Genomic DNA, 57,671 nt, shown 5'->3' on the forward strand with positions numbered 1-57,671 from the left:
AACTTTAATATTCATTATATCATATTCAAAGGGTTCCACGAGGAACTCTTTTATAAACGATTTTTGGGAATAGCAACTTGATTTTAGAGCTGAATCAGCAGATAATTAACCGGTTGTTTAAAGTAAAACACCCTGCATGTCTTTCGGATTACCGGAAACGTACAGGGTGTTCTTTTTTAACTTCACTGACGGCGGAAGCTCTGAAACCGCATACCGCAAGGGTGTCTCACGTCCTTACGGCAAGAGGAGGAGTGAAGTTAAAGGACAACGGTGTGAAAAAGGTTTCACCGGCTGCCCTTATAACAACCACGCCCGCTGCGGCATGGTTATTATTGAAAAGGGCCGGCTGCTGTTACAGCCGGCGAAAAGAAAAAACTACACGGCAACCATTATTTGCCGGCAGGTCCGATCATAGCCAGCATGGTACCAGCTGCTACAGCGGTACCGATAACGCCTGCTACGTTGGGACCCATGGCATGCATCAGCAGGAAGTTGGAAGGATTAGCCTTCTGACCAACAACCTGGGATACACGGGCAGCCATCGGAACTGCGGATACGCCCGCGGATCCGATCAGCGGATTCACTTTACCACCGGAAGAAATCTTCATCAGCTGGCCAAAGAGACAACCCATGGCCGTGCCGGCTGCGAAAGCAACCAGACCTAAGCAGATAATCAGGATAGTCTGGTATTTCAGGAACTTGTCTGCTTCCATGGTCAGGCCGGTACCAACGGACAGGAAAATCGTTACGATGTTCATCAGCGCGTTCTGGGCAGTGTCGCTCAGACGGTCCAGGCAGCCGGCTTCCTTATACAGATTACCTAACATCAGCATACCGATCAGGGCGCATACCGGAGGTAACAGTAAGGAAATGAAAATGGTGGAAGCAATCGGGAAAATGATGCGTTCAAACTTGGTTACGGTACGCAGCTGGTCCATTTTGATCATGCGGTCGGCTTTGCTGGTGCACAGCGTCATGATAGGCGGCTGGATCAGCGGAACCAGAGACATGTAGGAGTAAGCAGCTACGGCGATAGCGCCCAGCAGATGGGGAGCCATCTTAACGGTCAGGTAAATAGCGGTCGGGCCGTCAGCGCCGCCGATAATACCGATAGAAGCCGCTTCACGCAGGTCGAAGCCTAACAGCATAGCGCCGATTAAGCAAACGAACACACCGCCCTGGGCAGCAGCGCCCAGCAGCAGGGTCTTCGGGTTAGCCAGCAGCGGACCGAAGTCGGTCATGGCGCCGACACCCATGAAAATCAGCGGAGGGAATACTTCGTGGTTGATACCGTACAGGATAACCTGCATAACGCCGGGTTCATCAAAGAAGCCGGTCTTGGGGATATTGCCCAACAGGCAGCCGAAGGCGATGTTGGACAGCAGCAGAGGTTCGAAACCCTTGCCGATAGCCAGGTAGAGCAGAATCAAGCCTACCAGGAGCATGATTACGTTACCGCTGGTCAGACCCTCGAAACCGGAGTCATTCCATACGGACTGGAGAGAAACAATTAATGCTTCCATAAATACGTCCTCGATTCTTTACACAATTTTTGTTTCGGGTAAACAGCTGGAAAATCTCCGCGAATTTTCCAGGATGAAAAAATCGCAACTGCAAAACTTTGGAATATACCGGCTGCCGCCTGTGAGCCACGGCAGCCGGGACAAAACTGAGATGATCTGAAACCTTATGTAATGGAAGATTCTCCGCAGATTATTTGCCGGGGAAGAAAGGCCAGAACATAGGAATCAGAATCAGGGAGATTACAAAGCAAACGATTACCAGACCGGTACCTGCTTTTACGTAGTCCATAAATTTGAATCCGCCAGGACCTAATACCAGGGTGTTCGGAGGCGTGCCTACCGGGGTAGCGAATGCGCAGGATGCTGCAACTGCGATAGCCATCAGAACGGCTGCCGGATCAGCGCCCAGCTGTTTGGAAATCGCGATACCGATCGGGCACAGCAGAGCTGCAGACGCCGTGTTGGACATGAACTGGGTCAGACCGCAGGACAGGATAAACAGTACAGCGGTCACGATCATCGGGGACGGGGTCCCGCCCATCAGGCCAACGGCCCATTCAGCGATAACTTTGCCGGCGCCGGTTTTACTCATGGCAGAGGATACAGGCATCATGCCGGCGAACAGGAAAATGGTTACCCAGTCGATGGATGCATAGGCCTGTTTTTCAGTTAAGCAGCCGGTCAGAACAGCAACGATGGCGCCGGTGATGGCAGCCATTTCCAGGGTAACGCCTTTGATACCCAGAGCCATGGTCAGAACTACGGCTAACAGGATAACGCCGGAAACAACCATCTTGCTGGAAGAAGTTTCGTTCGCTTCGATTTCCTGTTCAACTTCCGTATCTTCGGAAATGACCCGTTTCGGGAGCAGGTGTTTGCCGATGAACATCATGTAAACCAGACCTGCCAGAGTCAGGGGAATACCGATCTTCGCGAATTCAAAGAATCCGAAAGCGCGATAGCCGGCCTGTTCCAGAGCGCCGGAAGCGATGATGTTAGGAGGCGTACCTACCAGGGTGATGATACCGCCGAGGCCGCAGGCGAATGCCAGAGGCATCAGTTCGGTAGAAGCAGGGATCTTTGCTGCTGCGCACACGCCCAATACTACAGGCAGCAGGCAGGCAGCCGTACCGGTGTTGGACAGAACGGAGGATAACCCCGCACCAACCAGCATAACGCCGATCATCAGGCTGTTTTCACCGGTACCGGTGAGTTTAACGACGGTTTCACCGATTTTCTGGGCCAGGCCGGTGTAGAACATAGCAGCGCCTACAACGAACATGCCGGCGAACAGAACAACGGTGGAGTTGGACAGGCCGCTGAACACCTGCTTAGCCGGGATAAATCCCAGCAGGCCGCAGGCGATAGAGCCGGCCATGGCGGTAACTGCCAGAGGAATGATTTCGGTAACGAAGAATAAGGCAATCACCGCGAGAAGAATAAGACATTTTGTGGACTGAGCCATAATAACTCCTCCTTTTTAATGAGTCCCACATACTTGCGTCTCACAGTTGCATTTATAAAGTAACACGTTTGGCGTAATCCTGCATTGACTGAAAGTAGGAAGGGGATGAGCCGATTCGTTATGAGAGTAGTTCTTATTGTGTAATTTTGACGATAGAAGTATGAGTGTTTAAAATTATTATAAATTTATAGCAAAAGAAGTAATACTTTAGAATTAGCAAAATGGTTTACAAAAATCTTAAACCCTTTATGTATTGCGCAATTTGAAACTATTGCATATACTTGTGGCAGGTGAAGAATACTTCTGTAGAATTATTTTTTGAGTTAGTATAAAAGAGGTTGAGCATCATCATGAAAAAGAAGACGGGTTCTGTTGATCAGTGGATTCAGTTCATTGGTAAAGACAAACTGCAGACATTTCAGGATAATTTTGCCAGGGCCTACGGGGTCAGCATGATTTTTCTGGACATGGATGGGAATCCGTTAACTGTAGGTTCCCAGAATTCCCTGTTTTGTTTTACCATTCAAAAGGAACATGCTGTGCGCTGCCAGGAGAATTTCCAGATGGACAGGGAGACCATGCAGAAAGGGGAATCCTTCATCCACGTATGTCCTTTCGGGATTGCATGTCTGTATGTCCCGGTTTATTTTAATAACAGGCTGACCGCTTTTGCCGGAATCGGGGGACTTACTTACGAAAACAGCACCATCCCCGAAAACCTTAAACAGCGTTTTCATATTACAAGCTACAGCAAGGAAGCTACCTGGAACATCCTTACGCTTCTGGAAAGCATGCTCCGGCTGCTGAATGTGAACTGTACTGTTTCGCAGAAGGATACGGTACAGAAGCAGGAAGACGCGCTTCCGGTTAAAGTGCGGGATGAACGCATCAGCCGGCGGGAACAGGAGATAGTGCAGCTGCTGTGCAAGGGCTATACCAATAAACAGATCGCCCGGCAGCTGTTTATCAGTGAAACCACCGTTAAGACCCATATCAGCAACATTCTTGCAAAGCTGAACCTGCATGACCGGATGCAGATTGTAGTATACTATTATAATAAGATTAACGGCGCAGAAGCGTCAGATACGAATAATAATGAAGAAACTGATTGAACGGATATCCGGGCTGCTGAATGAATGGTATCATGATTTAACGGTCCGGCTGATTTTTACCATTTCCCTGTTTGTTCTATTGCCGATTGCGCTGATTACATTCTTTTCCACCCGCTATCTGGAGGAACAGTTCAGCCGGAACCAGGACCGGTACCTGCGCTCTACGCTGGCGATTGTCATCAGCGAGATGCAGCAGCGGCAGGGCAGTATCCGTAAAGCAGCTACCTGTATAGCGCAGGAAGTGAGTACGCCCCAGGCAGTCGAACAGCAGGACACCAGGGTTCTGGAAGAAAAGCTGGCGCTTTTACGCAACAACTTTAACAGGGTTGATTATGCCGTTATGCTGAATCCGGACAGCCAAATTATTGCCCGGTCAGCATCCGATATCCGTTTCAACCCCGAAAGCAGGCTGGGCAGTCTGAACCGGGAAGTCTGCCGGACAGGCAGACCCATTAATGTCAACGAAAAGATGCCCCTCAGCGATTTGTTCGAAGAAGGAAGCGAAGAGTTTAAAAAGTTTACGGTAGAGCTGAAGCAGGGCATCGCCGGTGAAGGGGAGTACATGCAGCAGGCTCTCTGCGAAGTGACCATGGTGCCGGTTATGGATACGGGGAAACCCGGCAAGGTCATTGCCTGCATGGTGCTGATTGGTATCTGCAACAGTGATTATTACTTTCCTTCCTATATCAGTTCGAAAGCGACCAACGGCTTCCTGGTGCTGACGGTGGACGGCATTCATGTTTCCACCAAGTCCACCGAAGGGGAGGACCGGAGCTGGATCGTCGGGCAGAAAGCCGGTTCCATTACCAGTTCCAAAGCTGCTGACGGAACCTATTCCGGTAAGGTATATCTGCGGGGCATACCGCATTTGTTTATTGACCATCCTTTAAAGAACTATTCCGGCGATTTGGTGGGGTATATCAGCTTTGGTCTGCAGGAAGATCAGTTTTCCGGTATCGTGGAGGATAACCGGAAGCAGACCATGGTCATCGGTCTGCTTTGTTTTGTGCTTTTCGCGCCGCTGATCTGGCTGATGGCTGCCCAGGTACGGCAGAACCAGAAGCACCTGGAACTGCTGGTGCGGCGCCGTACCAAGGATCTGGAATCTGCGGTAGAAGAGCTGAAACAGCTGAACGAAACGAAGAACCGTTTCCTTTCCAACATTACCCATGAGCTGCGTACGCCCCTGTGCGTCATCATCAACGCCTGCGATTTCCTGAAAGGCGGTTACGGCGGCACGCTGAATGAAAAACAGTTCCGCTATGTGGACAACGCTTCCGAATGCGGCTCTCACCTGCTGACGCTGATCAACAATCTGCTGGATCTGACCCGCCTGCGTTCGGGAAAGACAAAAGCTGATTTCACCTGTTTTTCCATTCGCGGTTTTGTGGAAACGATTGTCAACGAAATGCGCAATTTCCGTCCGGACGCCAATATTTCAATGCAGCTGGTCTTTGAACCTGACGATTTTGAGATTACGGCAGACCACCGGATGCTGCGGCAGATTATCTATAACCTCCTGTCCAATGCCCTGAAGTTTTCAACGCCTGACAGCCGGATTTCCGTCCGCGTGCAAAAGATGGAAGAATCCCGTCAGATGCGGCTCAGCATAGCGGATCAGGGAATCGGCATCGCGCCGGAAAATCTGGAACGCGTTTTTAAAGAATTTGAACAGATTGAGAACCCAATGACCAAAAAGCAGTCCGGTACAGGGCTGGGGCTGCCTATTGTCAAGAAACTGACGGAACTGCACCACGGGACAATTTCCCTCCAAAGCGAATTGGGAAAAGGTACAGAAGCCATTTTGCTGCTGCCGCTGGAGCAGGAAGGATATATAAACAGGCCGGGCGTTGCTGTAGTGAAGGCCGGATAAGTCATGGAAGCAGTTTTGTTGTTTTTATAAGGAGCAAAAGCCATGCCGAAGATTTTAGTGGTAGATGATAACGAACAGTTAAGCAGTATGCTGAAAGATGTCCTGGAAAGCTGGGGCTACACGGCGCTGACTGCCACCGAAGGCCGTTCCTGTCTGGAAATCGCCCGGCAGGAGCAGCCGGATATCATTTTATTGGACATCATGCTGCCCGGTCTGTCCGGCTATGAGGTGTGCAGCGAGCTGAAACGGGATGGGCGCACCCATTCCATCGCGGTGATCATGATGACGGCGCTGGAGGATATGGAAAGCCGTATCCACGGTTACAAAGTAGGAGCCGATAATTTTCTGGTAAAGCCTATTAATTATAATGAAGTAAAAGCAATCATCCAGAAACTGTTAAAAGAAAAACTCTATGAGGATACGCTGGAAGAAAGCTGCAACGTAGCGAAAGCGTTCCGGAAATTCGGACAGCTTCTCCTGGGACAGCCTGTGAATATCAATGCGCCGAATATGGTTTATTGCAATAAACTGCTGGAATCCCTGAACTGGGACTGGGCCACGGCAAAAAAGGCCCGCATCGCCGTCATGTTTCCTTCCCCTGTCGAACTGTCTGAAAAGACAAACCTGACAGTGGACCAGGTCATTTCCCTGACAGACGGGCTTTATCTGGGCCGCTGGCTGCAGCCGGTGCTTCGGTTTTTAAACGCGCCGGTAGACGATAATGAAGCGTTCCGTCCGGAACTGGAGCGGCAGAACTGCCTGAAAGCGGCGGAACTGGCGCTGATTGTGAACCGCTATACTGCACTGCTTAAGGAAAAGCAGGACAGGGAACTGACATTTTCCATCTTGAAACGGGAATCCGCGGTGAACCATTATAATAAAGAAGTACTGAAACAACTGGAAGAGATACTGCGGGCAGAACAGATACTGGAAAGCATAAAATAAAATAATGGATTTATGTTAACGGTGCACGTTGAATGTGCTATAATAAAATATCAGGAGACTGAAACTTTATTTTTTGTTTTAGGAGGTAAACAATTATGAATCAGATCATTGCCACAGCGCAACAAATACTCGATTTTAAAGTTGGAAACATCAGTGTAGGCTCCGTCATCCAGGGGCTGGTCCTGCTGATCATCTTCAACCGGATCATCAGCATGATCATGGGCCCGATTATTGACAAGGTTCTGGGCCGCTTTAAACTGGAAACCACGGTACAGGGATTTGTCAAAGGCTTTATCAAGGTGATCCTGAACTTTGTGGCCCTTTGTGTGGTTGCAGACAGCATCGGTATTCCGATTGCATCCGTCCTGGCTGTTGTAGGCATGTTAGGTCTGGCAATTTCCCTGTCCGTACAGGGAGCTTTGTCCAACGTTGCCAACGGTTTCCTCATTTTAGTTACGAAACCCTTTAAGGTTGGCGATTATGTTGGCATCGCAGGCATTGAAGGTTTTGTAAAAGACGTCAGCATGCTCTGCACCAAAGTGCTTACCATTGACAACAAGCTGATCATTGTTCCCAACTCGGAAGCCATGGGCGGCAAAATCACCAACTTTTCTTCCGAGGATCTGCGCCGGGTAGACATTGAAACGAAAGCCGGCTATGCCAATAAGTTTGAAGATGTTTATGCTGCAGTGCTGCAAGCCGTGAAAGATACGCCCACCGCGTTACAGGATCCGGCGCCTTTCGTGCGGGTTTCCGGTTACACTGACTATGCGGTAGTGTACACGATCCGTGTATGGACCAAATCCGCTAACTATTGGGACTGCTATTTCGACCTGATGCAGAAGGTTGGGGAATTCAAAGACAAGAACGGTATTGTCGGCGGCGTTCCTTCTATGAAAGTATTGGGTGAGGACAAATAACGCCGTTTACACGTCCGCTGTTGTTTAATTATGACAGGAAAGTGCATAGCAGGCACTCCCGGTGTTTTTGCTTCAGCGCTTCTCCGTCGCAACTTGTAAAAAATAACCGGTATCACAGTGAAATGTGATACCGGTTTTACTATTGTGCGAGTCTTTTTTATTGCAGGCTCATTGGTTTCTAGTCTTCGTACTTATCCGGGAAGAACAACTTCAGGGTGTCCATGTCGGGCATCTTGCCTAAGGCGTTGCCGATAAAGAAGAAGACCAGCGAAGTGGTGATACCGATGGTGATCTGGTGCAGGGACATTACTTTGAAGCCCAGGGCCATGGTGATGCAGTAGGCTGCCACGCCGCCGGCCATGGCGAATATGGCGCCGGTGCTGTTGGCTTTGTGCCAGAACAGGCCGAAGATCATCACCCAGAAGAACGCGGTTTCCAGTCCGCCGAAGGCGAACATGTTGATCTTCCAGATTACAGACGGGGGCGCGATGGAAATCAGGTAGATTCCAAAGCCCAGCAGGATGGTGAAGATCATGCTTAACCGTTTGACGCCGTCGTTGCTCAGGGAATTCCCGCTCTTTTCCAAATGGCGCATGTACACGTCTTTGATGATGGAGGAAGAAGAGGTGAGCAGCAGGGAGGAAACAGTGGAAATGGTGGCCGCGATAGGTCCAATGATGACAACGCCGGCCCAGAAGGGGCTCATGACGCTGATGATGGTGCGGGGCATGATGTTGTCCACGCTGTTTCCGTAAGCGGCCAAATCAGGATTGGTGAGTACGCCTTTGCACAGTACGCCGACCCAGGTAGCGATGATGGTTACCACACCGATTACGATGGTACCGATGATGATGGCATTACGCAGGGCTTTGGTGTCTTTATAGCTGATGCTGCGGACTACAGACTGGGGGAGCGCCAGGGTGCAGACGCCTACCAGCAGCCACTGGCTGATGTACAGGGAAACCGGCATCTTGCCACGGGAGAGAGGTTCCAGCATGGCCGGGTCGTTTGCCCGGAAGTGGGCCATGATGGCACTGTAACCTCCGGCTTTGTCCAGCAGGCAGTAGAACAGGATGCCCATGCCGATCATCATGGCGATGGCGCAGATGGCGTCGGTGATGGCTACGCCTTTGAACCCGCCGATGGTGGTGTAGATGACCACGATGATGCCGAACATGGTGAGGCCGGTCATGTAGGAATAGCCGGTAACTGCTTCAAACAGTTTGGCCGCGCCAACGAACTGGGCGACCATGGTGGCGCAGAAGAAAGCGACGATGAAGATAGCTGCCATATTGGCCAGTGCGTCGGATTTGTACCGGGCGCGGATGATATCAATGACGGTGACCGCATCAATTTCACGGGCAATCAGGGATATTTTCTTGCCGAAAACACCCATGACAAGGAAGATGACTACCATCTGTACGATGGCCATGTACAGCCAGCCGTAACCGATCTGCCAGGCCACGCCGGGCCCGCCGACGAAAGTGGAAACGCTGGAGTAGGTGGCAACCGTGGTCATAGCCAGGACAAAGCCGCCTAAGGAACGTCCACCGATGAAGTAGTCTTTCACAAAGTTGGAAGAACGGGCTTCACTGGACTGCTGCTGTACCCAGTAGCTGATGTAAAGCAACGCGGCCAGGAATAAAAGAGCGGGAGCCAGATTCAGTAAATTTTCCATTACTTGCCGCCTCCTTTCGCCGTAGCGTCTTCTTTCATGTCAACGTCTTTAATGACGTATTCCGCCAGCCACCAGGCTACGACAACGGCAAAGAGCCAGGATACGATGCAGCCGCCGATGACCCAGATGGGGGTGTCGAAAATGACGATATCCGAATCAGCCAGACCGAAACCTGCCGCGATCCAGAAGAGGATGACGACAATCGTGGCCAGCACGGTGGTCTTGGCTTCCCGGTTTGCCTGCCGGAATTGTTCACTGCGTTTCATAATGACAAGTACCTCCCTTTTTATAACGTGGGGTTTGCAACTAATTAAAAATCGCCCATCCGGAAACGGATGCGCGATACATTTTACTGTTGCGTCCCGTCCCGGTCTTTGCGGATCCAAGCGATATCAGACTCTGTTGCTTCATTCTCTAAGAGGTTTTACGGTAAAACTCTGCGGTGCCTTCCGTTCCTCTTAAAATTCACATGTATGATAGCATACATCTGCTGAGAATGCAACCTTGCAAGCAGTATTTTTTACATTGTTTGATTAGCGGTGCTTTTTCAGTTTTCTACAATGTAACATGGGTTTGTGTCAAAAGAAGGACATTTATATGTTTTTTCTTTGCAACGTTTATGTTTTTTGAAATTATATTGTAAGCTTACCATTTGTGGTAAAATAGATAAAAGAGGAAACATATTGACGTGTAATAAGTTCAGGAGAATAAGAAAAGTATGATTCTGATCAGCGCCTGTCTGGCAGGCAGGAATGTAAAATATAATGGAAGAAATAATGCAGTGCCCTGGCTTTGTGAATGGATTGAACGGCATAAGGAGCAGGTACTGCTTGTTTGCCCGGAGGTGATGGGCGGATTGGCGACACCGCGTCTTCCGGCAGAGATTCAGTCCGGGGAAGCAGATTCCGGAACCAGCCCTGAAAAGCGGCGGGTTGTCAATAAAGCCGGTGAAGATGTGACGGAGCATTTCCGGCGGGGAGCGGAAAAGGTGCTGGAGTTAGTGAAACAGCATCATATCACTTCTGCTGTTATGAAAGCAAACAGCCCTTCCTGCTCAGGGTTTTACATATACGACGGCACGTTTTCCGGAACTAAAATCACAGGGCGGGGGATTACGGCGGAGTTGCTAGTGGAACACGGCGTCAAGGTGTATTCGGAAGAAATGCTGACGCCGGAATTATTAAAAGAATTAACAGTTTAATATTGCTGATAGTATTTTGTTTTGCTGAAAGGAGAAAGGATTGAAACAAGCTATGAATACGAGTATTACTATAAATGAAGAACGTCTGAAGAATACGTTTATTGAGTTGGTCGGTGTGCCCTGTCCCAGCTGTGATGAAAAACAGGAAGCGGAGCTTTTAGTGAAAAAATTGAAGGAACTGGGTATGGAGCCGCAGGTGGACCGGGCCGGTGAACAATGCGGCGGCACCACGGGAAATGTCTGGGGTTTTTTAAAAGGAAATGTGCCCGGCGCGTTGCGTCTGTTTTTTGAAGCGCACATGGACAGCGTGGCGCCTACGACAGGAACGCATGTCATGGAAAAAGACGGCGTGTTGTATTCTGACGGTACGACCACGTTAGGCGGCGACGATAAAAGCGGTGTGGCTGCCGTGCTGGAAGCCATGCAATGCATCATCGAAAACGATTTGCCCCACGGGGATATCCAGGTCTGCTTCACAATCGGGGAAGAGACCGGAAGTTACGGCGTGCGTTACATGGACAAAACTATGATCCAGGCTGACGCAGGTTACTGCATGGACTGCGGCGGCCATCCGGGGGCTATCTTTAACGCGTCACCCAAAGCAATCAACCTGAAGCTGACGGTGAAAGGCAAAAGCGCCCATGCCGGTCTGGAGCCGGAGAAAGGTATCAACGCCATCATGCTGACTGCAGACGCTTTGCACGCTTTGCCTGCATACGGACGAATCGACGCAGAGACAACATTAAGTGTGGACATGATTGACGGCGGACTTGCTAGCAATATTGTGCCGGAGGCCTGCGAGATCGTCATTGACATGCGCTGCCCCGATGAAACGAAGCTGGAACGGTTAAAGAACGAAACAGTGGAGATATTCCGAAACGCTGTTGAGGCGAAAGGCGGTACTGTGGAAGTTGCGGTGAAAGAGGTGGCGCCGGGCGTCAACCTTGACACAGACCATGCGACCGTGAAACTGGCGGCAACTGCGGCGGAAAAATCAGGCTTCCCGGTTAGCATGGGTTTCACCGGAGGTTGCAGCGACGCTAACTTTTTGTGCGGTATGGGTCTGCCCACCGTATTATTGGCTACCGGAATGGACAAGATCCATACCACGGAGGAATGCCTGGCCCTGGAAGATCTGAACAACGCAGCCCGCTGGGTGCTGGGCATTGTCAGGGAAGCTGCGGGGGAGAGGTTATCGTAAGGGTATGATATAATAAAAATATAAACGGCAAAGAATTAAAAGTAACGTTTGAAAAGCAATTAAATGCTGTAGTGAAAGCGGCGGAACGGAACCAATCATGAACGTACCTTTTACGCACTTGCATGTGCATACCCAATACAGTTTGTTAGACGGCGCCTCCAGACCGAAGGAGTTGCTGCAGCGCGCCATGGAACTGGGGATGGACAGCATTGCCATCACCGACCACGGCAATATGTACGGCGCGGTGGACGTCTACCAGACGGCGCAGAAATTGAATAAGGAAGCAGAAAAAGAGGGAAAGTCCGGCATAAAGGTCATCTTCGGCTGTGAATGTTATATTACCCCGGGGAGCCGCTTTGACCGCATCGACAAGCAGCCCCGTTATCATCTGATCCTGCTGGCGGAAAATCAGGAAGGCTATCACAATCTGGTGAAGCTGGTGTCTCTCGGTTTTATTGACGGCTTTTACCGCAAACCCCGCATCGATAAGGATATCCTGCGCAAATACAGCAAGGGTATCATCTGTCTGTCTGCCTGCATACAGGGAGAAGTTCCTCAAATGATCCTGCAGCGGAATCTGGACGGGGCGGAACGAGCGCTGCAGGAGTATATTGATATTTTCGGCAAAGACAATTTCTTTTTGGAAATGCAGAACCACGATCTGGAAGAAGAACGGACCGTCAACCGGCAACTGCATATCTTTGCGGAAAAATACGGTGTGAAGCTGGTTGTCACCAACGATATCCATTACGTGAAACGGGAGGATGCTTCCGCCCAGGATGTGCTGCTCTGCATTCAGACCAATAAAAACGTGGACGACCCGGACCGGATGCGTTTCAACAACGACTGGTATTACTGCAAGAGCTATGAGGAAATGCGGGCGCTGTTCCCTGACGATGAGGAGGCGCTGCACAATACCCATGCCATTGCGGAACGCTGCAACGTAGATTTAACCTTTGGCCAGTTATTGCTGCCGGAGTTTCCCATTCCGCAAGAGTACCATAACGACGCGAATGAATATGTGCGCGCCCTTTGCGAAGAAGAAATACCCAAACGGTATGGCACGTTGCTGACGAAGCTGTCGGAGGATAACAGAAAGAAAAAAGAAAAAGAGATTCAGGACCGGCTGCAGTATGAGCTGGGTGTGATCAAACAGATGGGCTATGCGGCCTATTTCCTGATCGTTTGGGATTTTATCCATTACTGCCGCAGTCACAAAGACGCGGCGGGAAATCCTGACCCCATTCCGGTGGGACCGGGCCGTGGCAGCGCGGCGGGATCTATTGTGGCTTATCTGCTGCATATTACCAACATTGATCCGCTGGATTTTGATTTACTGTTTGAACGGTTCCTGAATCCGCAACGGGTCAGCATGCCCGATATTGATACGGATTTCTGCTACCGCAGGCGGGGCGAAGTGCTGGACTATGTGATCCGCAAGTATGGAGCAGACCATGTGTCGCTGATCATCACGTTCGGAACATTACAGGCGCGTGCGGCGGTCCGGGACGTAGGACGGGCCCTGGGCATCAGTCTGCCGAAGACGGACCGGGTGGCCAAGGCGGTACCCCGGGAACTTGGGATTACCCTGGACAGGGCGCTGCAGACGAAAGACCTGCGGGCCATGTACGACAGCGACCCGGAAGTAAAACGCATGATTGACATCGCCAAAAGCGTGGAAGGCCTGCCCCGTAACAGTGGCACCCATGCGGCCGGCGTGGTGATTGCGCCGAAACCCCTGATTGAACTGGTGCCCCTGCAGCTGGACGAAGCCGCAGACATTGAAGCGGGCATCAGCCAGGAGCGGATGATCACCACCCAGTTTGATAAGAACCAGGTGGAAGAGCTGGGCCTTCTGAAGATGGACTTCCTGGGCCTGCGTACCCTGACCGTCATGGACGATGCGGTGCATTTCATAAAAGAGAGTACCGGGGAAACGGTTGACCTGGACAACATCCCCCTGGAAGATGAGGCGGTCAGCAGGATGCTCTGCGCAGGGGACACCCAGGGCGTGTTCCAGCTGGAAAGCGCGGGCATGACCCGACTAGTGGAACGACTGGTGCCCAGGTCCATGAGGGATTTGGTACCGCTGGTGGCATTGTACCGCCCGGGACCCTTGGACGCGGGCATGGCGGACAAGTTTATCGAAGGCCGGAAGCGTCATCACGCGGTGGAAAGCATCCATCCGTTGCTGGATGGAATCCTGGCAGATACCTACGGGGTTGTGCTGTATCAGGAACAGGTCATGCAGACGGCTTCCATTCTGGCAGGCTTCTCCTTGGGCGAAGCCGACATTCTGCGCCGGGCCATGGGCAAGAAAAAGGTGAAAGACCTGATTGCCATGAAGAACCGCTTTGTGGAAGGGGCGCAGAAACTGCACAGCGTTCCTCCGCAAAAAAGTGAAGAGATTTTCGACATTCTGCTGAAATTTGCCGGTTACGGTTTTAATAAGTCCCATTCGGTGGCCTACGGCATGGTGGCTTACCAGACGGCGTACCTGAAAGCTCACTGGCCTGCGGAATATTTTGCGGCCTTGCTTACCAGCATCATGGGCGACACCGATAAAGTGAGCTGGTATATCACTGTCTGCAAGGATCGGGGCATCCCTATGCTGCCCCCGGACGTGAACGCCAGCCAGGAAGGTTTCTCTGTGGAAAAGGGCGCCATCCGTTTCGGACTGGTGGGTATCAAAAGCGTGGGCGAGGGCGCAGTGCGGGAAATCGTGCGGGCCCGGCAGGAAGGCGGTCCCTTCCGGGATATTCTGGATTTCTGCAAGCGGGTGAATTACCGGACGCTGAACCGCCGGCTTTTGGAAAACCTGATCAAGTGCGGCGCTATGGATTCCCTGGGAGCCTACCGGTCCCAACTGCTGGCGGTGTATGAAAAAACATTGGATTTGGGCATTCAGCAGCAACGGGATTACAACAGCGGGCAGATAGGCCTGTTTGGCGGCGACGATTTTGCGGAAGTGAATTCTGTGCCGTTGCCGAAGATGGACGAGATGAGCCGTTCCGTAAGGCTGAAAAATGAAAAGGAACTCATCGGCTTTTATGTGACAGGCCATCCTTTGGACGGCTACCGGGAGGCGCTGGACAAACTGACACCACTCTATACGCTGACGGGCGACACGCCGGCGGTGCGTGACGGACAGTTTGTCAACGTGGGCGGTATCATCAGCAGCACCGATATTAAAGTGACGAAAAAAGGCGACTCCATGGCGGTGCTGGCGCTGGAGGACTTCAGCTCCCGTATTGAAGTGGTGGTGTTCCCCCAGGCCTACAACGAATATCATACGTTGCTGCGTGAAGACGCTGTGGTGGAAGTGGAAGGCCGGTTCAATGTGGACGAGCGGGGCAGTAAGATCATTGCTTCGCGAATGGTGCTGCTGGAGGAAGGCAAACCGCCGGTGCTGGCCGCACAGGCGCGGAATACGCGGCGCGGAAACGGCAATAATTTTGCCGGCCGTAGCGGAAATGATGATTACTGCGGGAATACGTATTACAGTGCGAACACGGACGCGACCGCTTATAACTTTGCCAATGAAAATCCGGAAATGTATGACGCAGCTGTACAGCAAACTGTAAATTCATTCTCACAACATACTGTAAGGGATGCTGCAGAAAACATTGCCGGAACATCTCCAAATCAGGACGAACAAGGCCACATAAAAGTTCCTGTCAGCGCTATTATCGAGCTGGTGATAACGCCGGAACGGGAATCGGACATCGTGACCAGGGCGCTGACCGCCATCCTGCAAAAGCATCACGGCAGCACCATGGTCTTTTTGAAACTGATGGGATCCCGGCGGCGTATCCGGTTAGACCCACGCTACTATGTTAACGGGCAGGATATGGCGCTGCAGGATGAACTGAGGGAACTGTTAGGGGACAATGCGTTCCGGGTAAAAGAGATATAGGGTGCCGGGGACTTGGGAAATGAGAAAAATTGTTTATTTTTGTCTGGTGTTACTGTTAGTTGCCCTGTTTGGCTGCAGTGTCAATACAGTTCAGGGCAAACCTGGCCCGAAGCCGGCAGCGGCTTCTGACGATACCGTTCCAGCTTATGTAAAAGCGGAAGCGAAACGGGTTTCCGGTTTAGTCCGTGCTGTACAGAATCTGCATACTTTCACGATTATAGGCGTCAGCGATCTGCATTACCTGAAAGGCAATGCACAGATTGGCAGGGCTCTGAACGAGATGGCGCTCGGGGTAAAGGAAATTTCGTCACAGGTACCCGTGGATTATAAAATCGCTTTTGGAGATTACATTTACCGTGGTAAAGGTTGTGAGAATTACCTGGACGGCGTGGAGGAAATGCAGGCTGCAGCCGGTATACTGAATAAAGCGTTCGGGCAAAGCGGAAATCAGATCCGCTTAACCGGAAACCATGATGCCAACGCAATGGAACTTGACAAGGGTGAACTGAAACAGTTTTTCGCCATGCATGACTTGTACGGGCTTGTTGGAAAATATAATGGAAACATGATCACAGACAGCCTGAACCCGGAAGGGAACTATGGCTATATCGATATTCCGGAAAAGAGAATCAGGATAGTATGTTTGAACACCTCAGACTTTACGGATGAGGGAAAGCCAACTGTAGCGCCGGACAAAAAGGACTATAATAAAAACACGACGACAACCCATAATATGAGTAAACGGCAGGCGGAGTGGCTGATTGAAACGTTAAAGTTAAAGGGGATTGAAGACCCGGAAGCATGGAACATCCTGCCGGTGTCCCATCTGGTCCTGTCCCAGACAAAGGGCGGCCTATGGAAAAACACGGAAGCCAATGCGGCATTTCTCCTGTCCGAATATGTGAAAAAACATAAGGGAACGTTTAACTTTAAAGGAAGAGAATTACCTTATGACTATTCAGGGATAACCCCGGCGCGGGTATTACCGTATATTCATGGGCACAATCATGATTTCCCGGTAAAAAACATGAATGTAAGTAATATATCCAAAGATGTAGTCCGTAATGAAATGGTTACCGTCGGTCTTCCCAACGCCTGCCCGCTTCGCAATGCGAAGGGAAATACATACAATAAAACGGAGGGTACCGAAAAGTCGACTGCTTTCAGTGTAATCGTTATCGACCTGAAAAAGAGTGTCATAAATGTGTTTTGTTACGGAGCCGGTTTTGACAGGATTATACATTTTGACAGTGTGAAGATGAAAGCAGACACTTCGCACGTCGCCTTACACACCGCGTTGCAGGGGAAAGTTATCTGGAAAAGCCAGGATAAAGAAGTTGTGAAAGCGGAAGAGGGGAATATGAAGCCTGTTTCCGCCGGGAATACGCTGGTTGTGGCAGAAGACGAAAAGGGGAATTGCGAATACTGGAATGTTGCGGTGGAACAGGGAGCGGTTAATTTAAAACTCTAAAAGTCATTTAAATATATTAAATAATCATATAAAAATATCCAACATTATAAAAACAGGATTATTGTAAGCTGAAGGAGGGATTGCCATGGCCGTATACCGCTGCCGTATCTGCGGCGCCATTTTTGACGAAGCAAAAGAAGGAAAAAAGTTAAGTGAGATTTCCTGCTGCCCAGTCTGCAAGCAGCCGATTTCCAATTTTGAAAAGATTGCGGATGCGGAAGAAACAAAACCGGATGCAGCTGCCGGTTCGATATCGGCAACTGGCGCTGCTGTGAATGTAGAACCGGACGGAGCCGCAAGGCCGTCTTCTGCACCGCTGGCTTACGATGAAGCCTTTGCCAGAGTGGATGAACGCTGCCGCTATATGAAGGAGATTCATGAAATGGCGGTGACCGGACGTACAATCGGCGGCGCTATGGGAACGCAGATGCCAATGCCCGGCTGGGATGACATTCTGCTGCTGGGCGCGCAGCTGAACCCGCCGCCGCTGGAAGACAACGCGCCGGTGGAAACCAGGACTGTTATCGGTAAGCATGCGAAGAAACCCATGGTACTGGATAGTCCGGTGTATATTTCCCACATGTCTTTCGGCGCCCTTTCCAAAGAAACCAAGATAGCGCTGGCAAAAGGTTCCGCCTTGGCCAAAACCGCCATGTGCAGCGGGGAAGGCGGCATCCTTCCGGAAGAAAAAGCTGCGTCTTACAAATATATTTTTGAGTATATCCCCAACAAATACAGCGTGACGGAAGAAAATCTGAAGACGTCTGACGCTATTGAAATCAAGATCGGGCAGGGGACAAAGCCCGGCATGGGCGGTCATCTGCCCGGTGAAAAGGTGACGCCGGAAATTGCCGCGCTGCGGGGCAAGAAGCCGGGCGAGGATGTGCAGAGTCCCAGCAAGTTCCCGGAAATCAATTCCAAAGAAGATTTAAAATCCATGGTTGATATACTGCGGGAGCTTTCGGATGGCAGACCCATCGGGATAAAGATTGCGGCGGGTCGAATTGAACAGGACCTGGAACACTGCGTGTTTGCGCAGCCGGACTTCATTACCATTGACGGCCGGGGCGGGGCTACCGGGTCCAGCCCGTTCTTCCTCCGGGAAGCCACAACGGTTCCAACCATTTACGCCTTAAGCCGCGCTCGGAAATATCTGGATTCGGTTCACTCCGATATTGCGCTGGTGATTACCGGCGGGCTGCGGGTGTCGCCTGACTTTGCCAAAGCGCTGGCCATGGGGGCTGACGCGATTGCCATTGCCAGCGCGGCGCTGATTGCGGCGGCATGCCAGCAGTACCGTATCTGCGGCTCGGGCAACTGTCCCGTGGGTATTGCCACACAAAATCCGGAACTGCGCACCCGCCTGAACATGGAAGCCGCGGCGCAGCGGGTGGCCAACTTCCTGAAAGTGTCCCTGTCGGAACTGAAGACATTCGCCCGGATTACAGGACATTCCTCTGTGCATGATTTAAGTCTTGCTGACTTGATTACATTAGATAAGGATATCGAAGATTTTACGGGCATCCCCCATGCGGGGCGGGGGATTCGATGAGGCTTTTAAATAAGGGTTTGCAGCCTTTCTTTCGAATATGATAAAATTAAGCAGGTAAGCGGTCCGGTCTGTAAGAAGTTGTTACAGTTCACGGTGCTTGTTGATTGATGCAGGAAGCGGTTGGATTTTACGGAAAGGGGCATTTTATGAAAAAGTTATTAGTATCCGCATTGGCAGCAACAGTTTTAAGCTTTGGCATTGGCAGTGAAGTAACCGTGGCTTCCGCAGCAGAGCCGCAGTCTGTAACGAAGAGCAACATACTGACTATGGCTGCAGTATGGAAGCAGACTGCAGCAGAATACCGCGCGCTGTATTATCAGGGCTTCAATATCGCTCAGAAATATGTGGATGAAGCTGTGGCAAAGAAAAAGAAGAAAGACAAACCGCTGGCGGTTATCACGGATATGGATGATACCGTTGTGATCCATGACCGGTATTGGGCGCACCTGATTGCTAACGGAGAAGAGTTCTTCGATGACCCTGTGTGGGATAAATATATTCCCACCAACAGCCTGCTCCCGGCTCCCGGCGCGCTGGATTTTCTGAACCACTGCAAGGAAAAAGGCGTGGAAGTCTTTTATGTGACCAGCCGCGATCAGGGCGAGGGCACCTATGAAATGGCGTTGGGTAATCTGCAGGCTCTTGGGTTTCCGTATGCAGACAAAGAGCATCTGACGGTATTGGTAGACACGTCCAACAAAGAACCGCGCCAGAAAGAAATTGCGGAAAAATATAATGTGATTGTGAAACTGGGCGACAGCCTGAACGATTTCCAGCGAAAGTATTACATCAAAAAGGATTTCGAAGAACGGAATCTTATGACAGCAATGGATAAGGATTTGTTTGGTACTAAATATATCATTATGCCGAATCCTACCGACGGTCATTGGATTGCCGCAATCTTCGGACAGTCCGAACCGGAAGATACAGAAGAAAACCGTGCTCTCTGGCAGAAAACGGCGACGCGGAATGCTTGGGGAGAAAAATAAAAGGATAGCGGCGAAGCGGATTTCAGATATCCGGAAAGGAAAAACAGGACTATCCGGGTTTTAAAAGGCCTTTAAAGAGATTAACAATCAGATAAGACAAGCCCCTGCAGAGACATTCTCTGCAGGGGCTTGTCTTCATATTGCAACTTTGCTTCACCCGTTAATTGTATTATGCAAACTGTGTGAAGTATAGTCATTCATTACGGTTGTTTTGATGGAGCAGGTACGTCAGATATAAACTGGGCTTATCCAATTTTTCCTGCTGCATTCGCAGGAGATCCAGTAACGTAAGGTTATCCATCAGTTCGTCAATTGTTTCCTGAAGCAGTTTCCAGACTTCGACTGTTGTACAGGTATCGTATTGCGGACAGGGGCTCTGCTGTTGATTTAAACAAGGGACGAGAGTAAAGTCGCTTTCCATGGCCCGGACTATCTGTCCTACGGAAAAATTCTCAGGTGCTTCTGCCAGACGATAACCGCCGGCTGCGCCTTTTTCGCTAACGACAAAACCATTCTTGGACAGCTGGCTCATGATATGTTCCAGATATTTTACTGACAGTTTTTCTTCTTCAGCTATGTGTTTGGCAGATACGCATTCCAAAGTATAACGGTCTGCCAGATATAACATGATACGCAGCGCGTAGCGCCCTTTTGTTGAAATCTGCATAGTTTCCCAGCTTTCGGCTAAAATGTCCACTTCTGTGATAGGAGTTTTCCCAAATCGGTTTTATTCGTTTAATATCAAGATTTTCTTTATAAAAAATTATATCACAAAATGAATCTTTTGTGAACAAAATTGAATACAAATTCCAAACAATTTAGCTTGAAACAAAATATCCTACCTACTTGAGAGGTGGGATATTTTTACGTTTGAAAAGCATTTTAATTTTGGACTAAGTGGCTGTTTTGTAGTAAAAAAAGGCACAGGGATTACAATATCTGTTTTGTCAGAAAAGATGAAAAGAAAACTCATACCTGCGAGGTGGGAGTTTGGCCGCTTTTCTCTCTTGTATTTACTTAGAACCCTGCTTAAATAAAATTGAAAAATGTATTGGAAGGAAATCATAACATGAAACGAAGGGATTTTTTCAGAAAAGGGCTGCCATCCTATATTTACAAAATGGGGTCTGGCTTCATGAAAGAGGCAGGGATAGGTGAAGAGAACAAAGACTATTTTGATTCTTTTGAATCCGCGTATCCGTTTCTTTCCGAAGTGAGCATGGAAATGCTGTATCAGGCTGCCGCACAGGTTGGAATCGATCCGGCAGGAAAGACAAAGTTGGAACTTGCAAGGGAAGTCTACGAAAAAAGGGGTATCGCTTATCATGACGGTTAACGAACTTGTATCTTCTGCTGTAGTTTTATATATGCAGGGAGGCAGGGAGCAGGAGCTTGAGTATGTAAGCCGGTCCGAATGTTCCCAACTGGGTTGGTATTTCTGGCTGAAAAATGTACCGGGCGTGTATGAGATGGAGATGAAAGGATACGATCCGGAAATGAACAGTCAGGGCGCCGGCAGGGAAGATTTTTATATAAGATATTACCCGGCACTGGATGAAGACGTACTGGAAAGCTATTCTGTATTGGAACAATTGGCGCGGTTTGATAAAAATGTGTTTGACGACAGTGAAATAACAACGGATATGGAAGAACATGAAATTTGTCCTTGCTGCGCCGTGCCGCAAAAACACGGTAATCACGGGCACGAACATGGTTCCGGGTGTCATTGCGGCCATGAACACGGGCATCAGATTCTGAAACGCCGCCCCAAAGGGATTCCCGGTATCCTGAAAAAATTCGACATGAATAAAAAACTGTTTATGATAGGAGATTTGACCGTTTCCATAAATGAAAAAGCAACTTCTTTTACTGCATCATTGAAAACCAGCAAGAGCATAATAGAGCGTGCTCAGGAAGCGATAACGATACAGCAGGCCGGGGAAACGACAGTGCTTGTAGAAAAAGGAGGAATAGACCGGCACGTTCCGGGATATGAATTGTCAGCGCGATTTATGGAGTTCTTCTGTGGCAGGGTTCTGGAGACGGTGGCAAAGGGAAAACCTGCGGCAGTATGTGTGAAAGGGGGACCGGTGGCGGCATCAGGGTCTTGTCCGAATGTAGACGAGACGGCAGATATAACCATTCAATATATTTTCAGCAAAGGAGGGTAAGACATGAACGATACTACAGTTGTACAAGAGAATGAAGAAAACAAATTCTCGTGGAGTGGATTTATTGTAGGACTGATAGTAGGTGGAGCATTGTTCCTGTTAACGATCCAAATCGTTAAGGCATTAATGTTCTCACTGACGGCGGCATGATTACTGTAAGGAGGAAATGTAAATGAGCGTATCCCGCAGAAACTTTTTGAAAGGCCTGGCAGTAGGAGGCACTGCAGGTTATTTTGCAATGGCAGGGGTTACATCTACAGTTATGAAGGATATGTTCCTGCCTAAAGAGCCGGTTGGCGATGATGATATTGGGGAGATTAAAAGCGTAAAGGTTACGCAGATTTCCGAAACCAGTTGGTTTAATAATTCGATCCTGGTAAATGATATGATGAAAGCCGGCGGGTTGTTGGTAAACCAGTATATTATCCCCTGGACCCACGAAGGGGTAAAAGAAGGCTATAACGGAGATAACTCCGGCGGCTACAGCGCGTTGCTGGATATTGAATTTCTGGATGGTTCAAAGAAGAAAGTTCTGTTTGACTGCGGCTGGAACGCAGCGTGGATGGATGAATGCTATAAGCGGGAAGGCGTCGATAAGATGCTTGCCAACCATGAAGTAGACATGCTGTTCCAGACCCATGAGCATTTTGATCATTACTGGGGTATTGAAACTGTACTGAAATATTGTCCTGACCTTCCTATCGGTGTTCCGAAAGGGTTTTATCAGGAAGGCTTTGATTTGCTTCAGGGTAAAAAGTTTGACATAGCTAAAGTTAAAAACGATTATCCTCATAAAGGGAAGGTTACCGTCCGGGAATCTGGTAAAGTACATCATCTTTATCCGGGCGTAGCATCCATTACCTTTGACTCTTCTATAATTACCCGTGTCAAGGGGGAACAGGCTATGATTCTTAATGTTAAGGATAAAGGTCTGGTCGTCATTACCGGTTGCTGCCACATGGGTATCATTTCTTTGTTACAGGAAGTACGCCACCGTATCAAAGGCGGCAAAAAGATTTATGCTATCCAGGGCGGTCTTCATATTTCCCCGTTCGAAGACTGGGATCCGCAGTATGACGATCTGATTAAAGCTATTCCTGCTTACGGTATCGAAGTTATGGCCTGCAACCACTGCACCGGTTACCTGACTGCTGAAAAAATGCTGAAAGCGGGTCTTCCTGTAGTAGAAGGCACTGCGCGTTTCAAGAGTAAGAAAAAACTGTATCTGGGCAACGGCGACCAGGTAGTATTCGGCTGATTTAGAAAGGGGGCATTGCAATGATCAGCTTAAAAGATCATATGTGGCTGGAAAGCCGCATTCTGGAAAATAAGATGAAACAGCCTGCCCGCGGTATTTTGGGAGTCCTGATTTCATTTATCATGTTCTACATCCTCTGGTGGGTCTTTATGGATGTCCGGGGTATTATGCGATGGTATACACCGCAGTACGGTTATATGTATATCCGCTGGATTTTGATTGTAGTTATCTGGCAGGCCTATATTTTTAACTTCTGGCCCTTTACCAAATTCAGGGAAACTGCCCATCCGATTATCTCGGGGCTTGGCCTGATTGCAGTAAACTTTGCTCTGGTAGGTGCTGTAATCTGGGGCTTCTTCTATAATTTTTTAGGAAAGTTCTCCATTCCGTATCTGAGTGTTGACAAACTGGTTAATCTGGGAATGACCCCATTCTATGCACGGGAATATTCCTCCCTGGCGATCCTGATGTTTGCGGCAATCGCGTCCTGGCTGAGTCCGATCGTGCCGGTATGCTTCGGCAACCAGCCCTGGCATAACATGAAACAGCCGGCCCGCGGCATTACAGTATTCCTGGTTACGCTGTTCGCATCGGTTCTGTGCTTCTTCTGTCTGATGCATCCCCATTATCATGTACTGTTCTGGCCCTGGCAGGAATATGCAGCGGCATATCCCTGGTGGTTCAGCTTTGCCCATACCCTGCATGGCAACTTCAACGTTGGCTGGGTAATGTGCGGCACCGTGGCCATCTGGCTGCTCGAAGTAACATTCGACCGGTATCCTTTTGCCCTGATCAGGAACAAGATAGTTCGTGGTGTTGTGGGTTTCTTTGGCGTATTGGCTTTTGCCCTGCTGATATTCTATGCGTTCAATTTTGTCCAGGATTTGTCCTGGGGCCCTGCAGTTGACGGTGCAAAACGTATCTATGCTCCTGACTGGCGTTACCTTCACAGTGGCGAATTGGCAATCATGATGCTGATCCCGGCTATGATCCTGAATTTCTACTTTGATAACGGTCCCAAGAAATACAGTGAACCGGTCAACATTGCGCTGCGTATGCTTATTATCCTGGTTGGTATGGGCGTATTCCACTTCCTGTACTACAAATTCAGCCCCGGTTTATTAGGGACGCAGGCCGGCTATTCGCATCCCCAGCAGTTCCCCATGGCGCCCGGCATCCTGTTCATCTGCTGCATGCTTTTCCATAACTGGTTCATGGATTTCTGGCCCGGCAAAAAACGTGTAGGCCATGTAGAAACCATGCTGGACGAAAACGGCGATGAAATCGGCAAAGAAAATGAAACGACGGAAACAGGTTTTGCTCCCGGCAATCTGGCAGGCGCGTATTGTGAAACGACCCAGCCTTCGATGGGATATGGCAAACCTGCCACAATGTATAAGCACGTTGAATAACAAATAAAAGGGAATTGTTTTAGCGGAGTCATGAGGTAATCTGATATGACACCCTGAGCTTCGCAAGAAGCTTTCCTATATTAATCTGTAGTTGCGAACCGGAATGACGGGGCTGTGCCTCCGGAAGCATAACCCCGTCCCCGGCAAGCAGCATTATTACCGGTAGGATTGAAACCTGGTTAGGGTGGTGTAATTATGGGAATCGGCTTAGGCGAGTTCGTAATCGTACTGCTGGTAGCCTTTATCATCGTCGGACCTGAAGATCTCCCGAAAGTCGCCAGAACATTGGCGCGCTGGGTCAAGGCGGCAAGAAAAACGATGAAAGATATCAGTGGTTCGTTTGAAGAGGATTTGGAGCAGGAAGATTTTATCAAGGCGAAAAAGTCCTTTGAAACGGATTTTAAACAGGCAAATTCAGAATTAGCCCGGATCCAGCAACAGGTACTGGATACTGCTAGGCGTGAAGACGCCGCAATGAATGTGAAAAATTAAACTGCAACTGACTGCCTGGGGTGTGGCAGTATGACAGAGGTAGGACTGTCAGTATAAATGTTGATTTCATGTAATAGTCAGGAAGAAAGAAGGCATATCATGAGATTAGGAACTACAGAGATTTTATTAATTTTAGTAATTGCGCTGGTTGTTTTCGGATCCAGCCGTTTAAGCGGCGTAGGCAAGGCGCTTGGAACCAGCATACGGGAATTTAAGGAAGAAGTTAAGAGTACCGGTAATGCTGAAGGTGGTGAAGGCAATGTCGGAAAACCAGCAGGCAAATAAGTTTGCGTTGTCCGGGGATGCCATGCAGGCGGCAGAACAGGAAGGGCAGGGGACGTTAAAGGAACATTTCCAGGAACTTCGTAAACGGCTCTTGTACTGCTTTATTGTTGTAGCAGTTGCCTTTTTTATTATAGCCACCTGTTTTGCGGAATCGCTGGTACAGCTGATATCCGTTCCTGTAAAGGCGAAAGGGATCGAGTTTATTTATGTGGGTCTGGCAGAAGCCCTGACAGCCCAGTTGCAGGTTTCGTTCATCGCGGCGATGATGGTATCTTCCCCCTTCATTTTTTATCAAATCTGGGGTTTTATCGAACCGGCGCTGTACGATAACGAAAAGAAAGCGCTGCTGGTCTTTATGGGTTGTTCCGTACTACTGTTCCTGACGGGGATTTGCTTCGGATATGGGGTCGTATTCCTTTCGGCCATCACGTTCTTTGTTTATACCGGTGCCGGTATTGCGACTCCCATGCTGTCCATCAGTCAGTACGTAGGGTTTATGTTCACTTTTGTGCTGTCCTTTGGTATAGTATTTGAAATGCCGATTGTAACGTATGTGCTTTGCAGGATAGGAATCGTTACGCCGGACCAGCTCTCGGCAATGCGGAAATATATTATACTGTGTATCTTTGTCTTTGCGGCATTTCTGACACCGCCGGACGTATTGTCCCAGGTCCTGATGGCATTGCCGATGATTATCCTGTATGAAATAGGTATCGTTGTGGCAAAGCTGACGTGCGGGAAAAAAACTACGGCAGAAGCGTGAAGAAGCCGGCTTTGAAACAAAAATCTTGAGGCATTCTTGATACCTCCTCCTCAACGGAAAAGGCAATCGGGGCAGGAGCAATCCCGGTTGCCTGTTTCCGTATTATGGAATGAAAAGGTAATATTCGTTAAATACCTGATGCGAAAACCGGAAAATGATTTATAATTAGTATCAGATCTGTATACAGTATATTTGTGTCGTTTTTTCAGTTATATCCTGTAATAAGAATCAGGATCCCGGTGGTTATAACGATTATTCCGGTTGTCAGAAGGAGGCCGTTTTGAAAAAGTTATTGCTGATTGATACTTCGGAACGGGACAAAGAAATCATTAAAAGTATCCTTGATGTGGAATTTGATGTGATCGTGGCGCGAAACGGAACGGAGGGGCTTTCCATTCTGGATTCGATGCCTTCCATTTCCGTTGCGGTGCTGGTATTCCCGTTAATTGGCCTGAACGGAATGGAAACGCTGCAGACGATTCGGTCCGATTCCCGCTTTAAACATATGGCTGTTGTGGTTGTGGAAAAGGGAAAAGTCTCAGATGAAATTATGGATCTGACCGTAGGGGCGGATGACGTGATCCATACCCCCTGCGACCCCGAATTGTTACTGGCCAAGATTCGGAACGTTGTTACGAACCGGGAACTGTTGCTGACCACGCAGAACCGGAGCGGTCTGCAGAGCAATATCCTGGATGAAACGGATACGGCAATTTATGTTGTGGATGCGATCAACTATAATTTGTATTATGTAAATCATGCGGCATCGAAATTGATGGGCTGCAGTTTGCAGAATTATTCCGGGAAAAAATGCTTTAAATATTTGTTAGGCAAAAATGCTCCCTGTGAATTCTGCAAAGTTGCTATAGCGCATACGAAACAGAATACTTCGGAATTATATCTTCCCAAAGCAGACCGCACAGTAAAGGTTACTGTGCGCATGATGGAGTGGATGGGGCGCCCTTCCTATATTTTGTACGAGGACGACATAACCGAACAGAAAAAAGCGTATGAACTGGCGGAAAAACGGTACCAGCAGGAATTACAGCGGAGAAGCCGTGTTAATCTTGATTTTATGGCCTATCTGCTGATGAACGTGACAAAAGGAACTGTCCTGGAGCACGACCCTCACGGCTTTCCCGTCCCAACAATCGCTCCGGGTCATCCGATCAGTGATTTTATTGAGCATGTCCTGCCTACCGTGATTGATTTTGACAAGAGACGTGAATTTGCTGAAATGCTCAGTCTGGAGAACATGCGCAAGGCCTATGAGGAAGGAAACAACTTCCTTTCCATCGATTACCGGCGTTACAGCCGGCAGGATAATATCATTATGTGGGCCCGTTCTACCATCCAGCTGATGAAAGATCCTCAGTCTGGAGAACTTACCGCATTCCTGTATACATATGACATTAATGAAATGCGTATGATCCAGGAGACTATCCAGGTGGCAGCGAGGTATGATTATGATATTCTGGCCCATATCAACCTGATTACGGAAACCATAAAGTGTTATGCGCAGAATAAAAGCAGGCTGAACCGATTTTTGAATAAGGAGTATCCGTATGAAAAAACGATTCAGCGATACATAGGAAAGTACGTTTTAAAAGAAGAACGAGCGGAAACCCTGCAATTGATGCAGCTTTCGGTAATAAGCAAAGAACTGCAGGATAAAGATATTTATGAGGTTATTGTAAAAATCATTGAACGTGGTCAGGTGCGGCAGAAAAAGGTGCGTTTTGCAAACTTTGACAAGAAATACGGAATGGTCTTTTTGTCGGTTGTTGATATTACGGATGTGCTGGAGCATGAGGCAAAACAAAGACAGAATCTTGTACAGGAATTAGCTGCCAAAAATGAAGAGAGCCGGCGGAAGACACATTTCCTTTCAAGCGTAAGCGAAGAAATGAAGAATTCCCTTAATACAGTGATCGGTATGGCGGATATTGCGGAGGAAGATATTCGCAACGATAAAATGGTTCGGCAAAGCCTGCAGTCCATCCGGAAATCTACCGAGCATATTGTTAATATCGTTAACGACATGATGGATTTGAGCCGGATTGAAAACGGGACCATGCTTTTTAAAAAGGAATTCTGCGACGCGAATATAGGGCTGGAACTGTTGCAGAAACATATCAAACCATTGTTGGCGGCGAAGAATCAGAAACTTGTTGTTGAAAAACAGGTATATCATACTACGTATTATGCAGACAGGGCGATTCTCCAGAAGATGACGGCCAACCTGATAGGTTTTATGTCGAAAGCGACCCCTTCCAGAGGAATCATCAGGGCGCGTCTTTTTGAATTGCCCAGCCTGAATAAAAATTTTGTGCATTTCCGGTTTTCTTTACAGTCCGAACAGGCATCGGTAAATGAAACAGAGATAAGGAACCGCATGAAAGCATTTGCCTGGCTGGAGCGCGGTAATGGGTCGATACGCAATGAGTCCGGTCTGGGGCTGGCTATCGCCAAAGGTCTGGCTGCCGGATATCAGGGATCCCTGGAGGTGAAATGTTTGCCAGAGACCGGTCTGGAATTTGTAACCGATGTACATTTTGAATTAGCGGACAAAGAGGCGGCAAAGAAAAAAGCGGTTGGGTTGGATGCCAGAAATAATATGGAACTGCAGGGGTTACAGATACTGGTTGCCGAAGATAAGCTGGTCAGCATTCTGGTGGCCAGAAAACTGCTGGCAAGCAAAGGAATCAAAGCGGATTATGTCAAGAACGGAAAGCTGGCTTTCCAAAAATTCAGGGATTCGCAGGAAGGGTTCTACAATCTGATTATTCTGAACCTGCATTTGCCGGAAGTGGACGGATATGAAGCGGCGCAGATGATACGCGCCTGTGAGCATCCGCAGGCCAAAACGATTCCGATTATTGCCATGTCCGGCAATCTGGTGGACGACAATGAAGGGAAATGCCTGTCTGCAGGAATGAATGCGTTTATCCCGAAGCCGATTAAGGGCGACAGGCTGTTGAAACTTATAGTTTCTGTTCTTCAGAATGCGTGAGGCTCTGCTGTTTGCGGTCAATGGTACTAAAGTGTATCAACCATTTTAATCATAAAAATGTAAGTTTTCAGTTGTCTGGCGAGGTGTTGTAGTATGTTTGCGGATTTATGGGTAACATTCCAGAAAGGCGGCTATGTGATGTACCCCATCCTGGCCTGTTCCGTCTTCAGTGTTGCGTTAGCGGCAGAACGGTTTTTGTTTTATAATCACTGCGATACGGAAGATTCTTTTGTGTCGCGTCTCGGCGCAATGTTGCAAACCTCTGAAAAGGAAACCGCTGAAAAGGCGGGAAATGTGGAAGGTGACTGCGCGCGCCTGACAGAGTATTACCTGTCCCATAAACAAGCCGGGATGACCGGGGTGGAAACCCAGGCGAATATCATGCTGGATTCCTATAACGACCATCTTGTGTTTTTAAGCATGATCGTAACCATATCCCCGCTGCTTGGTTTGTTAGGTACGATCATCGGCATGATTAACTCCTTTAAGGTGTTTGATTTGCGGGCAGGCCAGCCTTTTGCCATAACGGCCGGCATCGGCGAAGCACTGATCGCAACGGCTTTCGGTCTTATCGTGGCGATTTTGGCTATGGTACTGTACGGGGCACTGAAATACCGCTCATCAGTATTGGGCAAAAAAATCATGAAATGCTGCACGGCGCTGGAGCTTCATGCAAACGGCGGTGAAACACGATGAGACTCAAAAAGAATTCGGAAGAGATGCCTTCGGTCATCGTAATTCCCATGATAGATATTATGTTTTTCCTGCTGGTTTTCTTTATGCTGAGCACCATGTATATGACTAACCTGAAAACCGTTCAGGTAAAGCTGGCAGAGCTTTCCGGAAGTAAAATCACACAGGAGATTTCTTTTGCAGTTACGGTGAACGAAAAAGGGGAGGCTTTTGTAGGGGATACCCAGGTTGACATGAAAACATTGAAAAAATATGCGGAAAATGAAGTCGCCCAAAACCCGAATGCAATGATTGTCCTGCGGACCGATGCGGGAAGCCCTTACGCTAATTTTTCCACGGTGCTGGATACCCTGAAGCAGGCCGGCGTTTCACAAATCGGGATTGCTTCAGATACAGGTGAATAAAGATGCGACTGACAGAACACCGCTTTCTGGTGGCTTTTCTGGTTTCGTTTATTCTGCATGGGGCGGTACTTTCCGGCAGTATGCTGTATGCCAATCAGAATCCATTAGGGGAAACATCGGACGAGATTTATGTGATGAGCGATGTGGTGGAAGGGTTGGCAGAAACCCCGCTGGAAAGGAAGGAACGGCAGATCAGCCAGAAGACAAAAAGATATGTAAGCCAGGTTACGTTGATCCTGTTGGAAGGCGACGTATTTAAAAAAGTGAATACCGGTACACAGAAGGTTGCCAGCCAAATTCAGGATGACAAGCTGAAAAAGGAAGGGAAAAATGTTCCCATCAGCAAGAATCCGGCAACAAAGCCGAAGCTGATTAAGCACAGTCCGGTTCCGTATCCTGCTGAAGCAAACGGTGTGACAGGCACTGTAACGGTATGTTTCCTTGTCGGTTATAACGGTGCGCCTGAATATACTTCTACCGCGGAATCTTCCGGGAACCGTTTTTTGGACGCAGCGGCTGTAGAGCATTGCATCTCCTGGCGTTTCACGCCGGCAAGAGATTCCAAGGGACGTCTGGTACGCTGTCTCGTTTATATTCCGGTGACAATAAAGCCGTAAGCGTTCTTCTAAATCATAGCGCGGTTTAACGTGTGGCTTATGCATCTCTGACAGCAGTAGTAACTTAGTCGCTCTTGACAGGAGTGTTATAATGAAAACGAAGAAAGATGACGATGTAAGGTATGCTTTCTGATATTTTGTGTAAGGTTAGAATCAGCGTTATTTTTAAAAAAACCGTATATTGACATGGACCGCCGGATTTTTCGGCGGTTTCTTCTGTTTTACGGACAGTTTTTTATTTGCTGATGTATTCAAATGTATGGGGGAGACCGCAATAATGAAACGCGTTTTGATGTTTTTTCTGTTAGTACTGTTGCTTGTGACTGGTGTTTCCGGTTGCGGAAGTTCTAAAAACGATACGGCGAAAAAATCAGAGGCGCCGGGAACGGGTGTGCCGAAACTGAAAATCGTGACCACGATTTTCCCGGAGTACAGCTGGACAAAAGAACTGCTGGGAAGCCAGGAAAAAGATACGGAACTTACGCTATTGACAAAAAAAGGCGCGGACATGCACAGCTACCAGCCCAGCGCAGAAGATATCCTGCACATTGCGAATTGTGATTTGTTCATCTATGTAGGTGGAGAGTCAGACAAGTGGGTAGGCAAGGCATTACAGGAAGGCGGCAGTCCGAAACGGAAGGTTATCAGCCTGATGAAACTGATGGGTAACCGGGCAAAAGTAGAAGAAGAAGTGGAAGGCATGGAGAAACATGAACACCACGAGCATGATAACGGTAGGAAGGAACATCATGACAAAGACAAGCATGATGAGAAGCATGAACACGAAAAGGAACATGAGAAGGATAAACATGACGGCAAAGAGGACCATGAACAGCCGGAATTTGACGAGCATGTGTGGCTGTCGCTGAAGAATGCGGATATCATCTGCAAAGCCATAACGGAGGCGTTGGCGGCGCTGGATTCGAAAAACGCGGAAACCTATCGGGCCAATTATGCAGCCTACAGTAAAAAGCTGGCGGCTTTGGATGCAAAATATAAAGAAGCAGTAACGAAGGCGCCGGTGAAAGCGGTACTTTTCGGCGACCGTTTTCCGTTCCGTTACCTCACAGACGATTACGGCCTGAAGTATTATGCGGCGTTTAACGGCTGTTCGGCGGAAACGGAAGCCAGCTTTGAAACGGTTGCCTTTCTGGCGAAGAAGATGGACGAGCTGAAGCTGCCTGCAGTCCTGACCATTGAGGGCAGGCAGCATAAGCTGGCGCAGACTATAGTGGATAATACGAAGGCAAAGAATCAAAAGGTGCTGACACTGAACTCCATGCAGGCAACAACCGAAGAAGAAATCAAAAAGGGAATCACATATCTGACGGTTATGGAGCAGAATCTGAAAGTTTTGCAGGAAGCACTGTAGTCGCAATGAAAGACGGACAGGGAATACTACAATGGAAGTTCAAATCAGTTGTGAAAATTTAAAATTAGGATATGGCGCCGGCGTTCTGGTGGACGATTTGTCGTTTACCGTAGAAAAAGGGGATTACTTTTGTGTCGTTGGCGAGAACGGTGCAGGCAAAAGTACGCTTCTGCGTACGCTGTTGGGGCTGCAGAAACCGCTGGCCGGCACGATTGCATTTGGCGGCGGCCTGCAACAAAACGAGATTGGTTATCTGCCACAGCAGACCTTTGTCCAGCGAGACTTTCCCGCTTCGGTACGAGAGGTTGTTCTTTCCGGCTGTCAGGGGCGCTGCGGCCTGAGGCCCTTTTACAACCGTGAGGAAAAACAGATTGCGAAAAATGCCATGGAGCAGATGGAAATCACCGGGCTGGCAGAGACCTGCTATCGGGACCTTTCCGGCGGGCAGCAGCAGCGGGTATTACTGGCCCGCGCTCTGTGCGCTTCAGATAAAATGCTGGTACTGGACGAGCCGGTTTCGGGACTGGATCCCAAAATGGCGGAGACGATGTACCGGCTGGTGGAGTGCATCAACAAGGAGAAGGGGATTACCGTCATCATGATTTCCCATGACGTACAGGAGGCCATCCCATATGCCACTCACATCCTGCATATGGGCAGGGACTACTTCTTTGGCACGGCGGAGGAATACCGCCGGTCACGTTTTGGAAATGCGTTTTTGCAGCCGGAGTAAGAAAGGTTTATATCTATGAGTACAATTGCAGACAAACTGTTCCTGTATTTTCAATATCCCTTTGTAATCAACGCCCTGATTGTGGGGATGCTGATAGCCCTGTGTTCTTCCATGCTGGGCGTGACCCTGGTGCTGAAACGCTATTCTTTTATCGGAGACGGCCTGTCCCACGTGGCTTTCGGAGCCATGGCCGTGGCGGCGGTGGCGGGTTTTACTGACGACATGCCTGTGATTCTGCTGATTACGGTGACATTTGCTATCTTGTTGCTACGCACGGGGCAGAATTCGAAGATCAAAGGGGACGCTGCCATTGCCATGATTTCCGTGGGAGCACTGGCCGTGGGTTATCTTCTGATGAATGTATTCTCTTCCTCTGCCAATGTTTCAGGCGACGTCTGTACCACCCTGTTCGGTTCCACTTCGATTTTGACACTAACGAAGACGCAGGTGGGGATGTGCGGTGTGCTGTCGGCGGTGGTAATCGGCGTGTTTGTTCTGTTCTATAACAAGATTTTTGCGGTGACTTTTGACGAAGACTTTGCCAGGGCCGTGGGCACGCCAGTGGGAACCTATAACCTGCTGCTGGCGGTCCTGATTGCGGTGATCATCGTGCTGGCCATGAACCTGGTGGGCTCGCTGCTGATTTCGGCGCTGGTCATCTTTCCCGCCCTGTCAGCCATGCGCGTATTCAGCAGCTTTAAATCGGTTATCCTCTGTTCGGCCGTTTTTTCCGTGGTCTGCGCCTTTGTGGGCATCGTTTTGTCTATACTGGCAGGCACGCCGGTGGGCGCTACCGTCGTTATGATTGATATACTGGCGTTTGCGGTGCTTTGCGGTATAGGTTCTTTAAAAAACGGCGGACTGTGAAAAACCGTGTTAGTAAATGATACGGATGGTTTCGGAAGTTGCGCTGCATTTCAGGAGGTACAAGTATGAAAGATAAAACAGCTCGAATTTTTTCCGCGCTGCTTGTCTGGTTTTGGCTGTCTCTCCTGGTTATTGGTTGCGGGGGAAGCAACAGCAGTAAAAAGGCAGGCAGTTTCATTTCGCCTAAACAAAGCAGTGTGGATGCGGTACTGCAACAGAAGAAGGCGGAAGCAGACCGCAATAATGGAACTGTAAATCCTGGAAAAGAGACGGAGGATAAACAAAAATATGCCGGCAAAAATACAGGCGAAGTGGCGTCGGGCATACAAAGCGGGCAGGGCGTCGGAGCGCCCGTCAGCTCACAAAAGATGAAAGAACTGGAAGAGAAGACTCCCCGCCACGATGTGTATGATTTGCATCCTACTTATGCGAAAGCAGATTACGATTTCAGCCGGATGGATAAAACCATGATGTATACCCAGATTTACAATATGCTGAAGACACCGGATAAGTATAAAGGGAAAATCGTGCGGATGCAGGGAAAATTCGGCCATTATTATGATGAAAAAACCGGAAAGCATTATTTTGGCTGTGTAGTGATGGACGCGACGGCCTGCTGTTCTACCGGTATGGAATTTTCAAGGAAAGGCAGGCATAACTATCCGGAGAATTATCCGAAACTGGATGAGCCGATCATCGTGACCGGCCGGTTTTCTTCCTACAAGGAAGGGAAGGAACTTTTCTGCGAACTGGCGGATGCGGAAATAGAAAAAATGTGGTAAAATATTATCACAGAAACCTGAGCGTAGTTCCTGTAATACGTATTTGTAAAGGAGGAAGTATTGTGAAGAAATTTTTGATGGTTGTGATGGCCATGCTGCTGTCCCTGTCTATGGTCGCGGGCTGCGGCGGAGGCGACAAGAAGGCAGAGCTGATCAAAGGCCTCAAAACGGAAATCGGCACCTTGCTGGGTAATGTGGATAAGCTGGCTGCCGATGAGCTGAAGGGCGATGCTGCCAAGAAGGCGACGGAAGGTTTTAAAGGCCTTATGGACAAGATTGCCAAGCTGAAAGAAGCAGCAAAAGGCAATGCAGCTGCGGAAAAAGACGTAGCCGACCTGATGGGCAAGGCCACCGGGTTATCTGAAAAGATCAGCCGCGGTCTGGCTGCAGGCAATCTGAACATTGATCCTAAGACTTTCAAGCTGGAAGACATGGAAAAGAACGGCTGGGTAGCAATCAAAGATGCAGCCGGCAAAATCACCGGTTACTATGATCCGAAAGACGTTGTAACGGACGACCTGGGCAAAAAAGCGTATGCCTGGATCATGAAGATTGGTGAAGGCGGAAAGGCTCTGGGTTTTGAAAACGTAGCCTTTGACTATGCCAACGGCAAGGTTGCCCTGAACAAAGAGGCCATTCTGGAAAACAAAGACGGCGCATTCAGCTTTGCGGCAGCGAAAGAAGCTATCAAATCCCTGGTATGGGGCGACGGTGTGAAAGGTCTGGAAGGCCTGGATCTGAACGGTATTTTTGAAAAACTGAAACCCCAGGGCTGGGATATGAAGAAGCTGGCCGGTGCTGTAGCAGGCGCTGTTGCAGGTGACGCGGCGAAAGCCGGCGCGGCTGACAAAGCCGGTTTTGTGAAAGACTTTGTGGCTTTCGCGGATAAAAACGAAGCAACCCTGAAGAAATTAGCGGATTCCATCAACTCCGGCACCATTGACAAAGCAGCGCTGCTTGACCTCGGCAAGAACGCCCTGGCGGAAATCAAAAAAGCCAACGGCGACATGAACGGTAAATATGCAGACCTGGTGAAACCGGTTGCCAACATCATGCAGATGCAGGAAGACCGAGCCCAGGCTATGATCGACGGCGTGAACGGCAATGCGGCACGTTTTGCTGAAGGCGGCGACATGAAAACAAAGGTGCTGGATCTGCTGGCCAAGTTTAAGAAAGATAATAATCTGTAAGAAATCTTTCCGAAAAACGTAATTTAAATCCACAGTTAATCTAAAGAGTGCAGCGGCGTGACGCCGTTGCACTTTTTTATTCATTAACCTTTCACAATTACAATTTATAACTATGGTATAATATTTTTGGCAGAATAACACAATATGGAACCGCTGATTTACTACCAGAAAGTATTGGCCGGCGTCGTACGAAACAACCAACGTTTTCCTGAAAAAGAGAATGCTGCCAGGGAGGGATCAGAATGAAAAAAGTTGCCATCATCCGATGTCTGGATGTAAGCATGCGCTGCGTGGGCGCGTCCTGTATGAAATCCTTTAACAACCGTACCGTAAAATTTGAGCGCTATGGGGATGAAAAACTGGAACTGTTTGCCGGTCTGACCTGTAACGGCTGCGGTAAGACGGTGGAGAATGACGAGGGGCTGAAGAAAAAACTGGACCGTCTGGCGGAAGAGCCGGTAGACGTGGTGCATTTCAGCAGCTGTACCAACAAAAAGGACAAAGAAAATCCGGAACTGAAAAAACGCTGTCCCTGGGTGGAAAAGATGAAAGACTATCTGGAGGGCAAAGGTGTAGAAGTGGTGTACGGCACGCATCATTAAATTTTACACGTACCGTTAATCTGTATAAAAGGAAAGCTGCTGATTTGCAGTGTTTTATAATTCCTTTATACTACATTTCCCCGGTTTCTCTAATAATCATATAAATTATTGTAAAAAAAGTTGAGGAGGAATCATCATGGCAAACAAATACGCGGGTACACAGACAGAGAAAAACCTGGAAGCGGCATTTGCCGGGGAATCCCAGGCAAGAAACAAATACACCTACTTCGCGTCCAAAGCGAAAAAAGAAGGTTTTGAACAGATTTCTGCGCTGTTTCTGAAGACAGCTGACAATGAAAAAGAACATGCCAAGATGTGGTTCAAGGAGCTGGAAGGAATCGGCAGCACAGCAGAGAACCTGGCCGCGGCGGCTGCGGGAGAGAACTACGAATGGACCGACATGTACGAGGGGTTTGCCAAAACGGCTGAGGCAGAGGGTTTTAAGGAACTGGCTGCAAAATTCCGTATGGTGGCAGCCATTGAAAAGCATCATGAAGAACGCTATCGCGCACTGCTGAAAAATGTAGAGACGCAGGAAGTATTTAAAAAGAGTTCCGTAAAAGTTTGGGAGTGCCGTAACTGCGGACATATTGTGATTGGAGAGAAAGCGCCGGAAATCTGCCCGGTATGCGCGCATCCCCAGGCCTATTTTGAGATTCATGCGGAAAATTACTGATATGTTGCAGAAAGGGAGGCCGTTGCAGCGCAGCGGTCTCTTTTCATTTGGAAAACCTGTAAAACTATGGTATAATATACTGTACCATTGTTGGTATAAAAAGACTACACAAGCAGGAGGCACACATGAACATTATCGTCTGTGTAAAACAAGTGCCGGATACGACGCAGATCCGTCTGAATCCGGAAACCCGTACCCTGGTGCGGGATGGGGTGGAGAACATTTTGAATCCCTATGATGCGGAAGCGTTGGAAACCGCATTAATCTTAAAAGATAAATACGGCGCTAAGGTTAAGGTCATTACCATGGGACCGCCTCAGGCCAAAGATATTCTGAAAGATGCTATCGCACTGGGAGCGGATGAAGCCTACCTTCTGACAGACCGGGTGGTGGCCGGTTCTGACACACTGGCTACCAGTATGGCATTGGCTGCCCTGGTTAAACACCTGGGCGAATATGACCTGATCCTCTGCGGACGGGAAGCGGCGGACGGCTGCACGGCGCAGGTAGGGCCGGAGATAGCGGAGCATCTGGGTATCCCACAGGTTACTTCCGCTTTGAAAGTTGAATTTACCGACGGTCGTTTTGTGGTGGAACGGGAAACGGAAAACTGGGCTGAGACCCTGGCTGTTCCCGCGCCGCTTCTGGTGACCATGACCCGTGCGGAAAAAGAACTGCGTTTTGCCAGCATCCGCGGCAAGATGAAAGCCCGCAAGACAGAGATTCCTGTCAAGACTGCGGCCGACCTGGGACTGGATGTCACCAACGTAGGTCTGAAGGCTTCCCCGACACGTGTTATCAAAGTGTTTACGCCGGAAGTGCATAAGGTAGACACCCAGATCATCAAAGAAGAGGATGTGGATGTGGCCGTGGACAAACTGGTGGAAAAGCTGATCGAAGCCGGCGTGGTAAAACGCTGAGCCGTGTATCGTGGCAGTTAACGTTGAAATTTCACGCTGCACAGGCTGTGAGAACTGCGCGGCAATCTGTCCTACGGGCGCCATACAGGTGAAAAACGGTAAAGCCTCTGTCAGGGAACAGAGCTGTGTGGAATGCGGCGCGTGTATATATGATTGTCCTATGGACGCAATTACTCTTCCGAGGGAGGATTTCAATAATGGCAAAGACTGAAAATGCAATCTGGGTAGTAGCCCAGCTGGAAAATGGCGAGACCCTTGGCGTGACCTATGAACTGCTGGGGCAGGCCCGCCGCCTGGCTGACACGGTCGGGCAGAATACCGCTGTCGTCCTGATCGCCAGAGAGAACAACGGGCATGCGGAAAAACTGATTGCCCAGGGAGCGGATGTGGTGTACACCGTGCTGGGTGAGGAATACGCGGATTATAATGTGGAACTGTACACCAATGCCATCTGTGAACTGGCGCAGGAGTACAAACCAAACGGCATCATGTTCGGCGCTACCATTGACGGACGGGATCTGGCACCCCGTGTGGCAGCCCGTCTGAAAACCGGACTGTGCGCGGACTGCACGGAAGTGGAAATGGGCGAGAACGGCCTCCTGAAATGGACCCGTCCCGCGCTGGGCGGCAACCTGATGGGCACCATCGTATGCTCCGACATCCGTCCCCAGATGGGTTCTGTACGTCCCAAGATTTTTGCGCCCATGGAACCGGATTCCGGCCGTCAGGGCGAAGTAATCAATTACACTGTCAAAAATAAAGTGGAAAGCAAAGTGGAAATCCTGAAGAAGGAACCTCTTTCCACCGGCGGCAAGCTGAAAATCGAAGATGCGGAAGTCATCTGTGCCGGAGGACGCGGTTTTGGCGACGGAGAACGCTTTAAGGTGTTGGAAGACCTGGCCGCTTTGTTTGAAAAATCGGCGATTGCAGGGTCTCGCGCGGCTGTGGACGAAAAGTGGGTAGACCATGCCTCCCAGGTAGGGCAGTCCGGCAAGACCGTCGCGCCGAAGTTGTACTTTGCCTGTGCCGTTTCCGGCGCGTTGCAGCATGTATCCGGCATGAAAGAATCGGAAGTGATCGTGGCCATTAATAAAGACGAGAACGCACCGATCTTTGAAGTGGCTCATTACGGTCTGGTAGGGGATGTGCACGTTGTCATTCCCAAGCTGATTGAGAAGATCAAAGCCTATAAGGAATCCTGAGGTACGGTTCTGTGTGGAAAGTGATTTATATTGCCCCGACACAGGAGAGGGCTGAGAAAATGAAGAAGCTGCTGGGGGATAACGGTTTTCTGTGCCAGCTTAAAGCAGTGGGAACACGCCGCAACGGCAAAGCTGCTTCCGTTGAAATCTCGGTACCTGTTTCGGAAGCGGAAGAGGCCTATGAAGTGCTGGCGGAGCACGGCTTTCATGCATGAGCGGGCCGTAACCGGCTGAGAGTTTGACTTGTCCGGGGATTTTAACGGCTTTCCCCATAGTGCAGATACGGTAAAAAGTTTATGGAAAAACCGGAAAACAGTATTTTTAAAAAAGGATATACTGAGTTCGATCAGCGTCTTGATCAGGAACTGGAAGAAGAAAAAGAAGAACGGCGCCGGCAACTGCTGTTGCAGGCGCCGGACTTTAAATTGCTGAACCAGATGCTGGAAAGCGGAGAGTATTCGCAGGATCTTGCGTCCAAATTGAAGGACGGGGGCCTGTACTACCTGCGGAGCGGGGAAGAAGAGTCCGCAGAAAGGTTTATGAGTATTTTCCGGAAAACGCTGGAGCTACATCCGACAGTCTGGGAGGATTTGATTAAACAGGCCGGCTTTTTGGGCTGCATGGCTTTTAAACGGGATATGCCCCGGCTTGGCCGGTACTGCGGGGAAGCGATTCTCAGTGGCCTGCGTCTGCTCGGACCGGAAGACAGGGAACTGACCGAAGAGGGTTACCTGCAGTTTAAGAATGTGACAGATACTGCTGTACGCACGCGGAATGAATGGGATTTCCGGGAGATTGTAACAGCGCTGCAGAAGTATTGGGAAACTTCCAAGGCTGCGGTTACTACGGGTTTCGTTTCAATTTTGTCAGATTTGCTGTTTGTGGCGGCAGACAGACGTCAGATTAACGCCTTAAAGATTATTTGTCGTTTAAGCAGGAGCGTAATGCGGCATGATTCGGTCGACCGTGTCATGCGGCAGCAATTTGCGATGGAGTGGAGCAATACGGCAGCGCAGATTGCCCAGCGCGGCTGGGCAGCAGAATGTCAGATGCTGCTAAAGCATCTGTGCCTGTGTTTAGGTTCACTGCGCGATGACGTTTTGATAAAAAAAGTGATGGCGGATGTATCTCTCCATATGCAGATTCAAAGCAAGTGGGATAATTTTGAAACTGCGTTCAGGCTGTTTTATCCCTGCCAGCTGTTTTCTCTGGTGTTGCTGCGCTGGGGGATGAACCGCTACAACCGTGTCCTGCTGTCAGAGAAAGTGCTGGAAGTGGAAGCTGCGACCCGGGACTCCGGCATGCTGGGGCAGGTGGAACGGAAAATGGAATTGCTGGAAGAAAAAGAAAAAGCGTTGGGCATGATCCGCTTTGTCCTGCGTAACGGCCGGGATATGGCGGCTGCCTGCGCCCGGCTGCTGATGAAAGATGAATGGGAAATTTATGCGACGTGGCAGAGAGAATGGCTGTCTGCGTTTTCCGGCAAAGAAAAACGCCGGAAACAGGTTCAGCAGTTTATGCAGATGATGGCGGAATATTGGCATAGTACCCAGCCATCAAGAAGCAATAAACAGTGGGAGTTCATGACGGACATCATGAATCCGTCCTGTTTGTCGGATAAGCATCTGAATCTGATCAAACTGGTTTCGTAAGTTCATGTTGCGGGCGGGTGCAGTTTTTGAAAAGCACTGTGCTGTGCCAGACAGATACTTATGGGAAAACTGTCAAATTTCTTCAATGTGTACACAGAATTTTTAGTTGAAGCGGCAGGCGGTTCGTGTTATAATTAACAAAACTAAATAAGCATTACCTTTAAAACGGTCCTGTGAGGCTGTAAGGTGACTTAGCAAAGTAGTATTATGGAAGATATTAAGCCTTCTTGCATCCTGCGGGACGAGAAGGCTTTTATTTTTCAGGAAACCGTTCGTGTTCCGGTTACGTGTTGACAGAACCGGCTGACAAAACGAAAGGCGGGCGGAGTTTCCAACATCAGACAGGAGGAACTGCAATGGCAAAAGCGACTGTGTCCCTGGCGGGCAGGGACATCCTTGACCTGGAGAGCTTCAGCGTCGAGGAAATCAACCTGGTTCTGCAGACCGCTGCGGAAATGAAAAAGATTATGAAGCGTGATATCAAAAAAGTACCATCCCTGCGGGGCAAATCCATCATCAACCTGTTCTATGAGCCCAGTACCCGGACCCGTACTTCTTTTGAACTGGCGGGCAAATATCTGGGGGCGGACGTGGTCAACATTACGACTTCTACTTCCAGCGTGGTAAAGGGTGAGTGCCTGCGGGACACTATCCTCACCGTGCAGTCCATGTGCTGCGACGCCATCGTCATGCGCCATCCCATTGAAGGGGCTGCCGTTTACGCGGCGGACGTGGCAAAGCCGGTCATCATCAACGCCGGCGACGGCGCCCATGCCCATCCGTCCCAGGGGTTGCTGGACATGTTTACCCTGCGGGAAAAGGGGCTGAAAGATTTAAACGGAAAGAAAATGGTCATCCTGGGCGACATTTTGTACAGCCGGGTGGCCCGTACCAATATTGCGGCCTGGAACAAGATGGGCGCGGACGTGCATGTAGCGGGACCCCGTCCCCTGATGCCCTACGCCGTTGAAAGCCTGGGCGTGACTTATCACAAACGTATCGAAGAAGCCATCGAAGGCGCAGATGTCATCGACGTGCTGCGAATCCAGCTGGAACGCCAGAAGAGCGGTCTGTTCCCGTCACCCCGGGAATATGCCCGCATTTTCGGCCTGAACGAAGCGCGGCTGAAACTGGCAAAACCGGATTGCGTGGTGCTGCATCCCGGCCCCATGAACCGGGGTCTGGAGATTTCCTGGGACGTAGGCTACTGCGACCAGGCGGCAATCCGCGACGAAGTACAGAACGGCGTGGCCGTTCGTATGGCGCTGTTATTCCTGACACTGACTGGAGGTAAACAAATTGAAGCTGCTAATTAAAAACGGACGGGTGGTAGACCCCTCTCAGAAACTGGATGAAATCTGCGACGTGCTGGTAGCAGACGGGAAAATCGCAAAAGTTGAAAAGAACATAACGGACAAAGCCGATGAGACTTATGACGCTGCGGGTAAAGTAGTAGCCCCCGGTTTTATCGACATGCATACCCATCTGCGGGAGCCGGGCCTGGAAGCCAAGGAAAGCATCCGCACCGGCACCATGGCGGCAGCGGCCGGCGGCATCACCACCATCGCCTGCATGCCCAACACGAAACCTGCCATCTCCACTTCCATCGTAGTCAGCGGTATCAAAGAACGGGCCGCGAAGGAAGGCTATGTGAACGTGGAAGTGATTGGTTCCATCAGCAAGGACGAAGAAGGCAAGGAACTGGCGGAGATGGGCGATATGCTGGAAAAGGGCGCGGTGGCTTTTTCCGACGACGGCCATTATGTGTACAGCAGCCGCCTTCTGATGAATGCGGCAAAATATATGACAAGCTTTGACGCGCCGCTGATTTCCCACAGCATTGAAAGCGAACTGAACGCAGACGGTTACATGCATGAAGGTGCGGTTTCCGCAAAGATTGGTGTGCCCGGCGTGCCGTCCGTAGCGGAAGACATTGCCGTAGCAAGGGACGTACTGGTAGCCGGTTATACCGGAGCCCATATCCACATTGCCCATGTGGCCAGCAAAGGCGCGGCGGATATCATTCGCCAGGCCAAGGCCAAAGGCTATCCGGTAACGGCGGAGGTGACTGTGCACCACCTGACCCTGACCGATGAAGCCTGCATGAGTTACAGCACGGCTACCCGTGTTTCCCCTCCCTTGCGGAGTCAGGATCACGTTGACGCCATGCGGGCTGCCCTGCTGGATGGGACCATTGACATGATCGTCACTGACCACGCCCCTCACGCCCCGGAAGAAAAGGATGTGGAATTCCGCAAGGCGCCCAATGGTTTCTGTGGATTGGAAACAGCAGTAGGTGTTGTTCTGACGGATTTGTATCACAAGAACGTGCTGACGTTGGAACAGGTTGTTGACAAGATGAGCTGCAGCCCGGCCCGGATCTTTAACCTGAAAGGCGGCACCTTAAAAGCAGGCTCCCCGGCAGATATTACAATCCTGGATTTGGATAAAGTGTGGACGGTAGACTCCAAAAAGTTCTACACGGTGGGCAAGGTTACGCCGTTTGAAGGCAAACAGTGCAAGGGCAAAGCTGTTGCGACAGTGGTGGCCGGCAAATTTGTCATGAAAGACGGCGCAGTGTGCGAAAAGTAAAACCCTGAACCGGCAAAGATTTTGCAAAATAGCTTGCAGGGTTTGTTTGTCTGAAACCGGAAATATACCGGAGGATTTGAATGACTAAGTATATAGAAGAAACAAAAGTCGTGGGGCAACGTGTCCTGAATGCCACGACCAAACAGATTGACCTGATTGCGCCGCGGATTGCGGCAGAAGCAGTTCCGGGCCAGTTTGTCAACGTGCAGGTTTCCAAGGGAACTGCTCCGTTGTTGCGCCGTCCCCTTGGCGTGGCCGGAGTGGACCGGAATTACGGCTCCATCAGCCTGATCTATCGCATTGTGGGCAATGCCACTAACATTCTGGCAGATGTATGCAGCGGGGACCGGCTCAGTGTAGTGGGCCCTCTGGGGCACGGTTTTGACCGCAGCGCGAAACATCCGCTGCTGGTGGGAGGCGGCACCGGACTCGCGCCCTTACTGTATCTGGCAGAAAGCATGGTTGGGGAAGGAATCAGGCCTGACGTTCTCATGGGCGGCAGAACAGCGGACGACCTGTTCTGGAAAGAACTGTATGACGGCATCGCAGGACAAATCAGTCTGACGACGGATGACGGCACGCTGGGAACCAAAGGGACCGTAATGGCCTGTCTGCCGGATATGCTGGAAAAGGGTTGTTACGACAGCGTGTATGTCTGCGGCCCGGCACCAATGATGAAAGCGGTTTCCGCTGCCGTATTGGAAAAAGGAATCAAATGCCAGGTATCGCTGGAGAAATATATGGCTTGCGGGCTGGGCGCCTGCCTGTCCTGTAGCTGCCAGGGCATCGGCAAACGCGTCAAGGTCTGCCAGGACGGGCCTGTGTTCCGGGCAGAGGAGGTGACGGAATGGTAAGATATCTGTATCATAACCGTCTGGCTGTGGATATTGCCGGCCTGAAAATGAAAACACCGGTGACCACCGCTTCCGGGACTTTCGGCTTCGGTCTGGAATTTACGGACTTTCTGGATTTGGAAAAGGTGGGGGCCGTTACGGTGAAAGGCACTACCCTTGCGCCCCGGGCGGGTAATAAAGGCCAGCGTGTGGTGGAAACTCCTTCCGGCATGCTGAACTGCGTGGGATTGGAAAATCCGGGCAGCGAGTACTTTTTGAAAGAAACGTTGCCTAAACTGCGCAAATATAAAGTACCCATTATTGTCAATATCGATGCCTCCAGTCCGGAAGAATACGGCGAACTGGCGGCGAAACTGGACGTAAAAGGCGTGGACGCCGTGGAAATCAACGTAAGCTGTCCCAACATCAAAGACGGCGGCCTGGTTTTCGGCACCAACGCCAAAAGCATGGCCCAGGTAGTCAAAGAAGTGAAAAAGAATACATCCAAGGTGGTCATCACCAAGCTTTCCCCCAATGTGACCAGTATTACGGAAATGGCGAAAGCGGCAGAAGACGCGGGGACAGACGCTCTTTCCCTGATCAATACCCTCATCGGCATGAAGATAGACATTCACCGTCAGCGCCCCGTGCTGGGTAATGTGACTGGCGGACTGAGCGGTCCATGCATCCGTCCGGTTGCTGTGCGTATGTGTTACGAAGTGGCCCAGGCGGTGAAGGTTCCCATTATCGGTATGGGCGGCATCATGTGCGCGGAAGACGCCATTGAATTCTTCCTGGCAGGAGCCAGCGCCATTGCCGTGGGCACAGCTAACTTTGTGAACCCGGCCATTGCGGAGACTATCAGCCCTGGCATTCTGGAATACATGGACAGACACAATATCAAAAAGGTACAGGATATGATCGGGCTGGCGCTTCCGGGCCGGTGCTGATATTCCGGTTTTCTGGAACGCGTTGATGGCAGTGTGAGGTTTTTGAGTACAAAAGAGGTGACAACATGCAGAGCGATCCGAGACTCATCGCCGCCCTGGACTTTCCAACGGCAGAAGCAGCGAAGCAGGCCGTGGAGGAAATCGGGGACGCGGTAATCTATTATAAAGTCGGCATGGAGCTGTACTACGCGGCAGGGAACGAGATGATCCGTTTCCTGAAAGAGCGTGGCAAGAAAGTGTTTCTTGACTTAAAACTGCAGGACATTCCTAATACGGTAGCCAGTGCCCTGAAAGTAGAAACGAAACTGGGCGTGGACATGATCAACGTCCATGCCGTAGGCGGAAAAAAGATGATGGAAGCGGCAGCGGCTGCCATCAGAGAAAAATCGGCAGAACTTGGAATTGAACGCCCGAAGCTGCTGGCAGTCACCATCCTCACCAGCATGGACGAGGAACAGTTTGCTGATTTGAATTATAAAAATACCATTGCGGAGCAGGTATTGGCTTTGGCAAAGCTGGCCAAAGCAGCCGGACTGGACGGGGTAGTGGCGTCGCCTAAAGAAGCGGAGGAAATCCGTAAAGCCTGCGGACCGGACTTCCTGATTGTAACCCCCGGCGTGCGTCCGGCAGGCAGCGCCCTGGACGACCAGAGCCGTGTGACCACACCGGCACAGGCTTTTGCCAACGGTTCCTCCCATATCGTGGTAGGGCGTCCCATCATGAAAGCGGCGGACAGGAAACAGGCGGCCGCAGCCATTGTAGAAGAGATTAAGAATATATAACAGAGGAGGCACTTTCATGTTAAGTGAAAAAGAAGTACTGCATTTACTGGAAGAAACACAGGCTGTCCTGCATGGGCATTTCCTGCTGACCAGCGGCCTGCATAGCCCCATGTATGTGGAGAAGTTCAACGTACTGCAGCATCCTTCCTATACCGAAAAACTGTGTAAGGAGATTGCCGCGCGCTATGCCAGTGACAATATTGAACTAGTGGTAGGGCCCACCACCGGCGGTATCTTGCTGGCCCATGAAACCGGCAAGGCGTTGGGGACCCGCGCCATCTTCACAGAACGGGAAAACGGCAAGATGACCCTGAAACGCGGCTTCCAGATTCCGGAAGGATGCCGGGTGCTGGTAGTGGAAGACATCGTGACCACCGGCGGCAGCGTAAAAGAAGTGATGGACGTGGTGAGGGAACACGGCGGCAATGTAATCGGCGTGGGTCTGTTGGTAGACCGCAGCGGCGGCAAGGTAGATTTTGGTGTGCGGACAGAAGCATTGCTGCATCTGGACGTACCTACATTTAAAGCGGAAGATTGCCCCCTGTGCCATGACGGAGTAGAGCTGACCAAACGGGGCAGTACCGGGAAAAACAATCCGGTTAAAAAATAACTTGCGTATTTTACTATCCTGTGATATAATTCTTAAACGTCAGGTGAACTGACAAACGGCCCGGTGGTTCAGTTGGTTAGAATGCCGCCCTGTCACGGCGGAGGTCACGAGTTCGAGTCTCGTCCGGGTCGCCACGCGGAAATAGCTCAGTTGGTAGAGCACAACCTTGCCAAGGTTGGGGTCGCGAGTTCGAGTCTCGTTTTCCGCTCCACAGGGGTATAGCTCAATTGGTAGAGCAACGGTCTCCAAAACCGTGTGTTGAGAGTTCGATTCTTTCTGCCCCTGCCATGACAAACGTAGTCCCCATGCGGGTTTCCGCATGGGGACTTTTTATGTTTAGATTTATCATATTGCTGTAATTTCTTACTAATAACAAACTGGGTTAAAGCGGGCATTTGCTTCCTCTGCGGCTTGCCAGACATGGCAGGTCGTCTGTTTCAGGCTGGTGTCAATTTTGCACGGCCTGCCTTGTATATAATTATAAAGGGCAATTACGGCGAATTTTAAAAGTTTTTAATAAATGGGTTGATTTTGTCATTTATTTAACATATTCTTTTTGTTATAATTATTATGGTAATTTGTATGCATCTTTAATATATTATGCATCTGTAAAATATAATGAACAGTGTTGTTTAAACGCAGTGCTGCATTTGGTGTTTTATTCCGGCGTAATTTTAATGGGGGTTGGGTTATGAATAAGGTTTACAAGGTTATCTGGAGCAATGCGAGGAAATGTTATGTAGTGGTATCGGAAATCGCGAAGAACCACGGTAAAAATAATACAAAGAACATCGTCAGCCGGTTGGCGGCGCGTATGGGGGGATGTATGCTGCAGATGGCGTCGGCCATGCAGCAGGCGTACACTGCCGATGAACAGCCGGTGATCCGTCCCCGTATGGCGGCACAGTGGATTGTACCGCTGGTGCTGGCGGGCATCCTGTTTCCTGCCAACGCCTGGGCCACGGAGATTATAACTAACGGAGCCGGTATCGTAGACAGGTTTAGCAACGTGTACGATGTGTACACGCAGAAAATAGTAAGCAGCCATTCCCTCGGCATAAATGAATTCAAAAAGTTTAATTTAGACAGCGGGCATGTTGCCAACATGCACTTTAAAATGAGGAACGGTTCGGAGTATGTAGACAATCTGGTCAACCTGGTGCAGGACCGTATCAACATCAACGGTACGGTGAACGCTATTAAAAAGAATCGCATAGATGGTAACCTGTATTTCCTCAGCGGGAACGGTATGGCTGTCGGCCCGACCGGTGTGATTAACGCGGGTAAGTTCGTGGTGCTGGCTCCCTCTTCCGACTATTTTGACGATTTGTGGGAAAATGAAAGCAAGGTGGCTGCTGCCTTTAAGAACGATTTTAACAAGTTTGGTACCCGTGTAACCAGCGGGGAAGGTGCAGGAGCATTTAATGCAACGGGCCTGGAGTTTAATACTGATGCAGGCAAAGGCATAAAAGTCCAGGGCAAAATCAATACCCGCAGCGGTATCGTAATGGGTGCGGGTAATATTGCCATTGAGAACGGCGCGGTGCTGAAGAGTCAAAAAGACCTTAATTTCGCCAGTCTTGTCAACACACAGGACGCCGCCGGTGCTGCTTTCAGTAACATCGGCATGACCGCTGTGGCGGAGGATAAAAGTGGCGACATCATCCTGCGGTCGCAAACATCCCATGAATTTATCAATAATCCGCTTCTTCCGGGTGTGGAGACTTATGATTCCATAGCAAACGTGCATAATGACGCTTCCGTTGCTGTCAGGGGTGAAATCAGCGGTGACGGCAATGTGGATATTTCCGCGGCTTCCAGTACGACATTTAACAATAAGGAGTGGACTGGTTTAGACGGACTGTCCAATGTAGGCGCTGAATTCCTGAATGACCTGGGAATTAACATGACAGCGGACTGGGCCCATAAGGTTATCGCAGCTTCTGTCACGCTGGACGATACCGGAAAAATAAACGCCGGCGGTAATGCGGCCCTGCAGGCGGATTCCAGCTTAACCATTAAAATACAGGCTAAAACCGTTGGCAAGAAAGAAGAGGGCGCTACTTCGGCCCTGCCGGTTGCGGCGGTAGCAGTGGTGAATGCTTCCAATAAAGCGCTGGTGGATATAAAGGGAGAGATGTCTGCCGGCGGAGATATTGCGCTGGCTGCAAAGGCAGGTACTACCCTTGATTCGACGGCTAAGGCACTTACACTGAAGGCGGACAACGACAATGGAAACGCGATATATCTGGGGGCTTCCCTTTTGTTTGGCAACAGCGTTGCGGAAATAAATGTGGAAGAAGCACAGAATAACAGCGCGGCACAGAAACTGAGTGCCGGCGGCGCATTTTCCGCAAAGGCTAAGGCTGGCAGCAGTATCGCGGTGGAAGCCGCGTCTGCCGGGATGGATGATACCTTTGCTTCTACCGCGGTAGCCTGGCTGGATTACGATTCTGCAGCCAATGTGAACCTGAAACGGTCTGTGGAAGCGGAAAGCGTTACGGTAGATGCGACGAACACGGTGGACTCTCTGGGGATTTCAGCGGACAACAGTAGCGGGGAAGGCATTGATTCCTTAGTTGAATTCAAGGTAACCGGAGATACCAACGCAGGCTCCCTGGCCAACAAAATTAAAACGAAGCTGGGATGGGATGGGTTCCGGCAGGGCGGCAAGCTTCAGGGCATGGAAAACGTGTTCAGCAACGCTCTGGAATATGTTACCGCAGGCGCTGCTGTTGCGGTGGTGGACAGCACGAATACCGCCAATGTTACTGTAGCCCCGGGGGTTGAGCTGAAAGCCCTGGGGGATGCCGTGAAAAAAGACGGACAGGGAAATACGGTTAACGATGCGGACGGTAATCCTGTACCGGGAGGAGATATCTCTCTAAATGCCAGGACGGACATGACATCCTTTTCCCATGCCGTGACAGGGCAGTTGAACAAACAGCAGGCGAATGCTGCAAACGATTCCAAGGTAGGTGTGGCTGTCGCTTTCCTGTACAGCAATATAGATAATAACGCCACGGTGGAACTGCAGTCAGGAAACAATAAAGGCGTTTCACTACATGCTGAAAAAGGGAATATCAACTTGAATGCAGACGTGGACAGTGATGACAACAATTCCATGAGTACGCTCCGGGGTACCAGCATCAAGGAAGCCTGGGAAAACCTGATCAAAGATTTTAAAAAGTTTGGAAAAGATGCCAGCAAGCTGACTAAATGGAAAGACGAAACGGTTGACGTGCAGACTCAGCTGGAGGATGGCTCTATCAGCAAATCAGAGGCTGCTGCCAAATGGACCAATTTGTTGTCGGCCTTTGTGGATTTTATGTCCGACGAGGGAAAAAATTACCTGAAAGCAAGCAATGACGCAAAGAAACTGGTAGGAGCAGTTTCTGATATGTTAAGTCCGGCATCTTATACAAACTATTATGTGCGCAGTTATTCCATAGACGGACAGGACAGCCATGGTTCCAATTATGATATTGCGGCTTCCGTTAATATTGCCACCATGGAAAACAAGGGGATCGTAGCGATCGGGGAGCAGTCTGCCTTAAAAACGGGCGGGGATATTAATATTCACTCTGAAGCGGCTACGGAAGCTATCAGCGCTACGGGTAATGGCGGGGAATTCCTGGCTTATTCCGAAACCAATGGTACAGGCATCGGCGCGAGCTTTGCCTGGCAGGATATTTCCGCGGACAGCCTGGTGCTGGCAGGCAAAAATGTAAAGATGCAGACCGGGTCGGCATCGGAGCGGGCCAAAGGGGATATAGCGGTAAGTGCTAATGCTGCCGCAGAAGATATCGCGATTATATACAGTGGCGGCAAAGCAGACCGCAGCGGTCTGGCAGGCTCCTTTAACATACAGGACGGCGGCAGCAACAGCCTTATCCTGGTGGATGATGAAGCGACGTTAGATGCTGCGGGCGCGGTTTCGCTGCGGGCAGCCAATTCGATGACCGCCGCCAATATCGTGGGCGGCCTGGCTCTGGGCAGCGCCAAATCGAAAGCAACGGTCGGGGCCGGTTTTGCCCTGAACAGGCTGGATGTAAACAGCATGGCAGTGGTTGGCGATAATGGAACAGGAGCTTCCACTGAAAGTAAAGATACGGAGTCTGATGGGTATAAAGATAAGAGTGATGAGGAAAAGGATCAGCTAAGAGCGCAGAATACGTTAGCCGCTGCCCGTGCCTTAGCAGCGGACAAGGCGAAGATTCGCAGCATGGACAGGGAATTTGAGGATGCGGAGAAGGATGTTCAGGGTATATTGGGCTCAAAGACCGGGGAAAACGGTGGTAAGGGCAGTGTGACCGGCCAGAATATTACCGTAAGTGCGCAGAATAAGGGCACTATTAATGCCGTGGCGGTGGAAGGCGTTTCCAATTCGGAAAACCACGCCGGATTTGACACAGTGAATAAATGGAATAAAACTGCTTCACAGGCAAAAAGCGATATTACCGAATCCCTGCAGAACGTAATCGGCTGGCCAGTTAACAAGGTAAATAAGTTCTTTGGCAATAGTGAGACCAAGAAAAGAATGAATTTGCGTGGGTATGATCCAATCCCCCAGAATAACGATGCGGCGGACAACAGTTTTAACGCTGCCCTGGCCGGCAGTGTTAGCGTGAACTGGAATGACAGTACGACGGCGGCGGTGATTGACAATACAGCGTTGATCCTGCGCGGAAAGGAAGCCGGTACAACCGGGACACTGAAGAATGAAGCGCTGGACGATCTCTTTACCGGAGCCTGGGCTGGGGCTGCGGCGCTGAACTGGTTCAGCGGAGGCGCAGGGGTTGCGTCCAACAATGCGGCCCATAAAGGCGCTCTGGGCGCGGCGGTCAGTGTGAACAATCTGGAGCGGGACGTGAAGGCACAGATCAGTAATGCTAAAATTTCCCAGGCCCGTCAGATTGAAAATACAGCCATCATGAAAGGGACAGAGGCAGCCGCTGCCTTAGGCCTTGCCGTTACCAATGACAGCCAGGGAACCGGTACCAATATCGGCGCGACTTTCGGCCTTTCCATGAATAAGATTGACAGCGATGTGCACTCGCTGATGGTTTATGATACATCAATGAATACCGACAGTACCGGCACGTATGTGGATAACCGGGCTTATGACGGCGATATCCAGGTGGCAGGAGGCGTGGATTTTGCCTTTGCCAACGCAGCGGACGGCGGCAAGGCAATTGCTGCGGGTATTACTGCCGCGGTCAGTGAAATTAATAATGATATCCGGAGCGGTATCAGTGGCGGATCTTATACCGGTATAGCCGATTTGAAAGCGGCAGGCGAGAATGCCCTTACCCAGGTGAACGCGGCGGTGGCGCTGGGCGTCAGCACATCTGCCCATGGTTTTAACGGTACGGGTTCCCTGGCCTATGCCGAACTGAATAACACAAACCGTGGTTATATCAGCGGAACAAAGACGCTTAAAGCCAAGGGTGAAGTATCCGTGACGGACCGGGATATTTCCGGCAAGGAAGGCAACAATGCCTATGTAAGTTACCTGAAAAACCGCAAGGTTGACGCCACCGGCGAAAGCTATCTGAACGATGAGACAAAGGAAAAACTGGGGATAGAGGCCGGCAGTGCCATCGTCAATGTGGCAGTAGAAGCATCGGGAGGAAAAACAAGTTCCGCAGGCGCAGCGATTACGGTGGGCAGGATAACCAATAAGTTCAGCGCCGATATTGCCGCTAACAAAGAACTGGAAGCCGGCAGTGTGAAGGCCGCGGCAGATGTACATACCAATATCGTTTCCGTAGCCGCCGGCGTCAGCATCAGCACCAAGAATTTCGGCGGCGCGGGGTCTTTATCTTTCAATGACCTGGATCAGGACAATATTGTGTCCGTTACCGGCAACCGGGACGGCAGCAGGGAAGACGGCGGAATCAAAGCCGACACTGTGAGTGGAACGGCCCGGAACACCAGTCACATCGTGAATGTGACCGGAGATTTTGCCGGCGGCAAGAATGCGGTAGGGCTGGGACTTGCCTACAACAGCATGGACGACACCACCGGTGTTTATTTCAGCCGGAACCGGATTAACAGGAGAGATGCGTCAGCCGGTTCCCTCATAGACCTGGATGCCCAAAATGATGCCTATGCCCTGGCTTTGTCCGTAGGCGCGGCTGCCAGTTATAAGGACAGCAGTACCGTGGCTGCCCATGGCAATTTTGCCGTGAACCGGGGCCATAATGACACCATTGCGGTCATGGGAGAAGACAAGGACGGTAAAACAGCGAAAACGGCAGCAGACAGGGATTCCCTTAATAATGTTGCAACCCTGAAGGTAAATGTCCGGGACAAAACCACAAAAACCACGATAGCCGGCGATGCCGATGTATCCCTGAAAGGCAGTACCGTTGCCTTAGGGGTAGGCGTAGCGTTGACGGAAAGTGACGAAGGAACAGAAGAAGGGAACGGGAAGGAAACCGTCCGGGCGGAAATCCGCAACACGGACATCAAAACCCCTTCTGACGGATTGAGTAAATCTTCTTCAGTAAATGTGACTGCGGCTGATACCTCTACGGCTACAACCGTAGCCGCAGGGGTCGGAATTACGAAGAAGTCTGCCGCAGGCGCCCAGCTGGTACTGGCGGATGCGGAAATTAACAAGGATGTATCGGCGTTACTGAAAGACACAACGGTTAATAAGAATGAGAGTGGGGATTCTTCAGTACTGCCTTCCGTAACGGTGCGGGCCGATAGCGACTCTACCATTAAGACCGGGGCGGCAGCCCTGCAGCTCAGCGGGCAGCAGTCGTTCCTGGCCGGTGTGGCGGCAGTGGGAATTAACCGTCTGAAAGACACCACATCGGCAGACGTCGTTTATTCGGAAAAACAGACAGCCCGTTCCATGAATGTGGGGAACCTGGATATCCGGGCTGCGTCCGCCGCCGGCATTACCAGTGCGGCCGCAGGCGCTTCCGGGACATGGAAAGGCACGGCGGCCCTGGGCGGTTCCGGCAGTTATAATTATATTGAAAACAATGCGACAGCAAAAATAGAGAACGGGGATATTTACAGTAAGGGCAGCGCAGGCGTGATCGCCCAAAGCGATGATGCTGTCTCCAACTATGCCGGCGTGCTGGAAGTGGATGTGGGCGGCCAGGGGATAGCCGCGGCTATCGGTGTGGCCGGTTCCAACAACACGATCAGCGGCAAAACCGAGGCGCTGATCCAAAACAGCAACGTAGTGGCTGAAAACAGTAATTCTGCAAAGATTAAAACAAACAGCAAACTGAAAACCGACGGCGGCTATCTGATTGACGGGGCCGTGACGTCCAACACCTGGAAGAGCAGCAAACTGCAGACAGGCCGTGAGGAAGAAGAAAAGGAAGGTGTGGTGGTGGATGCTTCCGCTACCCATTCCATTGCGTCTGTCCTGGCCAACGGCGGTGTGGCGGTGGCCATGGGCGACGGCGGCATTGCCGGTTCCGTGGCCGGTGTCGTGAATCTGAACCACGTAAGCGGCTCTACTACAGCCAGGGTATTAGATTCCCAAATAAACAATAAAGATAAACGCAGCGGTGTGACCATACATGCGGCGGATTTCACCAACGTAGCGGAATTCAGCGGTGCGGCTTCCGTGGGCATTACCCAGACCGGAACCGGGGCGGCAGGTTTTACCGGAAGCACCAACAAGGTGGACCGGGTTACCGCATCGGCAGTTTCTTCTCAGGATACCAAATGGAACAGCCAGAAGAAGCAGTACGAAACCAACGGGAACAGTAAAACAAAGAATACCGTCTTTGCCGATACCTTTGCCGTGACTGCCAACGCTAAGCAGGCCATGTCTACCTTTAACGTGGCCGGAGCCGTTGCCGGCACTACCGAGTTCGCCCTGGAAACCGGTGACAACGTAAGTACCAGCAAGATGGAAAGCGCTACTGTTGCCACAGTGACCAACGCTACCGTGGACTTTACCAAAGATGCAAAGGTGGAAGCCAGCCACGAAGACGCAGTTTATAATATGAATATAGACGCGGGTCTTGCCATTGCTGCAAGCGAGGCAGGGATAGCTGCTTCCCTGAACGTAGGCGTTGGCGTGGTGAATGAGGAGTCGGTAGTGACCGCCGACGTGGTTAACAGCGATATTAAGAAAGGCGGTACGGATACAGCTTCCCTGGCCATTGACGCGGGAAACAAGACCACGCTGGAAACCACCCTGGTTTCCGCAGGCGTTGCGGCGGGGCTGTTCAGCGGCGGGATAGCCGCCAGTGTTGCGGTGAACAATATTGAAAGCAGGGTGGCCAGCCGCATCACAGGCAGCGAACTGACCGCCGATACCCTTACCGTTCAGACAGGCAACGATCTCACCATCAAAGACCGGACCGGCGACGGAGCCGGCGGTCTGCTGGCCGGAATCGGTGTAGGCGTGGACGTGAACACGCTGAATGATTCCGTCAGCACTGTGATTGAAAACAGTACCCTGAAAGCGGAAGACAAACTGGCCGTGACCACCGGGACCCGGCGAGATATTGATGCCACCACAGCCGGCGTGGCGGTCGGCGCCGCGGAAATAGGGGTAAACGTGCTGGTCGTAACCGTAAACAGCGGTCTTGGCGACACGGATGATGTAAAGGACGAGGAAAAGAACAGCGGTACCTTCAGCCATAAAGGAGAAGTAAACAAGACCCTGGAAATGGTGAACGACAATGCAAACTACGACTTGTCCGGGTACCTTTCCGGCCTGACCGATGACGAAAAGAAAGATATGCAGGAGCAGACTGACGTGAATGCCAAAAACGGCGACGGGATCACCGGTGCCGGGGTTCATACCTATGTGCGGGGAAATTCCAGTCTGGAAGCCGTTGCCGGCGATGTGACAGTCTTTAACGACGAATATAACGACGGGAACCTGAACGGAGGCACAGGCGGGCTTGGGGTCCTTGCAGTGAATGTGACGGATACCCTGTACCACCTGAACCAGCAGAACGACATTGCCGTGGACAACTCTTCTATTACCGGAAAGGGCGTGGCCCTGGTAGCGCAGCAGGCCAACAAACGGGACAAGGACGAGGCCATCAGTGTGCGCACTACCCAGGCGTCGGCGGGTGTGGCCGGCGTGGGCGTTGGCTATGCGGGCATCGTGACGAAAGGTTCCACCGGCGTTTCGGTGAATAAAAGCATCATCCGGACGACAGACGGGGATCTGACCCTGAAGTCCTCGGATACTGCCAGAAGCAAGGCTTACATGATGGGCATCCAGCCTATGAGCAGCATTGGGGTGCAAGTAAGCGTCGCCAATAACGAAGACCGGGCGGACAATTATGTCAGCGTAAAAGGCGGCAGTTCCCTGACAGCGGAACGCATTGTCAAAACGGAGACTGTAAAAATTGCCGATGAAAACGGCAAGGAACAGGAAGTGACCGTCAACCTGCCGGCGATACTGACCCTGCAGGCGGACCGGGCCGGGCGGACGGCTGCCAAAGCCCTGGGCGTTTCCGTAGGCGGTCTGGAGGTGCTGGTAAACAACGCCTGGGCTACGGATACAGGTAAAGCGGCTATCAACGTAAACGGAAGCAATAATACCTTTACCGCAGACCGGCTGCGGCTGGAAGCGGATAACGCTCCCGTGCTGAAGGCGGAGGCCGGTGGCACAGACGTAGGCATAATCGCCGGCGTTTCCGTGATGCACAGCAACGCTACGGCCAAGTCTCAGGCTCTGGTCAATGTGGAAGACAACAATAAACTTCTGGCGGATAATGTGGAAGCGAAGGCTGTTATCGGCAAAAATGATACGGTCATGGCTCAGGGGGAGAGCCACAGCACCGGCGTTTCCGTCGGGGTAAACGTGAATGCCAACGCCAGCAGGGCCATTACGGAAACCACGGCTAAAGTGGCTGTGGGCAAAGAAGTATATAAAACAGAAGAAAAAGAAGAAACCGTTACCGAAGGGGATCATGAAGGCGAAACCTTGAAAGTAACAGAAGCCGTTACCGACCTGAATCTGGTTACGGAAAACAATGCCAGACGCAGGAGTCTTCTCGGCAATTTCACGATTGGTCTTGTATCCTCCATCGGCGCCGGCGACGCCATTGCGGAAGGAAACGACAAGAGCTTTGTGGAAGCCGGTGGCGGCGATGTGAACAAACTGAAGGTTTTGGCGGGAGGCAGCAGCGAAACCCGGGCCTTTGCTGACGGAGACGGCGGCGGCATTACGGATTTTGGCGCCCATGCTACCGTTACCGTGGATACCAGGACTACGAATACTGCTACCCTGTCCGGTGTCTGGAACGTAAAGGACACGGCTAACATTGCCGCGGACCAGGAAACTGTTTCCAAAGCTACATCCAGGACCGGGGCGGGCGGCATTCTAAGTGTTACCTGGGCCAATTCCGACAATAAACTGGCCATGGATACGAAAACCGTGCTGGCAGAAGGGACCGTGCTGAATGCGGACCAGGCCTATGTGCAGGCGGTGAATCGTGCCAAAGTAGGCCCCGATGACGGCGAGACCTACAGCAACCATATGAACATCGGCGGCGTAATCCAGATTAGTCCCGACGTGAAATCCGATGCGGCTGCGAATACCAAAGCCAATGTGGAGGTGGGGGACAACAGCAAAGTGACCACCCGCACCGGCCAGGTTTACGACGCCCATACAGAACTGGACCACACCAACAAGGTAGAAGGAAAAGGCGGCGGGGTAGGAGAAAATATCTGGGCGTACAGCGTTAATAACGTAACCGCCGCCAACGGGATTACTGTGGGTAAAAACGCAAGCCTGCGACAGGAGGGCGGCTATGACGACGGGGATCTGACCTTAAGCGCCAGCGATGATGTAAAACTGAGTACAGTTGCGGAGGCCAAGGTGGGCGGCGCGGGAGGCGTTGCTTCTGCCGACGCCGAAAACAATGTGACCAGGAACAACAAGATTCAGATAAACGGAGACCTGTACAGCGGTCACGATATCAACCTGTTTGCGGGGAAGACTCCG

The 57,671-nt window shown here is 50.4% G+C and carries 46 protein-coding genes and 3 tRNA genes (1 of these 49 only partly in view); 44 read left to right on the forward strand and 5 right to left on the reverse strand.

Annotated features, from left to right (window positions below; genetic code table 11):
- Positions 1–389: 389 nt before the first annotated feature.
- Both BM159_RS04155 and BM159_RS04160 read right to left on the reverse strand, forming a co-directional pair.
- A complete protein-coding gene (locus BM159_RS04155) occupies positions 390–1,523 on the reverse strand; it encodes a sodium ion-translocating decarboxylase subunit beta (RefSeq protein ID WP_093913001.1) in 1,134 nt (377 codons plus the stop codon).
- A 190-nt stretch (positions 1,524–1,713) separates the two neighbouring features.
- Positions 1,714–2,988, reverse strand: coding sequence for an SLC13 family permease (locus BM159_RS04160; RefSeq protein ID WP_093913002.1), 1,275 nt, complete (start codon positions 2,986–2,988; stop codon positions 1,714–1,716).
- A 350-nt stretch (positions 2,989–3,338) separates the two neighbouring features.
- Here BM159_RS04160 and BM159_RS04165 point away from each other — a divergent pair, with 350 nt between their 5' ends.
- The 4 genes from BM159_RS04165 (at position 3,339) to BM159_RS04180 (ending at position 7,838) form a co-directional block, all read left to right on the forward strand.
- Positions 3,339–4,100, forward strand: a complete 762-nt coding sequence (locus BM159_RS04165; protein WP_093913003.1) for a LuxR family transcriptional regulator — start codon at positions 3,339–3,341, stop codon at positions 4,098–4,100.
- Positions 4,084–5,973, forward strand: coding sequence for a sensor histidine kinase (locus BM159_RS04170; RefSeq protein WP_093913004.1), 1,890 nt, complete (start codon positions 4,084–4,086; stop codon positions 5,971–5,973). The genes BM159_RS04165 and BM159_RS04170 overlap by 17 nt, the downstream gene beginning before the upstream one ends.
- Before the next feature lie 42 nt (positions 5,974–6,015).
- Positions 6,016–6,918: a response regulator gene (locus BM159_RS04175; protein ID WP_093913005.1), complete on the forward strand. Its 903-nt coding sequence runs from the start codon at positions 6,016–6,018 to the stop codon at positions 6,916–6,918.
- A gap of 95 nt (positions 6,919–7,013) precedes the next feature.
- Positions 7,014–7,838, forward strand: a complete 825-nt coding sequence (locus BM159_RS04180) for a mechanosensitive ion channel family protein (protein ID WP_093913006.1) — start codon at positions 7,014–7,016, stop codon at positions 7,836–7,838.
- A 178-nt stretch (positions 7,839–8,016) separates the two neighbouring features.
- Here BM159_RS04180 and panF read toward each other — a convergent pair whose 3' ends face one another.
- The gene (gene panF / locus BM159_RS04185; RefSeq protein ID WP_093913007.1) at positions 8,017–9,516 is read right to left on the reverse strand and encodes a sodium/pantothenate symporter; all 1,500 of its coding nucleotides are present in this window, start codon (positions 9,514–9,516) and stop codon (positions 8,017–8,019) included.
- On the reverse strand, positions 9,516–9,782 hold the full coding sequence (locus tag BM159_RS04190; protein WP_093730409.1) for a YhdT family protein: 267 nt from the start codon (positions 9,780–9,782) through the stop codon (positions 9,516–9,518). The genes panF and BM159_RS04190 overlap by 1 nt, the downstream gene beginning before the upstream one ends.
- A gap of 452 nt (positions 9,783–10,234) precedes the next feature.
- Here BM159_RS04190 and BM159_RS04195 point away from each other — a divergent pair, with 452 nt between their 5' ends.
- The 6 genes from BM159_RS04195 to BM159_RS04220 all read left to right on the forward strand — a co-directional run bounded on the left by BM159_RS04195 (position 10,235) and on the right by BM159_RS04220 (position 19,846).
- On the forward strand, positions 10,235–10,717 hold the full coding sequence (locus BM159_RS04195) for a 2-thiouracil desulfurase family protein (protein WP_093913008.1): 483 nt from the start codon (positions 10,235–10,237) through the stop codon (positions 10,715–10,717).
- A 52-nt stretch (positions 10,718–10,769) separates the two neighbouring features.
- The gene (locus BM159_RS04200) at positions 10,770–11,918 is read left to right on the forward strand and encodes a M20/M25/M40 family metallo-hydrolase (protein ID WP_093913009.1); all 1,149 of its coding nucleotides are present in this window, start codon (positions 10,770–10,772) and stop codon (positions 11,916–11,918) included.
- A 97-nt stretch (positions 11,919–12,015) separates the two neighbouring features.
- Positions 12,016–15,834 (forward strand): DNA polymerase III subunit alpha, encoded by a 3,819-nt coding sequence (locus BM159_RS04205; RefSeq protein WP_093913010.1) that lies wholly within the window; start codon positions 12,016–12,018, stop codon positions 15,832–15,834.
- A gap of 19 nt (positions 15,835–15,853) precedes the next feature.
- Entirely contained in the window at positions 15,854–17,305 is a 1,452-nt protein-coding gene (locus BM159_RS04210) for a metallophosphoesterase (protein ID WP_093913011.1), read from the forward strand.
- Between the two features lie 85 nt (positions 17,306–17,390).
- Positions 17,391–18,857, forward strand: coding sequence for a glutamate synthase-related protein (locus BM159_RS04215; protein ID WP_093913012.1), 1,467 nt, complete (start codon positions 17,391–17,393; stop codon positions 18,855–18,857).
- Positions 18,858–19,003: 146 nt separating this feature from the next.
- Positions 19,004–19,846 carry a 5'-nucleotidase, lipoprotein e(P4) family gene (locus tag BM159_RS04220; RefSeq protein WP_093913058.1) on the forward strand — a complete coding sequence of 281 codons (843 nt, stop codon included), beginning with the start codon at positions 19,004–19,006 and terminating at the stop codon, positions 19,844–19,846.
- Positions 19,847–20,039: 193 nt separating this feature from the next.
- Here the strand turns inward: BM159_RS04220 and BM159_RS04225 are convergent, their stop codons facing one another.
- A complete protein-coding gene (locus tag BM159_RS04225; RefSeq protein ID WP_218149498.1) occupies positions 20,040–20,543 on the reverse strand; it encodes an RrF2 family transcriptional regulator in 504 nt (167 codons plus the stop codon).
- 372 nt (positions 20,544–20,915) lie between these two features.
- Between BM159_RS04225 and BM159_RS04230 the strand changes: the two genes are divergently transcribed.
- The 34 genes from BM159_RS04230 to BM159_RS04390 form a co-directional block, all read left to right on the forward strand.
- Positions 20,916–21,182, forward strand: a complete 267-nt coding sequence (locus BM159_RS04230) for a hypothetical protein (protein WP_093913013.1) — start codon at positions 20,916–20,918, stop codon at positions 21,180–21,182.
- Positions 21,172–22,017, forward strand: a complete 846-nt coding sequence (locus tag BM159_RS04235) for a hypothetical protein (protein ID WP_093913014.1) — start codon at positions 21,172–21,174, stop codon at positions 22,015–22,017. Before BM159_RS04230 ends, BM159_RS04235 begins: the two co-directional genes overlap by 11 nt.
- A 3-nt stretch (positions 22,018–22,020) precedes the next feature.
- Positions 22,021–22,167 (forward strand): hypothetical protein, encoded by a 147-nt coding sequence (locus BM159_RS11940; protein ID WP_177205902.1) that lies wholly within the window; start codon positions 22,021–22,023, stop codon positions 22,165–22,167.
- Between the two features lie 22 nt (positions 22,168–22,189).
- Positions 22,190–23,275, forward strand: a complete 1,086-nt coding sequence (locus BM159_RS04240) for an MBL fold metallo-hydrolase (protein WP_093913015.1) — start codon at positions 22,190–22,192, stop codon at positions 23,273–23,275.
- Positions 23,276–23,295: 20 nt separating this feature from the next.
- On the forward strand, positions 23,296–24,687 hold the full coding sequence (locus BM159_RS04245; RefSeq protein ID WP_093913016.1) for a hypothetical protein: 1,392 nt from the start codon (positions 23,296–23,298) through the stop codon (positions 24,685–24,687).
- A gap of 195 nt (positions 24,688–24,882) precedes the next feature.
- A complete protein-coding gene (tatB, locus tag BM159_RS04250; protein ID WP_218149499.1) occupies positions 24,883–25,179 on the forward strand; it encodes a Sec-independent protein translocase protein TatB in 297 nt (98 codons plus the stop codon).
- A gap of 99 nt (positions 25,180–25,278) precedes the next feature.
- Positions 25,279–25,464 (forward strand): twin-arginine translocase TatA/TatE family subunit, encoded by a 186-nt coding sequence (tatA, locus tag BM159_RS04255; protein WP_093913018.1) that lies wholly within the window; start codon positions 25,279–25,281, stop codon positions 25,462–25,464.
- The gene (gene tatC / locus BM159_RS04260; protein ID WP_177205903.1) at positions 25,439–26,227 is read left to right on the forward strand and encodes a twin-arginine translocase subunit TatC; all 789 of its coding nucleotides are present in this window, start codon (positions 25,439–25,441) and stop codon (positions 26,225–26,227) included. The genes tatA and tatC overlap by 26 nt, the downstream gene beginning before the upstream one ends.
- Positions 26,228–26,507: 280 nt before the next feature.
- Complete coding sequence (locus tag BM159_RS04265; protein ID WP_093913020.1) at positions 26,508–29,240, forward strand: response regulator; 2,733 nt, start codon at positions 26,508–26,510, stop codon at positions 29,238–29,240.
- A gap of 93 nt (positions 29,241–29,333) precedes the next feature.
- Positions 29,334–29,936 (forward strand): MotA/TolQ/ExbB proton channel family protein, encoded by a 603-nt coding sequence (locus tag BM159_RS04270; RefSeq protein WP_093913021.1) that lies wholly within the window; start codon positions 29,334–29,336, stop codon positions 29,934–29,936.
- Entirely contained in the window at positions 29,933–30,337 is a 405-nt protein-coding gene (locus tag BM159_RS04275) for an ExbD/TolR family protein (protein ID WP_093913022.1), read from the forward strand. Before BM159_RS04270 ends, BM159_RS04275 begins: the two co-directional genes overlap by 4 nt.
- Before the next feature lie 2 nt (positions 30,338–30,339).
- The gene (locus BM159_RS04280; RefSeq protein WP_093913023.1) at positions 30,340–30,954 is read left to right on the forward strand and encodes an energy transducer TonB; all 615 of its coding nucleotides are present in this window, start codon (positions 30,340–30,342) and stop codon (positions 30,952–30,954) included.
- Positions 30,955–31,231: 277 nt separating this feature from the next.
- A complete protein-coding gene (locus tag BM159_RS04285) occupies positions 31,232–32,326 on the forward strand; it encodes a metal ABC transporter substrate-binding protein (protein WP_093913024.1) in 1,095 nt (364 codons plus the stop codon).
- Between the two features lie 31 nt (positions 32,327–32,357).
- On the forward strand, positions 32,358–33,059 hold the full coding sequence (locus BM159_RS04290; RefSeq protein ID WP_093913025.1) for a metal ABC transporter ATP-binding protein: 702 nt from the start codon (positions 32,358–32,360) through the stop codon (positions 33,057–33,059).
- 15 nt (positions 33,060–33,074) lie between these two features.
- Complete coding sequence (locus BM159_RS04295; protein ID WP_177205904.1) at positions 33,075–33,926, forward strand: metal ABC transporter permease; 852 nt, start codon at positions 33,075–33,077, stop codon at positions 33,924–33,926.
- 65 nt (positions 33,927–33,991) lie between these two features.
- The gene (locus tag BM159_RS04300; RefSeq protein WP_093913026.1) at positions 33,992–34,708 is read left to right on the forward strand and encodes a hypothetical protein; all 717 of its coding nucleotides are present in this window, start codon (positions 33,992–33,994) and stop codon (positions 34,706–34,708) included.
- 62 nt (positions 34,709–34,770) lie between these two features.
- Positions 34,771–35,898, forward strand: coding sequence for a hypothetical protein (locus tag BM159_RS04305; protein ID WP_093913027.1), 1,128 nt, complete (start codon positions 34,771–34,773; stop codon positions 35,896–35,898).
- 242 nt (positions 35,899–36,140) lie between these two features.
- Positions 36,141–36,500, forward strand: a complete 360-nt coding sequence (locus BM159_RS04310) for a CGGC domain-containing protein (RefSeq protein WP_093913028.1) — start codon at positions 36,141–36,143, stop codon at positions 36,498–36,500.
- 133 nt (positions 36,501–36,633) lie between these two features.
- Entirely contained in the window at positions 36,634–37,176 is a 543-nt protein-coding gene (gene rbr / locus BM159_RS04315) for a rubrerythrin (protein WP_177205909.1), read from the forward strand.
- Between the two features lie 125 nt (positions 37,177–37,301).
- Positions 37,302–38,096 carry an electron transfer flavoprotein subunit beta/FixA family protein gene (locus BM159_RS04320; RefSeq protein WP_093913030.1) on the forward strand — a complete coding sequence of 265 codons (795 nt, stop codon included), beginning with the start codon at positions 37,302–37,304 and terminating at the stop codon, positions 38,094–38,096.
- Between the two features lie 10 nt (positions 38,097–38,106).
- Positions 38,107–38,307 (forward strand): DUF362 domain-containing protein, encoded by a 201-nt coding sequence (locus BM159_RS04325; protein WP_218149500.1) that lies wholly within the window; start codon positions 38,107–38,109, stop codon positions 38,305–38,307.
- Positions 38,294–39,298, forward strand: coding sequence for an electron transfer flavoprotein subunit alpha/FixB family protein (locus BM159_RS04330; protein ID WP_177205905.1), 1,005 nt, complete (start codon positions 38,294–38,296; stop codon positions 39,296–39,298). The genes BM159_RS04325 and BM159_RS04330 overlap by 14 nt, the downstream gene beginning before the upstream one ends.
- A 59-nt stretch (positions 39,299–39,357) precedes the next feature.
- Positions 39,358–39,513 carry a hypothetical protein gene (locus tag BM159_RS04335; RefSeq protein ID WP_218149501.1) on the forward strand — a complete coding sequence of 52 codons (156 nt, stop codon included), beginning with the start codon at positions 39,358–39,360 and terminating at the stop codon, positions 39,511–39,513.
- 81 nt (positions 39,514–39,594) lie between these two features.
- Positions 39,595–40,950, forward strand: coding sequence for a hypothetical protein (locus BM159_RS04340; RefSeq protein WP_093913033.1), 1,356 nt, complete (start codon positions 39,595–39,597; stop codon positions 40,948–40,950).
- Positions 40,951–41,306: 356 nt separating this feature from the next.
- Positions 41,307–42,266: an aspartate carbamoyltransferase catalytic subunit gene (locus BM159_RS04345; RefSeq protein WP_093913034.1), complete on the forward strand. Its 960-nt coding sequence runs from the start codon at positions 41,307–41,309 to the stop codon at positions 42,264–42,266.
- A complete protein-coding gene (locus BM159_RS04350) occupies positions 42,250–43,542 on the forward strand; it encodes a dihydroorotase (protein WP_093913035.1) in 1,293 nt (430 codons plus the stop codon). The genes BM159_RS04345 and BM159_RS04350 overlap by 17 nt, the downstream gene beginning before the upstream one ends.
- Positions 43,543–43,622: 80 nt before the next feature.
- Positions 43,623–44,396, forward strand: a complete 774-nt coding sequence (locus BM159_RS04355) for a dihydroorotate dehydrogenase electron transfer subunit (RefSeq protein WP_093913036.1) — start codon at positions 43,623–43,625, stop codon at positions 44,394–44,396.
- Complete coding sequence (locus tag BM159_RS04360) at positions 44,390–45,325, forward strand: dihydroorotate dehydrogenase (RefSeq protein ID WP_093913037.1); 936 nt, start codon at positions 44,390–44,392, stop codon at positions 45,323–45,325. The genes BM159_RS04355 and BM159_RS04360 overlap by 7 nt, the downstream gene beginning before the upstream one ends.
- Positions 45,326–45,390: 65 nt before the next feature.
- Positions 45,391–46,107: an orotidine-5'-phosphate decarboxylase gene (gene pyrF, locus BM159_RS04365; protein WP_093913038.1), complete on the forward strand. Its 717-nt coding sequence runs from the start codon at positions 45,391–45,393 to the stop codon at positions 46,105–46,107.
- Positions 46,108–46,123: 16 nt separating this feature from the next.
- Complete coding sequence (pyrE, locus tag BM159_RS04370) at positions 46,124–46,717, forward strand: orotate phosphoribosyltransferase (protein ID WP_093913039.1); 594 nt, start codon at positions 46,124–46,126, stop codon at positions 46,715–46,717.
- A gap of 57 nt (positions 46,718–46,774) precedes the next feature.
- Positions 46,775–46,851: transfer RNA gene (locus tag BM159_RS04375), tRNA-Asp, on the forward strand.
- A 1-nt stretch (position 46,852) separates the two neighbouring features.
- A tRNA-Gly gene (locus BM159_RS04380) sits at positions 46,853–46,928 on the forward strand.
- Position 46,929: 1 nt separating this feature from the next.
- Positions 46,930–47,005, forward strand: a tRNA-Trp gene (locus BM159_RS04385).
- Positions 47,006–47,408: 403 nt separating this feature from the next.
- On the forward strand, positions 47,409–57,671 hold part of the coding region annotated (locus BM159_RS04390; protein ID WP_143089390.1) for a leukotoxin LktA family filamentous adhesin (this coding region is incomplete at its 3' end). The annotated region continues 5,240 nt past the right edge of the window; 10,263 of 15,503 annotated nt are visible.

It is taken from the genome of Succiniclasticum ruminis DSM 9236 (assembly GCF_900112895.1).
GTDB lineage: Bacteria > Bacillota > Negativicutes > Acidaminococcales > Acidaminococcaceae > Succiniclasticum > Succiniclasticum ruminis.

Excerpts from the sequence above, each read along its gene's own strand:
- BM159_RS04190 (WP_093730409.1), bottom strand. The coding sequence starts at position 9,782 with ATGAAACGCAGTGAACAATTCCGGCAGGCAAACCGGGAAGCCAAGACC.
- BM159_RS04335 (WP_218149501.1), top strand. The coding sequence starts at position 39,358 with ATGAAGAAGCTGCTGGGGGATAACGGTTTTCTGTGCCAGCTTAAAGCA.
- panF (WP_093913007.1), bottom strand. The coding sequence starts at position 9,516 with ATGGAAAATTTACTGAATCTGGCTCCCGCTCTTTTATTCCTGGCCGCG.
- BM159_RS04280 (WP_093913023.1), top strand. The coding sequence starts at position 30,340 with ATGCGACTGACAGAACACCGCTTTCTGGTGGCTTTTCTGGTTTCGTTT.
- BM159_RS04310 (WP_093913028.1), top strand. The coding sequence starts at position 36,141 with ATGAAAAAAGTTGCCATCATCCGATGTCTGGATGTAAGCATGCGCTGC.
- BM159_RS04165 (WP_093913003.1), top strand. The coding sequence starts at position 3,339 with ATGAAAAAGAAGACGGGTTCTGTTGATCAGTGGATTCAGTTCATTGGT.
- pyrE (WP_093913039.1), top strand. The coding sequence starts at position 46,124 with ATGTTAAGTGAAAAAGAAGTACTGCATTTACTGGAAGAAACACAGGCT.
- tatB (WP_218149499.1), top strand. The coding sequence starts at position 24,883 with ATGGGAATCGGCTTAGGCGAGTTCGTAATCGTACTGCTGGTAGCCTTT.
- BM159_RS04360 (WP_093913037.1), top strand. The coding sequence starts at position 44,390 with ATGGTAAGATATCTGTATCATAACCGTCTGGCTGTGGATATTGCCGGC.
- BM159_RS04285 (WP_093913024.1), top strand. The coding sequence starts at position 31,232 with ATGAAACGCGTTTTGATGTTTTTTCTGTTAGTACTGTTGCTTGTGACT.
- BM159_RS04155 (WP_093913001.1), bottom strand. The coding sequence starts at position 1,523 with ATGGAAGCATTAATTGTTTCTCTCCAGTCCGTATGGAATGACTCCGGT.
- BM159_RS04240 (WP_093913015.1), top strand. The coding sequence starts at position 22,190 with ATGAGCGTATCCCGCAGAAACTTTTTGAAAGGCCTGGCAGTAGGAGGC.
- BM159_RS04300 (WP_093913026.1), top strand. The coding sequence starts at position 33,992 with ATGAAAGATAAAACAGCTCGAATTTTTTCCGCGCTGCTTGTCTGGTTT.
- BM159_RS04245 (WP_093913016.1), top strand. The coding sequence starts at position 23,296 with ATGATCAGCTTAAAAGATCATATGTGGCTGGAAAGCCGCATTCTGGAA.
- BM159_RS04195 (WP_093913008.1), top strand. The coding sequence starts at position 10,235 with ATGATTCTGATCAGCGCCTGTCTGGCAGGCAGGAATGTAAAATATAAT.
- BM159_RS04345 (WP_093913034.1), top strand. The coding sequence starts at position 41,307 with ATGGCAAAAGCGACTGTGTCCCTGGCGGGCAGGGACATCCTTGACCTG.
- BM159_RS04175 (WP_093913005.1), top strand. The coding sequence starts at position 6,016 with ATGCCGAAGATTTTAGTGGTAGATGATAACGAACAGTTAAGCAGTATG.
- BM159_RS04200 (WP_093913009.1), top strand. The coding sequence starts at position 10,770 with ATGAATACGAGTATTACTATAAATGAAGAACGTCTGAAGAATACGTTT.
- BM159_RS04215 (WP_093913012.1), top strand. The coding sequence starts at position 17,391 with ATGGCCGTATACCGCTGCCGTATCTGCGGCGCCATTTTTGACGAAGCA.
- BM159_RS04330 (WP_177205905.1), top strand. The coding sequence starts at position 38,294 with ATGGCAAAGACTGAAAATGCAATCTGGGTAGTAGCCCAGCTGGAAAAT.
- pyrF (WP_093913038.1), top strand. The coding sequence starts at position 45,391 with ATGCAGAGCGATCCGAGACTCATCGCCGCCCTGGACTTTCCAACGGCA.
- BM159_RS04180 (WP_093913006.1), top strand. The coding sequence starts at position 7,014 with ATGAATCAGATCATTGCCACAGCGCAACAAATACTCGATTTTAAAGTT.
- BM159_RS04170 (WP_093913004.1), top strand. The coding sequence starts at position 4,084 with ATGAAGAAACTGATTGAACGGATATCCGGGCTGCTGAATGAATGGTAT.
- tatA (WP_093913018.1), top strand. The coding sequence starts at position 25,279 with ATGAGATTAGGAACTACAGAGATTTTATTAATTTTAGTAATTGCGCTG.
- BM159_RS04230 (WP_093913013.1), top strand. The coding sequence starts at position 20,916 with ATGAAACGAAGGGATTTTTTCAGAAAAGGGCTGCCATCCTATATTTAC.
- BM159_RS04340 (WP_093913033.1), top strand. The coding sequence starts at position 39,595 with ATGGAAAAACCGGAAAACAGTATTTTTAAAAAAGGATATACTGAGTTC.
- BM159_RS04210 (WP_093913011.1), top strand. The coding sequence starts at position 15,854 with ATGAGAAAAATTGTTTATTTTTGTCTGGTGTTACTGTTAGTTGCCCTG.
- BM159_RS04160 (WP_093913002.1), bottom strand. The coding sequence starts at position 2,988 with ATGGCTCAGTCCACAAAATGTCTTATTCTTCTCGCGGTGATTGCCTTA.
- tatC (WP_177205903.1), top strand. The coding sequence starts at position 25,439 with ATGTCGGAAAACCAGCAGGCAAATAAGTTTGCGTTGTCCGGGGATGCC.
- BM159_RS04220 (WP_093913058.1), top strand. The coding sequence starts at position 19,004 with ATGAAAAAGTTATTAGTATCCGCATTGGCAGCAACAGTTTTAAGCTTT.
- BM159_RS04270 (WP_093913021.1), top strand. The coding sequence starts at position 29,334 with ATGTTTGCGGATTTATGGGTAACATTCCAGAAAGGCGGCTATGTGATG.
- BM159_RS11940 (WP_177205902.1), top strand. The coding sequence starts at position 22,021 with ATGAACGATACTACAGTTGTACAAGAGAATGAAGAAAACAAATTCTCG.
- BM159_RS04320 (WP_093913030.1), top strand. The coding sequence starts at position 37,302 with ATGAACATTATCGTCTGTGTAAAACAAGTGCCGGATACGACGCAGATC.
- BM159_RS04275 (WP_093913022.1), top strand. The coding sequence starts at position 29,933 with ATGAGACTCAAAAAGAATTCGGAAGAGATGCCTTCGGTCATCGTAATT.
- BM159_RS04355 (WP_093913036.1), top strand. The coding sequence starts at position 43,623 with ATGACTAAGTATATAGAAGAAACAAAAGTCGTGGGGCAACGTGTCCTG.
- BM159_RS04295 (WP_177205904.1), top strand. The coding sequence starts at position 33,075 with ATGAGTACAATTGCAGACAAACTGTTCCTGTATTTTCAATATCCCTTT.
- BM159_RS04290 (WP_093913025.1), top strand. The coding sequence starts at position 32,358 with ATGGAAGTTCAAATCAGTTGTGAAAATTTAAAATTAGGATATGGCGCC.
- BM159_RS04205 (WP_093913010.1), top strand. The coding sequence starts at position 12,016 with ATGAACGTACCTTTTACGCACTTGCATGTGCATACCCAATACAGTTTG.
- BM159_RS04235 (WP_093913014.1), top strand. The coding sequence starts at position 21,172 with ATGACGGTTAACGAACTTGTATCTTCTGCTGTAGTTTTATATATGCAG.